Here is a 57,671-nt window from a genome sequence, read left to right as displayed (position 1 = left end):
ACGCAGCCAGAAATAACAGCATTTATTGTGCAACAAGAGTTAGATAGTAACCCAACTATTATACGTGATCTAGAAGATCCTGTAGAAATACAAAGCATCCAGGAACAAGTTGTATCCCCGAAGTTTGGTGGTATTTTAAAGGAGCAAGTAGCTGCGTTTGAAAAGCAGATTATTAAGGAAGCTCTATCTAAATATCCGAGTATCAGGCAAGCTGCTAAAACACTTGGCTGTGATCAGTCAACATTAGTACGTAAAATACAAAAATTCCAATTAACGAAACAAATTTCATATGAGGATTAGTGATGTATTTTTGCATCAAAATTTCATTTATGCACAATAAGCTGTAATATCGCAATATTCATTAATTAATACAAGGAAAATGATGAAATGCATCATTGATATGTTAATAGATTTTAGAAGGAAAGAGGCATTTTTAACAAAGAAAGAGTCTCTTTTTCATTTTGTAACAGTTTATGAAGCAATAAATGAAAAAAATATTGCTACATTTTCATGACGTGGGGTTGATTTCCGTTCCGGCTGGGCGCTTTCCTGGGGGCGTCCGATGAGCCGCTTCGCTGCGCTGCAGGGTCTCGGGCCAACACGAAGGCGTTATCACAGGACGTGATGCTTTTAGCCTTCGTTCCTCTAAATCGCTGATCCCCAAGGAGTCGCCCAACCTCCACTCCAATCAACTTATATTAATTGGCATTCATTTTAACAAAATCATTCCTTTCTTTTAGAAGTGAGTCAAAAAAATTACAATGCCTTAAAGAATTTTTTCATCAGTTGGCATGAGAATTGCTACTAAAAAAATGTATGAAATTTTAAACGAAAAGAGGTTGGCATTTATGACAATTCAACTAAAAGAAGAGCTAAAAACGTTAGATCAAAAACATTTTCTACACCCAACAACGTCGATTGAGCAACAACAAACACAAGGTCCTGCAGCCATTTTTACAGAGGGCAATGGCATTTATTTAAAAGATATAGAAGGAAATATCTACATTGATGGCATGTCTTCTTTATGGAATGTAAATATCGGACATGGCCGTAAAGAAATTGCCGAAGTGGCGAAGGAACAAATATCTACATTAGCATTTAGTTCCTGCTTCGCATCATTTAGCAATGAACCAGCAATTCGTTTAGCGACGAAAATCGCTTCTTTAACTCCGGGAGACTTAAATACTGTATTTTTCACTTCAGGCGGTTCAGAGTCGAACGATACAGCGATTAAATTAGCTCGTCATTACTGGTTACTAAAAGGGCAGCCAGAGCGTCAAAAAATTATCTCTCGTACACATTCATACCATGGTGTAGCTATGGGGGCTACAAGTGCGACAGGCTTACAAGCATTTCGTGACTTTACCAATTCACATGCCCCTGATTTCCACTATGTATACAGCGAATCCGTACGTAATTTACGTGAAACGATTGAAGTGTTAGGCCCAGAGACTGTAGCCGCATTTATTTCTGAGCCCGTACAAGGGGCAGGTGGAGTTAATATTCCACAAAAAGATTACTTTAAAGAAGTGCGAAATATTTGTGATGAGTACGGTATTTTATTCATAGCAGATGAAGTCATTACTGGGTTTGGTCGTACAGGTAAATTTTTCGGTATGGAGCATTACGGCGTAGTGCCAGATATGATGTCGTTCGCAAAAGGAGTTTCAAGTGGTTATGTTCAACTTGGTGGTGTGGCGATATCCGAAACAATTCATCAAGATTTATGTGAGCTTTCTAAAGGGACATTAATGCACGGATATACTTACAGCGGTCATGCACTTGCTTGCCAAGTTGGATTGAAAAACATAGAAATCCTTGAGCAAGAAAATCTCGTTGAAAATGCTGCAAACATGGGGGATGCCATGTTAGAAGGATTCCGAGCGCTGCAAGAAAAATATAGCTTTATCGGCCGTGTGCGTACGCTTGGATTACTTGGAGCCATTGAATTAGTGAAGAGCCGTGAGACGGGTGAATTGTTTGAGATGGCTCTTAGTCCGATTTTTGTTCAGGAAACGATGAAACGAGGATTGATTCTACGAACGGTTACGTATGATCAAGATACAGTTGTTTTTTCTCCACCTCTCATTTTATCAAAAGTAGAGCTAGATGAAATGTTACGTATTTTAGACGAGACATTTGAGCATATACGTAAAACAATTGTCGAAAAAAATTAATGTCAGTGGAAATGATGATTATTTGAAGGAGGAGTTTTATGACAACGATCGTTAGAGAAATACGAGAACAATTTAATCCAGCGAAACCATCTCAATGTATAGGCCAAGTTGAGCTTTTGACAATAGATGAAACGAAAGACGTTATCGTTGCAGCTCAGAAAGCATTTGAAGGTTGGAAAAATACGTCTTCTGTTACACGTGGAGAAATATTACGCGTGACAGCAGACTTGCTTGAGAAAAATATTGATAAAGTAGCTGAAATAGCTTCGAGTGAAATGGGTAAAACGAAAAATGAAATGCTTGGTGAGGTGAAACGTGGCGCTTCCATTTTACGTTATTTTGCACAAGAAGGGATGCGGGCAACAGGTGAGGTGTTACCGTCAGCCAATGAAGCGAAATTACTGTACACAATGCGGGTACCACTTGGTGTCGTTGCTACCATCACTCCTTGGAATTTTCCTGTCGCTATTCCTCTATGGAAAATTGCACCTGCATTAGTGTACGGCAATACGGTAGTTTGGAAGCCTTCTATTGAAAGCGCTTTAACAGGTAAATTAATAGGAGAATTATTTGAACAGGCAGGCTTACCCAAAAACGTGTTAAATGTTGTACAAGGCCATGGTTCAAAAGTGGGGCAGGTATTATTGGAGGCACCTGAAGTAAAGGCAATTACATTTACAGGTTCAAATAGTGTAGGGCAAAGTATTTTAGATACTGCTGGGTCAACTAATAAAAAAATTCAGCTCGAACTTGGAGGCAAAAATGCAGCGATCATTCTAGCTGACGCCAATATCAATCAAGCTGCAAAATTAACGATTGAAGGTGCGATGAAGCAAACGGGCCAGCGTTGTACAGCAACTAGTCGAGTTTACATCGAGGAAGCAGTTTATGAAAAGGTAGTAGAGCAGTTAATGGCAGAAGCTAAAAAAATTGAAGTTGGTGTCACGATGGGTCCGGTATCATCCAAAGGGCAATATGACTCTATCTTAAGCGCTATCGAAAAAGCAAAATTAGAGGGAGCGGAGCTTGTATTTGGTGGTGGTCCTACAAAAGGCATTTTAGAAGGATACTATATAGATCCAACAATCTTTACGAATGTAACACATGAGATGTCGATCGCCCATGAAGAGATTTTTGGACCAGTTTTAGCTGTCATCAAAGTAAAAGATTATGAAGAAGCGATTCGATTATCGAATGATTCGGATTTTGGATTGAGTGCTTCTATTTATACAAATAACATTCCAAAAGCATTTGATTTTATTAACCGGAGTGAAGTTGGACTTGTACAAGTTAACGATGAAACGGGTGGGGCAGAGCCTCAAGCACCGTTTGGAGGAATGAAAAACTCAAGTACCGGTGCCCGTGAGCAGGGGCAGGCAGCGAAAGAGTTCTTTACAACGTTTAAAACAATTACGATTGGCACGAAAAGTGAGTAAAAAGTTTAAGTTGAAAGAAATTTAGGATAGAAAATAAAAAAATATACGTCACATATGCCTCGGTGTAATGACCCAGATTTTTCTTAAATTGTACGCAATAACTTTAAAAAAATCTGGGGTATCTGCTCGAGGCATTTACTTTATACTCAAAAATGATTTGGGATTTAAAATTTATTACACGAAAGAAGGTAGAGCTACGGAACAAAGTCGTTTAGCAATTGATGTCAGTGGAACGTTTACGGATGTATTTGTTTTTAATGAAGAGACGGGAGAGCAATACCGAGAGGCGATGCACCACAGCTGCCACGGTGAGAAACGTTCTTTAACCTATTGGTGAACAAACATAACGTTCTAGTGCAATTTGATTAAGTGTCAATTAAAACTTTAATCATAAATAAGTGTATGCAAATTTTTTAATGTCGAGTAATGCATATACTATGAAAAACATTACTACATAACCTAAAAACTCTAAAGATAAAGAGTTGTTGTTTAATATTCCGATATTACTTAGAATTTTTTGAATTACCAATGTAAGTAACATAGCCAATCCAATCATTAAAAGCTTACGGAGCAATAGTATCACATACCATTCTAGTTACAGAATTTTTTTGTTTCTATATGCATGTCAAAATTTTTGTGTATACCAATCTAATTATTTATCAGCTGACTAAGTAATACCAGCGCCCAAAATAAAATGGTGGTATATATTCAATAGTCGAATATAAACCTAAATTTAAGCTATTTACCAATATCTTATGTTTTATTCTATCATGGTATTGTAACTTCATGACCACAAATAAACCACAATTTTCACAACAGCAGATTGTTTGCTTCTATAGCTGGTTGCAAGTAAAAAGGAATGTGTCTCCACTAACTTTTGAGACACAATCCTTTGATGGTTTTTTATTTCGTAAAACGACTTAGCTTAAAGAGAGAGAAGTCCTGTTTACTCTTTCCATGTAGAGTAAGATCAGCTAATACTTCACCAACTGCGCTACTAAATTTAAAACCATGCCCTGAGAAGCCCGCTGCAATGATAATATTTCGATGCTCAGGTAATCAATCAATAATGAAATCTTCATCTGGTGTCATCGAATATTTACATGTTTTTCCGAATTTCAATGCACCATGCTGAGGCATAAAATGATTGATAAAGTTTTGTAAATCTAGTGCATCCTGTTCGTCGAAGGGGCGTAGCGGATCGTTTGGATTGATAGCCTCACCGCCATCATGTCTGCCAAGCTTCAGGCCAGCTCCATCAATACTTGGAAAACCATAGTATGCGGAATCAGCAAATTCAAAACAATAGGCCGGGAAAACGTCTTCATGATACAGTTGCTCATCAGCTTCAAACCATGCAAAGGTTTTTCTCGTCGGTGTAACGGGAATGGTGATGTCCATTGTTTGAAGTAACTCAGTTGCCCAGGCACCCGCTGTTACGATTAAATGCTTTGCTTCGTAAATGCTATTTGCTGTTTGAACACGTATCATGTGTCCAGCTTCGATGTTCTGCACTTTTTCATTTGTATGTAAGGTTGCCCCAGCCTCAAGAGCTAATTTTTTATAAGCGCGAATGCAGGCTTCTACACGAAGGACACCAGCAGTAGGCTCAAAGCAAGCTACAAAGTTTTCGGGTAAAGATAATCCAGACCATTTTTCCATTGCGCCAGCCGCAGAATACTGTTCTAATGCTAAATCATAGAGCTTAGCACTAGTTTTTACATTTTGAATAAAAGAATGGGTCTCTTCACCGACATTTATTACACCTGTTTGTAAAAATAAGACTTCATCGGTTAACGTTTCAAGTTCTCTCCATAATTCGCCTGCTCTTTTGACAAAAGGTACATAGCTAGCTCCTTCACCATACGCAAAGCGAATAATTCTTGTTTCCCCATGATGGCTACCTTCTTCGTGAGGTGGATTAAAGGCATCAAGCATCAAGACATTTTTTCCTGCTTTCGCTAAATGATAGCCTGCTGCCATCCCCATCGATCCTGCACCAATTACAATCACGTCGTATATCATTTTAATCCCTACTTTTTTGCTCTAGTATAACAAAATAAAAGAAAATAGGACAGAAATTTCAGAAAAATATTTTGAATAAGAAAAATGCACAATCTCTTAGGAATAGGAGATTGCGCATGGACTTTAAAGGCTATTTAGTACTAGGTAATACTTTGTTTAACAATATGGCTACTATAGCTGCTGTTGCTATTGGAGAGCCGAATAAGTATTGAACTGTTGTTGGTAATGAGTATAAGAAATCTTTAGGAAGTAATGTTAGAGCTAATGTTAAAATCACCGGTACAGCGATTACATACATTTCCTTTTCACCGATGCTTTCATTTTTCATTACTTGTAAACCACTGATGGCAATAATGCCACAAACGATAACGAATACACCACCGATAACTGCTGAAGGAATAGCAGAAATAAGAGCAGCTAGTTTACCAGAGAAGCCGAATAAAATAAACCAAAAACCTGCAGCAATAAAAACACGTCGACTTGCAATACCTGTAATCGATATCACACCTGCATTTGTTGAATAGCCAGTGACAGGAGTTGAGCCTAGTAATGATGCAATAAAACAGCCAATTCCTTCGCCGATAACCCCACGATTAATTTGTTTATCAGTTAAGGGTTTATCGATGACGTTACTCACTGCAAACCATGTACCTGTTGTTTCTGCCATTAAGACGATATAAATAATCACCATTGTAATGATGGCAGAAAAATTAAACGTGAAGCTGAAATCTGCAAATGGAACTTGAGGCATACTAAACCATTTTGCTTGTGACACTGCTGATAAATCTAAAACACCCATAATATTTGCGGCAATACAGCCTGCAATTAAAGCGATGATTACTGAAGCGATACGAAATACGCGGCCTTTATTATTAAAGACAGAACCTAGCATAACGCAAAGGATTAGAACGATAGCTGAAGTTAAAGCTAAATAGATGTTTTGGTTAATAGATGCACCTGCCGCATCAAAAATGTTATTACTTAAACCTACAGGCATTAATGAAAGACCGACCACAAAGATAATTGTTCCTCCGACAATTGGCGGAATGAAAGTTTTCACGATTTTATTGAATATACCTGTAAAACCTAAAATAATAACTAAGATGGCGCCGACTAAGCTTGCTCCTAGCACAGTACTCCAACCAAGATCTCCACTACCACTCGCTGCATAAATACCTACAATGGCACCGATTGGAACATATGACGGACCTTGTGCTATCGGTAACTTCATGCAAAAGTGAGTTTGAATAATCGTTGCAACCCCTACCGCAATGAAAGTCGATTGAATCAATGCACTTGATTGACCTGATTGTAAACCGATTAACATGGCAATTAAGAAAGGTACTACGTAGACATCCATTGCCATGACGTGCTGTAAACCAAGTAGGGCGGATTGACCGAGTGATACCTTTTCATCTGGTAAAACTGTTAACTGCTGAGTTTTCATTTTATCGTTAGCTAATTTGTTATGTTGCGTTTCCACTAAGATGTACACCTCAAAGTTGTAAATTTTTTAATTTTTTATGCAAAAGGTTATTTACGCTCTAGCGTGAACTTTATTTCCTTGTACCCAAACTTCACGGATATTTTCAGGGCGCACGAGATACATAATTTTTTGGAAGATATCCTGTAAATCTTCCTTGTTATCAAAAATAGGAAGTTTTGCAGAAGGTATTTTAGTATCGATGATTTGTACATCCCATGTGTAGTTTTCTTGTAATCGACCAACGGGTAGGCTTAAGCTTTCTCCGCCGCCTGCTGTTGCTAAATAAAATGCTTCATTAATCGTAATACGTGAATTTGGGACACCTCTTTTTTCAGCAGGAAGAGATGTATCGACACCGTCTTCTAGCATTCTAGACGATATGACTGCTTGTCTAGCATTATCGAATAGACTAGGTGAAAAACCGCCAGAAATATCTGATCCTAATCCGATATCAACGCCTTTTTCATGGAAGCGGGCAATGGGAATGACGCTATTTGCAAAATAAGCGTTAGAAATTGGACAATGACCAATCGCTGTGCCTGTTTCAGCAAATAACTGTGCATCATCATCATTTAAGAAATTACAATGTGCCATCACAGATTTATCGCCTAATAGACCAAAGTCATGTAAGGCAAAGGCATCATTTTTCTTAAAACGTTCCTTTACGTAGCCATGCTCCCAATCGCTTTCACTACAATGTGACTGGATATGTGTATCATATTTTGCAGCTAATTCTCCTAAACCTTTTAAAGCATCGTCCGTACAGCTTGGAATAAAGCGTGGTGTTACAACTGGATAAACACCTTGTTTCGTTGATTTGGCTAATTCCTTCACAGCTAAAATAAATTCTTCTGTATCTTTTAGTGCACTTTGAGTATTTGCATCTCGATAATAGTTTGGATTTTGTTCAGAGTCATCCATCACAACTTTTCCAACTAGACCACGTTGACCTTTTTCAGCACAAATTTTCGCTAATAGCAGGCTTGCTTCTTTATGGACAGTTGCAAAATAGAGCGATGTAGTCGTTCCATTGGCAAGAAGAGTATTTACTAAATCTTCATAGACCTCTTGTGCAAACTCTAAATCGGAGAATTTGGATTCGATAGGGAAGGTGTATGTGTTTAGCCAGTCATAAAGTGGAATATCTAATGCAGTTCCAGCTTGTGCCCATTGCGGTGCATGAACATGCAAATCGACAAAGCCTGGGAAGAAATATTGTCCATCAGCTAATTGATGAAAATTTTCTTGATGCTGATATGTAGTTAGTAAATTTTGATAATCTGCATGATCAGGAGCTACTGTTTTCTCAATCATTCCTTCAGCATTAATGAAGAATAAATAATCCTTTAAAATTTGTACTTCAGTAGGAGACTTACTTGAAAAAGCTGTGCCTTTAAAAATTAACGTATATTCAGTCATAAAAACCACCTTAATGTTCGTGTATTGATGAATGTATGGATTATTATAGGTCATTTAAATTGATTCGTCTATAAAAAACGAATATTGATGAAGTTTTTACAGATTTTCTAGATGTGTTTCACTATTTTTTAACAGCTTTAACAAGCATTGAAATGGTTCATTGTCACAGCGTGTTGATTTCCGTTCCGACTGGGCGCTTTCCTGGGGGCGTCCAGTCTTCACTCCAATCAACTTATATACAAAGCATACGTTTTAACAAATGTAATCCAAAACTTTTGTTGATGAGATATTGAGATAAAGTTAATTACAATCTTTTAGGAATAAAAAAACTACACACCAATTCGTTGTTATACAAATTTTGTGTAGTTCAAACTTTTGAGAAGCGATTGTTATGAAATTGAGTCATTGATGATGTTAATAAAAGTATTAAAGGTCGAAGAGATATTTTGTTCATTTTTTCGTGTGCAAAGATAAATAGGGCGCTGAATATCGATGTCTTTTATAAAAACTCGCGCTATTTGCTGTCGTTGAATAAAGCTAGAAGCTGCTATGGATGGAGCTAGCATCGTACCATATCCAGCTGCAATGGCGTGAATGGATTCATTGATGCCATCTAGTTGTAGCCCTACTCTTGGTGGTGGGATTTTATGAACTTTACATAAAGCGTTTAAATATTCTTTCGTAGAGCTACCATCTTCCCGTGAAACAAATGGCTGCTGCATTAATTTCGCTAATGTCACTTTCTGTTCTGCCAGCGGATGACCATCTGGAACGATAAACCAATAATCGAGATTCATGAGAAATTGATAATTAATATCTGGATGATGACCATCCTCTTTTACGATAAAACCCATATCAGCCTTATAGTGAAGTAATTCTTCAATAACCTGTTGGGAGTTAGCCGTTTTTAGGTGGATATTAGTTGTCGGATAGGCTTGTTTATACTTTGCAAGCCATTTTGGTAATAAAAAATGGGATGGGACATGGGTAGAAGCAATTTGTAATTCCTCATTACCTGTGTTTTTTAATTGCTCTAGTTTGTTTTCAATATCCAATTCCAAATCAAATAATCGTTGGGCCTGTTTAAATAAAAATTCTCCGTTTTGTGTTAAGGTAATTCCTCTACCTTTTGATTCTAAAAGAGTTAAGCCTAGTTCTTTTTCTAAATTTCTCATTTGAATGGTAACGGCAGGTTGACTAATCATTAGAGCTTGCGCTGCCTTAGAAACACTATTGAGCTCAGCTACTTTTGTGAATAATCTAAGAGCATGTAAATTCATTATGTATCCCACCTCTTATAAGAATTTTTTATCCTTTTATATAAATTATATATTAGATTTATTAATTTTCACTCTGTATCCTTTTAATTACAAGAAGTTTTTGGGGGTGGGGGCAATTTGAATCGACAGCACATCGGAATTTTATTTGGTGGGGTGCTATTACTTGTAGTAGCTATGGGAATTAGCCGGTTTGCATTCACGCCAATATTGCCATTTATGCGTCATGATGTTGGGTTTTCGTTTGAAGTCGCAGGATTTTTGGCATCAAGTAATTATATTGGCTATTTCATTGGCGCTTTATGGGCAGGATTTATCAATCGCCAAAAAAAGAACTTTTTATTGATAAGTGTTGTTTTGAATGTCCTTTCTGTTGTTCTTATGGGAATCATTGGAATATATAGTGTTTGGCTTGTGCTTCGTCTAATTGCGGGCATTACAGGGGGACTTATTTTTGTATTAACATGTAGTATTATTATGGATTATTTAGCAAAGCATTCACTTACACGATGGTCAGGCTATTTATTTGGTGGTATCGGATTAGGAATTGCTATTTCAGGTTTATTAGTCCCTGCTATTGAAGCACGTTTTGCTTGGCAAGGTACATGGATAGGCTTAGGGATTTTATCTGCTATTTTTTTAGTGATGACATATATACTTTGGAGAGGTTTGCATGTACAGGATAGTGTGAAAACCGCAAAATCTTCTGATGCAAAAATGACAAAGGGCTTTATGCCATGGCTAATTGTCGCATATGGCTTTGAAGGGTTAGGCTATATTATTACAGGTACTTTTTTAGTGGATATCATTCATAATATTCCTTCACTACAAGCATACTCTTCGTATAGCTGGGTCGTTGTTGGGGTAGCGGCTATCCCGTCAGCACCTGTTTGGACTGTATTATTAGAAAAATTCTCTGCCATCAAAATTTTGTTTGTCGCGTATATATTACAAGTAATAGGCATCTTGTTACCAGTCTTTTCACAAACAGTTTGGAGCGTATTATTATCGTCATTTTTATTCGGCTTAACATTTGTAGGAATTGTAACGTTAACGACGTCTTATGCACGTCAGCTATTCCCAACACAAAGCGGTCCAGTAGTATCATTGTTAACAACATTTTATGCCTTTGGACAAATTATTGGGCCAATTATCGCGGGTCAGCTTGTGGCAGTTTATAGTAGCTATAAAGCAGCTCTTGTATTTGCAGGAATCATCGTATTTTTTGCATTGATTGTCATGGTATGTGGAAGATGGATCACTGTTAAACGACAGTCCACTTTAGACAATGCATTGCCTATCAAGACTCAATCCAGTTCTTAAATTAGAAAAAAGCCAGAAATCCGATTAGGGGTTTCTGGCTTGTGTTTTTACTTAAGGCTGTTTTCTCAAAGATTGTTGCTTCTGGTTTATCTATCTTATTCAACTAAAGCACCTGTTAGTTGAATAAGAAAAGCAAATCTAATAAAGAATAGTACATACTTATGATACGGTTCATTACGGTTCACCTTAATGTAGTTAGTTTCCATTTTCTATATATATCCTTACCAGCGATTCATAGCTATTTTCACCCAGACAACGTATAATAAGAGAAGCAGAAGAAGAAGAATTCATTTTTCCTCTAGTTAAAAAAAGAGGTGCAATTACTTGAAACAGTTTGAAACAGCATTACCTGAGCAGTATGAAACATTAAAAAAACAGGCCAATTATACGTCTAGCTGGCGAGAGCGTTTAGACGCAGTCGAAATGTTATCGGCTTATCAACATGACAAAATCATAGATTTATTAAAAAATCGTATGCAGCATGATACTGTCAACAAGGTGCAATTAGCAGCCTATGAAGCACTTGTGGCGCTTGGCGAGGACGTAGAGAAGCCATCACCTGCACGTTTTGATATTATCAAAGGAACAGACAAAATTTTCCTACGAGTTAAAAAGAGCTTGCCGAAGGATCATACAGTGGCAGACTTTGCGGATAAACTAAAACGTATGCGTTTAGATGTCTTTGATGCGTATGAAGGCGACAAAGGTGTACAATTTATGAACTGGTTAGAGGAACGTTGGGCAAAACTGTAATCAGTAGTTTTGCGATTTATGAAGGAAAGTCATTCTCTCCGCTTCTGGAGGGAATGGCTTTTTCTTACCTTACGCTGCGGTTCATCGAAACTAATATTAAATTGTATTACTTCTTTTCTTTGATCGTCTATCTTTATTGTTTAATGATAGAACAAACACCTTATTAAACTAAACTGCTCCGTTAGTTCAATAAAGAAAAAAAGAGCTGCATACGCAACTCAATGTTTTTCAAGTAAAGCCTCCGTTTGTTTAAGTGTATTCATTCACAAATAGTTATTTCAACCTATATCTCTTTCTAAAAGAGACTAAAAACTAAATTTTGTAGCTATTTATTATAAACCGCACTTACTTATGAAACGGTTCTCCGTGATGTATCTAAAAGAGTTTTTTTACCCTTATATCTGAAATAGCAGATTGTTCTACTGTTAGTTTAACCTCCACATTATCAAGCACTGGTTATGGACATCCTACAAAAAGGATTCCTGTTCAAATCACACCATATAAATTAATAGTTTGATGCTTAGTTTTTTTAAGTTTCTTGCACGAAATTCTTTATTTATTTCGTGCATTTGTTACATACAACCTTAATTATTTTAACACTTTTACTTATTATAAATAAGTGGAAATAGTGTTAACTTTTATCATATTTGAAGTACACTTCTGAAGAACGGAAGTATGTTGAGCCCCCTATTTTTGCTATAATCATAATGATTGAAAATTCGCTTATAAGTAGGTGGCTCTTTATGAATTTATTTTTGGATATGAAAACAATTATTCTATTGCTCGGTATAGGCTACTTATTTACTCTAATCCTTATTAGTGCTTATGGGCATAATCATTCAAAGGGTTTAGCAATCAGAACTTTTTTCTTAGCAAAATGCTCTCAGAACATAGCATGGTTTTGTATGATTTTTCGCGGAGAAATTCCTGACTTTCTATCCATCTCTTTTGCTAACTCGATACTATTTATTGGAACGTCTTTAGAAATTATTGCATTTTTGTATCTTCAAAATAATTTCCGTCTAAAGACCAAGATGGTGATGATATATTTTGTTTTGACTCTACTCAGCATTATCGGTTTCCAACTCATTGTTCTTTTTTATAACAAAGAAAACGTTCGAATTTCATATTACTCCTTTGTAATTGCGGTAATCTTAATCCCTGTTTATCGAATGGTTCTGGGGAAAGCTTCCACGTTTCTTATGAGAATCATTGGTAGTCTATATCTTCTTGTTATCGCAGCCTTTTTGGTCAGAGGGGTGACTGCTCTACTATCATCTACAGATTCGATAAGCCTCTATTCTCCTGGAGCTTATCAATTAATCTCCTTACTATCTATTTATCTTGTTACGAATTTAGGGAATTTAGGATTTGTCCTGTTAATGAAGGAAAAAGCAGACCACGAGTTAATCCGTTTAGCTAGTTATGATGATTTAACAGGCACATTGAATCGTAGAACCTTTACAGAAAAGGCGAAGAAGTATCTCACGGATTATTCTAAAAAAGGACTGCCTCTATCCTATCTGCTCTTTGATATAGACAACTTTAAAACAATTAATGACACTTATGGTCATCACGTTGGAGACCAAGTACTGCAAGACCTGACAACACGAATTAAGCTACATTTAGGCAAAGAAGATTTGTTTGTACGTTATGGAGGCGATGAATTTGGCATCCTGATCCCTGGAAAAGATGAAACCGACTCAAATGAGATTGCTGAGCAAATCATACAGACACTTAATGGGGCTATCAGCCGTAGTCTGCCGGTGTCATATACCATTAGTTTAGGTGTCCTCACCGTATTTCCAGATCAGCATATGCAATTGGAAACACTATACACTACTTGCGACAAGGCCCTTTACAGCGCTAAAAATAACGGGCGAAATGGTGTTTTTCGAGGCCAGATTGACGTACATAATGCCGTTTTATAATCGTAAATTTAAAATCAAAAAAACATCCTTTTTTTTTGGGGGGGTTTCCTAATCCTAAGCAAAAAGCTTCCTTTCATGTACACCATAATCTTAAAAATCATCTCACCCCTATGAAATATATAGAGGATACATGATTTTAATCGGACTTTTTCACAAATTATCAATCATTATTATAATTGAACAAACTTTATTATAAATAATTAATCTTTTTTGCAAATCTACAATTGGCGACGGTGTTGCTATTCCGAGTCGTTATGCAAAAGAAGATAATAATTGATTGAATCTATCGCGCTCCTCTAAAAAAGCGCAATGGCCGATGTATTGGAACGGAACTAGCTTCGAATTTTTGTATAATTACTTATCCTTGGCAGTTGAAAACAAGGAAATATTTAAATTGATTCATGAAGCAAAAGGTGTGTCCCCGTTAATTGAGGAGAAATGGGAATCAATCACGGATCAATTTATTAAAAGGGTATCTGCCAACATAGAAATTGTTCGAGAGCTGGGGCTGATTCGCAATGAAAATTATCATGCGGAGGTTATTGCGGGTTCATTGTATTACATTGAGGAGCGGTATTTATGGAAAATTATTTTGGACAAAACAGACATTCCAATTGAGGAAATTGCTCGTGATATGACAACAATGTATACATTTGGTTTGTTTAAATAATTCTCTTTAAAGTGAAAAAATGCTAAATAATAACAAAAATAGCTAATGACGCGGCGTCTATTTCTTATTTATAATTAAAATAACGTTATAGAGGGAGGAATTGAAATGTGGTTAAATCAGTCTTGTTTAGAGGGCGGAGTTGAAATGTGGTTAAATCAATCATGTTTAAAAATTGACACCGCGTCAGTTTTGAAGGAAGATTGTTCGTTTTCGGAAACTTTCTTTAAAAGAACTGCCACAGATGAGCAATGTATCGAAATGTATAAACATATGGTACAAGGAAGAATCTTTGATGGGATTGCATTGAAATTTCAACGCCAAGGTAAAATAAAAACATATCCGCCAATTAGAGGGCAAGAAGCGGCACAGGTTGGAAGCGCTTACGCATTGAATTCGAATGATTGGATTTATCCTAGTTACCGAGATATTGCGGCTTCATTTGTTCACGGGATGCCTATCGATAAGTTCTTTTGTTACACAATGGGTAAGATGGCTGGGCAGCATTTAACTGATTTATCTATTTTTCCTATTCAAATCGTTATTGGAGCGCAATTTTTACATGCGGTAGGTGGGGCATGGGCTAGTAAATATAAAGGGGAAGATAGTGTTTCGGTTGCTTATATGGGTGATGGAGGTACCTCTGAGGGCGATTTTCATGAAGCATTAAATTTTGCGGGTGTCTATAAATTACCAGTGGTTTTCTTTATTCAAAACAATCAATGGGCAATTAGTAATCCAATTCATAAACAAACCGCTAGCCAATCAATCGCACAAAAGGCGTTGGCTTATGGGATTACAGGAATTAGAGTAGACGGCAATGACGTATTAGCAGTTTATGAGGCAACGAAGCTTGCTATAGAAAAAGCTAAAAATGGAGAGCCTGTGCTGATTGAAGCTGTTACATTCCGCCAAGGACCGCATACAACTGCAGACGATCCGACGAAATATAGAGACCAAGCTGAAGTTGAGCAATGGCTGACAAATGATCCTATAGAAAGAATGAAAAAATTTATTATTACTACTGGGCTATGGGACGAGGGGCAAGAGGAGGAGCTGTTAAATGACTGCGAAGAAATCGTTTTAAAAGCTTATGAAAAGGCACTTACAATCGAAAAGACAACGATTCCAAAAGTACTAAAAGCAACGTATGAAACAATGCCTCAAAACTTAGTAAGACAATTGCAACAAAGAGGAGAGGTGTAATGATGGAGATGACAATAGTACAGGCAATCAATACATGCCTGATCCAAGAAATGGAAAATGATGAAACAATCCTCTGTCTCGGTGAGGATATCGGAAAAAATGGTGGAGTTTTCCGTGTGACGGATGGGCTCATTGAACGTTTTGGAGAAAGGCGTGTAGTTGATACACCGATTGCTGAATCTGCAATTATCGGAGCTGCAGTAGGTTTAGCCACTAGAGGACTTAAACCAATAGCAGAGATACAGTTTTTAGGGTTTATTTATGAGGCGATGGATCAAATGGTAGGGCAGGCTGCACGCCTTCGTTCTCGAACGGAAGGTACAGTTACCGTGCCGCTAGTTGTTAGAGCACCGTACGGAGGAGGGATCCATGCACCTGAATTACATTCAGATAATTTAGAAGCATTGTTTTTACACTCACCAGGTTTAAAGGTAGTCATGCCAAGTACGCCTTCTGATGCTAAAGGGTTACTTGCAGCGGCGATTAAAGATCCAGACCCAGTATTATTCTTAGAGCCGTTGAAGCTATACCGAACGATAAAAGAGGAAGTACAAGAAGAATATTATGAAGTGCCTATTGGTAAGGCGGCAACTGTTCAAGAAGGGGAGCATGTGACCATCGTTACATATGGTCCATGTGTCGTAACGGTTAAACAGGCAGTAGCGCAATTACAAGAGCAGGGTGTGTCTGTGGAAATCATCGATTTACGAACAATCGCACCTATTGACTATGAAACCATCATTCAGTCGGTAGATAAAACTGGCAGACTAGTCGTTGTTCATGAAGCGGCAAAAACAGGCGGTGTAGGGGCGGAAATCGCAGCAGTTATTGCCGAAAACTGTATGTATGCTATGCACGCACCGATTTTACGTGTCACAGGTTATGATACACCTTTCCCAGTATCGAGCATTGAGGCAGAATGGATGCCAACCGTAGCGCGCATTGTAAGTGCAGTACAAAATGTCATGAAAGAATAGGGAGGGATCGTAATGTATGATTTTTTACTCCCTGACGTAGGGGAAGGTTTACATGAAGCAGAAATTGTTGGCTGGTTTGTAAAGCAAGGGCAAAAAGTAGCGATTAATGAGCCTTTAGTAGAGGTTCAAACTGATAAAGCCGTTGTAGAAATTACAGCTCCAATTACAGGGGTGATTGAGAAGCTTGGAGGCGAGGAGGGAAATACCATTACGGTAGGTAGTCTGCTTTGTCAATTTAGTAAAACCTCAGATTCATCACCACCCCAGCAAACACAGACACTTGGAGAGAAAAAAGAGGAGAGTATCCCGAAAGAGAAGATTGAATTTTCAGTATTAGGAAGGGTGAAGGCAGCCCCTTCAGTTAGAAAAGCAGCGCGCACTATGGGCATTAATATTGAAGAAGTACAGGGCAGTGGACCAAACGGACGGGTGTTGCGATGTGATTTAGATGAACATGCTAAACAATCATCGTCTGCGATAGCGCTAGTGCAAAACAAGTCAAAACGAAGTGAAGATGAAGCTAATGAAAATAAAATCATCCCCATTCGTGGCTTGCGCAAAGCAATCTTTGAAAATATGCAAAAAGCCGTTTCTAAAGCAGTATTATGCACCGGAATGGAAAAAATAAATGTGACGAATTTAGTGGCTTTTAGGAAAAGTGTTCAACAGCTGCCGGAAATGAAGGACAAAAAACTAACTTACTTACCTTTTTTAATCAAGGCAGTTGCAACAGCTTTACAGGAACATGAGCAGTTTAATGCCAAGGTAGATGAAGACCAAAAAGCACTTGTGATTTTACCTTATATTCATATTGGTGTTGCAGTTGCTACTCCAGACGGTTTACTTGTGCCAGTGATAAAGCATGCAAATAAAAAAAGTATTTTTGAAATTACAGAAGAGCTAGAAAGCTTATTGGCAAGGGTTCTTTCTAAAAAAGCAACGGTTGAAGATTTAACAGGTAGTACTTTTACAATTTCTAGTACAGGAAAGGACGGGGCGATATTTGCGACGCCGATTACTAACTATCCTGAAGTAGCAATCTTGGGCTTTCATAAAATTGTGAAAGAGCCAATCGTAGTAGAAGATACGATACAAATTGGCCATTCAATGACACTGTCTTGCACATTTGATCATCGTGTTATTGATGGCGAGCCAGTAGGTGCATTTATGCGTAGTGTGGCAGGCTATTTAGAGGAACCTGTACGTTTTTTACTATAGTTCTAAATGATAGATGTAGCCAAAGCGATTTCTGTTGTTCTGTAGGTGTAATATGCAAGCTACTAAGACACATAAGGAATGCTAATTTAAGTTGTTTTTCAGCGGGTGTCCAAATACCTGTACCTGTTGCTACGTTTTCGGCACAAAAGATATCTGCTGGAATAAAGGAACTCAGGCTAAGAACTTCACATCTTGTGAAAACGCCTGAGTGACCAACATTGTGCTGTTGCCACTGCCGCTTCGCTTTCGCGCAAAAAACATTTGTTGGTCTAATACCTCCGGACACAATTATATCGAGGCATAATAGATAGGTGGGAGATGGATCACTGTTAAACGACAGACCACATTAGACAATGCCTTGCCTATCAAAACTCAATCCAGTTCTTAAATTAGAGAAGCCAGATATCCGGTTAGGGATTTCTGGCTTTATTTCTTTTTTCGTAAATGAAAAAATATGAATGTGCACAAGAAAGGTAACGTTACAATGCTATACTGAAATGAGTGAATAGTATGGCAAGAACAGTAACAACAAACGCTGGAATCAATATACAGAATTTCATAGTCTTCAAATTAAGAAAATAGGGAGGGGAAACATGTGCGCATATATCATGTCAGTGAAGAAAGTGATATAACAGTATTTCACCCACGATTACCTGATCGACTAGATTTAGATCCAGAAAAAGGCCTAGTATGGGCAATCAACGATACAAACTTGCCTATTTTTTTAACACCTAGAAATTGTCCGCGAGTTTGCTACCATATTGGTGCCGATACAACCGAACAGGATAAACGGGCCCATATAGAATCAGCATCATGTGGACATGTTGTCGTAATTGAAAGCAAGTGGTTTGAGACGATGAAAAATACGAAACTCTACTTATATGAGTTTGACATCCACGAGTTTACACTACAGGATCAAAATGCTGGTTATTATACAAGTGAAACAACACAATACCCTATTGCTAAAGTTGAAGTAGAAAATTTAGTTGAGGAAATGTTTAAACGTAATGTTGAATTACGGGTAGTTGATAGTCTGTGGATCATTTATGATGAAATTCAAAAAACAACATTGAATTGGTCGATGTGCAGAATGCGATTTGCACAACCAAGAAAATAATTAGTAAAGCCTCGTAAACGATACTATTGCGTTTACGAGGCTTATTATATTTAGACAGTAAGCACAAATGGGATACTCGTAATATCAATCAATTCACTATCTTTATATGTAAATATGTATTCATAGTTAGCTGTTTCTTCTAGCATTTGCGGTAAGTAATATTTTAAATCTGCTATTCCTACATTTTTAGGATGGAAAATCCATGATAGATCTTTCCAATCTAAAATGCCTTCTGCAACTTTAATCGGTGTCACATAATGATAGGATTCCGATAATTCAGCAATAAAAGCGTACATACAGCCAAAGTCGGTCATTCCATCAGTCCATGTTATTTTTCCTTTGAATGTAATATCCGGCAGTACAATGCCCGTTTCTTCCTTAATTTCTCGTAATGCACCAGCCAGTGGAGTTTCATCTTTCTCAATCTTTCCACCTACACCATTCCAAGCCCCCATCCATTCAGGAAAATCCCTATTTAACAATAATATTTGGTCACCCTTCTTAAGAAAACAAATTGTGAATTCAACCAAGTCTTTTTCCTCCTTTTTAAAAGATAGAATGAGTTCATTATAGATAATTAAAATAGTAGCACAAACCAAGGAAATGGTTGACCTCTTAATAATAAAAAACTGTTTTAAAATATCAATAATACGAAAAGAGAAAAGGGTTGGCCAAGGAAGTAGCTTATGTCATCGTAAAAGCGGTTGACAGACTCTTTTAATAAGCTAAAGTTTTACTTATACGATATTGATAAAAAACGAGGTGCACATATGATTTTGATAAGTTCTTGCTTAGCAGGATTAAAGGTACGTTATAACGGAACAGATAGTTTAGATGAAAAAATACAAAAACTTGTGTTAGAAAATAAGGCCATAACTGTATGCCCTGAACTTATGGGAGGTTTTTCGACGCCTCGTGAGCCTGCTGAAATTGTTGGAGGAGATGGTGAAGACGTACTTGCTGGAAAAGCGAGAGTAGTTGAAAAATCTGGCCGGGATGTCACGGAGCTTTATGTAAAGGGCGCATATGTAACTTTACAGAAAGCACTAGAACTAGGTGCGACTAAAGTTATTTTAAAAGAGTATAGTCCATCCTGTGGCAGTGCAATGATTTACAACGGGGATTTCAATGGTACAAAATTAGTTGGCGTTGGCGTAACAACTGCATTACTAAGAAGAAATAATATTGCGGTCTTTTCTGAAGAAGATTTTTTCTCAGAAGTTAATCAATACACTTGATGATATAGATCGAGAAATATTTATAATGAAGTTTGTCATTGGAGTGAACTCAAAGGATATTGCAGCTCAGGTTGGTTTATTCGCCTCATCAAATCATCAGAAGATATTGGTGAACAAACCGAAGAAAAGAATGCATTCGGGGAATCAGTTACTAGAAACGGACCAATGGAAGTAGCCGATTATAAGGAATCAACCCTTGCACCGATTGTAATAAATCTGCAAAAATATTGGGTAACGAACAAATATCTTCTTTAACTCCAAAATGTTAATAAAAAAGTTGCTCTTTTTTATTGAGCAACTTTTTTTAAAGTTAACTTATTGAAACTCTAGAAAGTTTGGTTCCTCAGGATAGTATAGATCCTTGCGTAAGCAGACATCCCGATGTGTGAGGATTTCGCCTTTAAATCGAATCCAAATTTCATCATCTGCCATTACACCATGTGTTTTACGCACGATGCCCCAACGATTATAGGCTTGCATATCCAGTGAAGCCAGTAATTCTTTTGCGTTGACCCGAGTAGGGGGGAAGGTTCGCCATTTTAGCCAACGTTCCAGTTCTTCTAAGGTTATATGCCCCTCCATCGTTGGTGAAAATTGCTTGTTAAAATCTTCAATATAGTTAATAACATATGGTGTGCCACCATCAGACGGTTTTAACTCAACATTTGCAATAATGTCATCCATCCACATCACGTCAAAAGTCATGTAATCAATCAATAGCTTCACTTCCTTCTATGAATAAATGTTTCAAAGCTGGATTACGCAACTGTGAAAGTAATACGTCCTTAGCACGTCCAAAATCGTACGGTGATTGTTCGATTGTCGCTATTAATTTCTCCTTATCAATAAAGGGTGGTCCTTCATAAAGAGCAAGTTGTTTTGTGAAAGATGAATTCAGTGGTTTTGCCTTTACTTTTCGCTTTAAAATCGTTAAAGGTTTGCCAGGTGGATAGTCTTTTTCATCAGATAATAGGCTAAGCCCGTTATCGAAAATAGGTGCCAACTCCCATGTTTTTCCTTTTGGATCGTATAAAAATAAAATGTTATTTGTATGCCGATCTTCATTTAGAATAAGGGCATCAAAAGCGAATAGCTGTGCAATCTGATGATGTACAACGAGTCCTGTATACTGCTCAACCTGCGCCATTAATTGCTCGAATTTTTCTTTAGTAGAAAGTGTTTTGTTATTTGTAATAGGGTCAGTAGAGCTGAAATTTGCTTCAAACAAGCGCTCAAGTGTCACTTCCTGTTTTGTACCACGAAAGTCGAGTGAATAGCAGCCTTCAAATTGTTCACCGTCAGCCAACTGAATGATACATGGCTGATAGACGACATATTTAGAGCAATCAAGAGTTGAGCATTCAAGCATGAGGGAAGCTAATACTTCTGCTTGTCCCTCATAACCTCGTGCATTTTGTTTGACCCACATGTTGCCAATACGCCATTTCGATTGATCCCCTTTACTAGAGGTACTAATAATATGTTCAGCATCGATAGGAATATGAATTGCTTCCATGTCATCACATCCAATCTAATCTAGTTTGAATTTCTTCTATTATATAATGTTATCATCATTTAACGCACGGAAAATTGCCCAACCAGTATTGTTTGTCGCTTCTTTATACTTTGGCTTTTCTTGAGATGATCTATAAGAAAAGGTTGGAGGTTGGATTGAATAAATTAAAAATGACAATCCTTATACGAAAATAATCGCCCCCACTACCTAAGTAGATCGGGGGCATTTTTTAGTCAACGAGCAAAATTCGAGGTGAGGTTTTGGCGATTATTTTCGTTGATAACCAACAACCAAAACAAGCGGCCAAAATACTTAAAAGAGATAATCCAATACTAACTGGCCAGTTTATCGCAAGGGGGAGTTCAAGTAAGCCGTATTCTAAAAGAATGCTTTGTAAAGCTACGGGTATTACTTTAATACCGATAAAAATCCCAAATATAGTCCCTAGTGATGAAAGAAACAGAATTCCTGATGTAATCGACCATCTAATAGTATTTGAGGTCATACCAATAGATTTAAAAATTCCGTAAGTTCCGCTTTCTTTTCTTACATTTATTCTAGAAACACTATAAATAATGATGAATGTTACAGTGATAAATAAAATTCCGATAACAGATAATGGGATTATTAAAACAGCGACCACTACTTTAAAGACATTATCTAATGATGTTTGTTGTGTTTCAGCTGAGACAGAGCTTTTAAAATTATTGTTTAAATCATCAGCGATTTGATCTGATAATGTCTCATCTACCAAATTGATCATACTTTGTTTTGAAGCAGAATAGGTAGCATTATAAACTTTGATAACATCAGCGGTAATTCTCGCTGAATTAGACATATTTGCTATCGATTGATAGATACCAGTAACAATCAAATGATGCTGCTTGCCTTCGATATAGACTTCCACAATGTCCCCTAGATTTTTGTGTAAAGCCTTCGCGACATTAAGGCCAATGGCTATTTCATTTTTATTTACAGGATTACGGCCAGAAATTGTCTCGTATCCAGCAGCATCAAAACTACCTTCAAGAGTATCGACTTTAATATTTAACGGTTGATTTGGTTCATTAGGGAGAACCCCTGTAAATTGATCTAGCCAAGCGTGATTTTTAATGCGTTCATCTGAGCGTAAAAATTGTTCAAACTGTTGTTTTGAAAATGTTGCTTCATTAGAAACCGTTACTACAACATGTGATGAATCGTAGCCAAATGCTGGTGTGTTTTGCTTGATGGAAATAAAGCTATTAAGCATGACTGCACTAAACACTAAAATAGCAGAAGTAATGGCTGTAAGAACAATAATAAGAATGGAACTTTTCATATTTTTGGTGATGGTTTTAATGCCAATTTGCAAATTAACAAAATTAGAAAGGCGATTAGAGTTATTTAAACGACGATTCAATTTACTGTTTGCAAGTTCTGACATGCCGTATTTAATTGCCTGTACTGGTTCAACGTGGCGTGTTTTGTTTGAGTAAATGAACGCAGTAAGGATAACAATGACAAGGATTATGACAGCAAGTAGCATGGTGATTCTAAAATCTTGAATAATCGTTAAATGTTTTCCGGACTTTAAATAAGATAAAGAGCTTTCTATGATCACTCTGGAAAGGATTGTACTGGCAATAAGGCCAGGAATAATCGAGACTACGGATAATAAAGCAAATTGTAAAACATAGGTCGCGCTAATTTTTAGAGAAGTAAGTCCGAGAGATTTAATGACACCAATCGTTTTATAGTTAGTTAAAATGGCATCTGAAATACTAAAACCAATAATAAACAATGAAATGAATAACATTGCTACACCAAAAGCAATCATGATAAAGCCGATAATTTTATTAATAATTAAATTAAACGAATAGAGATCCACGTATTCCATTTTTGATTCAAGGTAGGGGCCGTTTAAAAATTTTTCGAATTCTATCCAATAGTTTGCACTTTGCTGATAATCATCAAAGCGAAGAGCCATCATATATTGTTCAGACCCTATCATCGTATCAAATTGTTTATGATAGTCAGAGTCGTTCATCCAAATACGAGCATTATTTGAAAAGGGTCCACCATATGGCAAATCTACAACTATACCAGAAACACTTAATGAAAAAGCTTTTTCGCCGGTGTTAAATTCAATAGCATCTCCAAGTGAAATATTCGAAGTAGAAGCCATCGATGTGGGAATCCAAATCGTTCCCTCAGTAGGATAGTCCTGATTTTCACCCTCTGAAAATAGTAATCGATCAATAGCAAAGGGCGTTTTTGGTGTATTCATCATGAATAAGAGATTTTGCGTTTCTACACCATTCGCTGTGAAGCCAGATAAATTTCTATAAGGAATGAGATTCGAGGCAGTAACTCCTTGTTGCTCTTGCCACCAATTGTTGACAGTGATTGGATTATGAATATCCTTACCCATCGTTAAAATTTGATGAGCCCCATTTGAATCATGATGTATTTTTTCAAAAATATTGTTTGTATTCATAATAATTGTTACAGAGGTAGCTAATAAAAGGGTGGATAGCATAATTAGGATTGCTAATAGTACATTTTGGATTTTTCTTTTCTTGATATGTGCAAAACAAAGAGTAATAACTGCGTGCATTTTTTACTCCTTTCCCGCGACATAAGAAAAGATAATATGTTCACGCTCTTGTATGCTAGCATCATCGTATTGTTCGAAGTTTAAAATGCCTCCAATTTTTCCATCCTGAATGAAAATAAGCCGATTAGCACGACAGGCAGCTTTTATATCATGTGTAATCATTACTACAGACTGACCCTTTTTGTTTAAATTCGTTAAAATATCTAAGACAGCTACACCTTGATCGTAATTTAAACTACCCGTTGGTTCATCTGCAAACAGAATCTCTGGGTCATTAACTAATGCTCTAGCAATAGCAGCTCTTTGTTGCTGTCCACCAGAGGTTTGCGAAGGTAAACGATTTCGTTGTTCTTCAAGTCCCATTTTATTTAATAGCATCTCCGCTTTTTTGATCACATCTTTTTTAGGATATTTTGCAATATATCCTGGGAGGGTGATGTTTTCTAGCAATGTCATATCCGGGACGAGATTACTACTTTGATAGACATATCCAATTTTTTTAGAGCGAAATGTTGCTAACTGCTGTTCGGTAAATGTATCTAGCCTTTCTCCATGAAAATAAACTTCACCAGTCGTAATGGAATCAAGACCACTTAAAAGATAAAGCAGTGTCGATTTACCCGAACCGGAGTTTCCCATAATGACTGTAAAATCTCCTTTATATATTTCAATATTAATATTTTTTATTGCATGAAATTGCTCACTCCCTGTGGAATATGTCTTACATAGATTTTGAGCTCGAATAAGTACCTCTTTATCCACGAGAATACCTCCTTCAAATGTATTACTTTTAGTGTAAGGGTGAATTATTATAAGGTCCTTATTAAATTATTAATAAATTCTTACAACATATATGTAGATTTGAAAATCGTATTTTATCCTGAATTAACAGCCCGTAAAAGCAGATTGGTGGAGATCTTATAAACAGTGGGTATAACATAGCGAAATTTTATATAAAGACAAAAATAAGCTTTGGATATAAGATGATGTCCAAAGCTCTTTTATAAATTATTTTGTTTTTACCTGCTCAATTTTTAATCCGAAAATTTGAGGCGGTTCAATCTTGTTCAATTGTAAATATGTAGAGATTTGTCCGCGATGATGTATTTCATGCTCGGGAATCGACATAAGTATTCTCCAAGCACTTACTTCATGACCATGAAGGGTTAAAACCTTTTTTGACACCAAACCGTTACCAATTTTCAATAGCCCCTCTGTTAATTTAGTTTGACATGATTCTAAATAATTTGAAATATCCTCAAGAGTAGCCCCCTTACTAGTATCATGTCCTGCGTACGTCCACGAGCCGTGTTCAAATATTCCGAGGAACATCAAACGAGATGATGCAATATGTCGCAATAAATCACCTATAGAAAATTTATCTTCTGAGGGCTTCCAATCTAAAAGTTCGTCAGGTATTGCCTTCATATATTGCATCGTTCGTTTATGAACACCATCTAAATATTTTACATATCCCCCTATGTCTTGAATCATGTCTGAACTCTCCAATCTTTTCGGACTTTCATTACTTATATTCTTAATTTTTCGGAATTATCCTCTTGAGAAATTTAAATAATAGGAAGAGTTAATGTAAATGTTGTTCCTTCATTTTGCTTACTTTTAAATGAAATGGAACCATTGTGAGCTTCCATAATATGCTTGCATATAGATAATCCGAGTCCGGCTCCTTCATTTTTCACAGCAGTCTCACCTGTAGCTTGAGTACCTCTGAAATAGCGTTCAAAAATAAAAGGCATATCTTGAGGCAATATCCCATTACCATTATCTATTACATTAATGTATAGTAATTGATTTTCAATATTGATAGAAACGGTTATGGAATCGCCTTTAGTAGTATGCTTTAGTGCATTCGTAATAAGGTTTGAAAGTACTTGCTCTAGTCGATGCTTATCTACTTGAATAAGTACATTAGGGATAGACTCTGGCTCGATAAAATGAATGCCGGTCGTTTGGACGTAATGACGAATTGGATGCAAAATATTCGTAAAGATATCTTTGCTGTATTGCTCTGTTAAGTTAACCGGGATATGCCCAAGTTCTTTCAAAGTGTGAATAAATAAATCATCAATTAACCTGGACATTTTTTCAGTATTTGTCTGCATAGTTTGAATATACGACATAAGCGAATCCATATCAGGACAAATTCCTTCAGAAATAGCGTCTAAATAAGCTTTTATTGTTGTTAGAGGTGTTCTTACTTCATGAGAAATACTAGATATAAGCTTTTTTTGGTTTTGTTCTTGTTCATCTCGTTGAATAGTAAGGTTTTTTATTTCCAGGCGCATTTGATCAAACACTGCATACAATTCACCGATTTCATCTGCCCGCGAATATACTGTTTTTTGTTCATAATTACCTTTAATAATTTCCTTAGTATTGTTTTTCAAATGATTTAAAGGAAGCAAGATTTCCTTGTTAGACTTCCGTACAAAGTACAAGGTCAGTCCTATAATGCAAAAACATAATAAACCACATATGAATAAAAGTATAAAATTGCTAGGAACAGGCTGTTCTATGGGGAAGAGTATATCTCTATCAATAGTAAAAATAGCGTTCCCTAGTTGTTCATGCGTCTCACTAATTATAGGGAAGGCAATTTTTATGATCCCAGGTTGTTGTTGAGACGTAAATAAATCATAATGTAAATCTTCTTCTAAGTTAATAAACTGTGAAATATCGCCTTCGATTGAATTAAATAAAATTTTTCCATCTAATTGAACAACTGTAATATCTATTCCTTCGCTATTGCTCATTTCTTGGAGGGAATTGCGTAAATTTAAATTCTGTTCGAGACTTGTAAAATGATCTTCTATGTACAATAATTGTTCATTTACTTTTAAACGAATTTGATTGATCACAAATTCATTTTGTGGTTCGTCACTGCGATTAAAATTTGTGAAAAATAATGTGAAGATACAAATAAACAACAGTAAAACACAGATTAGTGTCGACCATAACCATTTCTTCATCCAATTTTTTATGTACATCATGCTCTCCTACAAATAGTTTTGAGTACTAAATTTATAGCCAACGCCCCAAACGGTTTGAATATAAACAGGACAAGATGGATCGATTTCAACTTTTTCGCGTAGACGTCTGATGTAAACGGTTATCGTATTTTCATCGCCATATGTCTCATAGCCCCAAATAGCATCGAGTAACTGATTTTTAGAGAAAACCTGATTACGATTTTTCATTAGAAAAAATAGTAAATCAAATTCTTTAGCTGATAGGGGAACGTGCTTTTTATGACGTAAAAAAGTATATTCATTTTTATTGATTTCCATATGATCGATTTGAATCATATCTACCTGGCTTGCATTGTCCTGCAGCCATCTATCCTGTTTTCGTAAATGGGCATTTATTCTTGCCACAAGCTCACTTAAAGAAAATGGCTTTGTCATATAATCATCTGCACCGAATCCCAAGCCAAGAACTTTATCGGTGTCACTGTTACGAGCACTTAAAATTAGTATAGCAACATTACTATTTTCACGAATTTGACGACATAATTCGATACCATCGCAATCCGGGAGAGAAAGGTCAAGAATAATGAAGTCAGGATAGGTTACCTTCATATATTGGATTGCCTCATGACCAGTATTAACGATATGAGGATCGAAATGGTTGACGCTTAAGTAGTCCTTCATGATAGTTGCAATAGCACTTTCATCTTCTATAATTAGCACCTTGGCTTTCTTTACCATAATAATTCTCCTTCGTTAGAAATTTACTTCCTTTTTCGATTTGATAGGAGGAAGAACAACAAGATGACGAAGCTTGCATAGATGAATATCCAGGCAAATTGCCAATAAAAACTGTTCGGTATTGACTTTATAGAATCTTCTGAACTCATTATTTCCAGTGAAAAACGGACAGGTGGAAGCAGCCAAATTAGTCCCTTGATCTGCAAAATTGTCTCTTTTAAAGTAGCGATCACGACAGATACAATTAAAATGGCAAGTACACCCCACCAAGTATTTTGCTTGTTTTTAACGAGTTCTCTCGTAAAAATAGCTGAAAGTGCGATAGCTAGTACAGCTAAACTAAAATGAGAGAGAAATCCTAGTAATTGATGAATAAATCTTGGTTTTTCTCCAAAGGCGCCAATTAGAGTAGGGTAGATCACGGATATACAGCTTAAGAATAAACCAATCAGTACACAAATTATAAAAATTCCTAAATTATATTGTGTGCGACTTTTAGCATGAAGTGTTGTTATTACTTTTTGTCCTTCGTCTTCTGCGTGAAATAGTGTCACTGTAAACCATCCCATTAGAAAAAAGAGAATAATAGCTGTAAACGAATAGCTATTTAATATAGGATTTGGGGTAAAGGTATAGTTGACAACAAGACATAAAATGAAAATTGAAAAGGGTGGGACATATTTATAGGTCCTTAAATAATTAATGAAATGATAGCGCAATAAACTAGTCATGTTAGCATCTTTTCCTCCTTAAAAATGGGTATAAAATTGTTCCTCCTTTTGATTAATTGGGATTAATTGTTTAATAGAGGCTTTTTTCTGTAGGAGATCCAATAATACTTGATCTGTATCTTCTGTCTTAATAACGGTAATGACCTCATGACAACCATTATTTAAAAGACTTCGATGTTGAATTTCAAGAAAAGGAAATAGGTTGTCCAATAATTTATCACTTGATATTTCAAAAGTTAATTTGTTTTTCTTTATATTATTTTTATTGAATGAATCAACTTGAATGACCTTATTATTTTGAATAACAAGAACTGTATCAACAAGATGTTGCAGTAATTTTGTTTCGTGACATGTTAAAACGATACTTAACCCTTTGTCCTTTAAAATAGAGAGAGTTTCTTCTAAGTCACTTTGGGCCTTAGGATCGAGTCCTGATAACGGTTCATCTAAGATAAGTAGATCTGTGTCTTCAAGCATTGCCTGCATAATCATAACCTTTTGCTTCATACCCTTAGAAAAATTAACAATCCGAATGTTCCGAGCTTCCTGTAAATGAAATAATTCAAGTAACTCATTTATTTTTTGCTGTAGTTGCTTTTTGGCCATGCCTTGAATACTGCCCATATGATATAGATATTCTTCAGGCGTAAACAAAATATGTGAAGGGGTCACTTCTGGCACATAGCCAATTTTTAAAGATTGTCGATGTTTCACGATAGAACCGCTGTCAGCATCGACTAATTCCGCAATAATTTTTAGAAGGGTACTCTTACCAGACCCATTCTTTCCTACTAGGGCTATAATTTGATTGGCACAAATAGAAAATGTAGCATTCTCTATAATTTTCTTACCTCTATACTGTTTAGAAATGTTCTGTATTTCCATAATCGTATCCATCTTTACACACCTTTATTTTTAGGCTTTATAACCATCAACTGTAAATTTAGTATAGATGAATATTAGTTCCTTTGCTAATAGAAAGTTGGTGTAATTTTCTATTTTTGAATATTTATGTTGTGTCTTCATAACGTGGGTTGATTTCTGTTCCAGGCTACTCGCTTTGTTGCTGACGCTTCGCTTTCGCACAGAGCAAAGCTTCCTGTGGGCGAGCGCCGAGCCGCTTCCTACGCTTCGCTCCATGCAGGGTCTCGCCTGTCTCGCATTCCCACGGGAGTCGAGTAGCCTTCCACTCCAATCAGCAATAGTGTAGAACTTTTATAAAACTTATGTATTTCAAAAGTGAACGCTATGTTCCTTAGAATAGAGTAATTAACAGTTACGGCAATTGTAAATCTGTTGTTACTATCGCATTGCTTTTGCACAAAAACACATCTTGTTGAAATTTCGTTATTTAGAATGAAATGTCCGAAAATCATGCTAAGTGAAGTGGTTGATTGGAGTGAGGCTGGGTGACTCCTCAGGGATTAGCGACAAAGCGCCCAGCCGGAACGGAAATCAACCCCACAATATGATGATAGCCCTAGATTGAATTGAAAAGGTTCTGCCCAATTTGATTGAGCAGAATCCTTTGATTATAATGATCGATATTTTTTTAGACTGACAATATTTAATGTAATAAATACAAGAGCGAAGCATGCAAGAATCGCTAAGTCGGAAAGAATTTCACTAAAGGAATATCCCTTATACATAACCCCATTCAACGCGTCAGCGGCATAGTATAGTGGCATAATACGACCAATATTTTGCAGCCACTCCACCATATTATCAAGTGGGAAAATACCTGAAAAGAAAATTTGCGGTATAATGACTAGCGGGATAAATTGCATCATTTGAAACTCTGAAGCAGCAAAACTTGATAACAGAGCTCCTAATGATAATGAAACAAGTGCAACGACAATATTGATAAGCAGCACAAGCCAGATGGAGCCAACGTGTACGATATCAAGGACATAAACCCCGAAAAGAACAATAATAGTCGTTTGAATCAAAGCAAACAATCCATAACCAATCATATAACCAGCAACAATTTCAGAACGTTTAATCGGTGTTGCTAGCAAGCGTTCTAATGTCCCTGAAGTTCGTTCTTTTAACAACGCTATACCTGTTATTAAAAAGACGAAAAAGAATACAAAGAAGCCTGTCAGCATAGGGCTAAAAATATCAAAAACAGCGGTATTTTCATCGCCATATACATATTCAGTCGTCAACTTCATCATTGCAGATTGCTCTGGCTGTAAAACCTGCGAAAGCTTCATCTTTAAAGCCTTGGCTGTAGACGGATCATCATTTAATAATGTGAGCTTTAAATGAGTTTGATGAATAGCTAGCCAGCCATCATATTTTTCATCTTTTAAACTGGCAATCGTTAAATCATTTTTTTCGATAACATGAAAATCTGCCTCTTCAAGCTTTTCAATTATTGATGCAGGACCATTTGATACGACTAGTGTCATTTCAGGTTCGTTACTATTAAAAACAAAATACATTAACGAAAGCACAAGAAGAGGTGCAAAAAATAATAAGCCAAGTGTACGTTTATCGCGGATCATTTGCTGTATAATTCTTGTAACAATTGCGCCGATTCTCATAGTGCTTCACCTCCAGCCTTTAAAAACACTTCATCAAAATCCTTTGCCTGATAATGAGCTTTCAAATCATGTGGTGTTCCATGCGCAATAATATGACCATTGCGTAGCATTGCCAACTGGTCACAGCGCTCTGCTTCATCCATTGCATGTGTTGTTACTAAAATTGTTTTATGCTCATCGTTTTTTAAACGAATTAACTCCTGCCAAATTTCTTTTTTCAACACGGGATCAATACCAACAGTTGGCTCATCTAAAATCAACAACTTTGGATTTTGGATAAGGGCAATTGCAAGGGATAATCTCCGTTTCATTCCGCCAGAATAATTCAACACCTTACTATTTAAATCATCCGTTAAATGAACGAGACTTGCAGCATAATTGACACGCTCCACACGTTCTTTTTTTGATAATCGATAAAGCTTAGCAAAAAAATGAAGGTTCTCTTCACCGGTTAAATCTAAATACAGTGCATCAGATTGTGCCATATAGCCGATATCCGTCAGCAATTGCTTATGAGGGACTGTATAATTTAACACTTGAATACTACCGTTATCAGGTTTGATCATTCCCATAATCATTTTAATTAACGTAGTTTTCCCACAACCTGAAGGACCAAGTAAGCCAATAAGCTGTCCCTTTGGAACTTCTAAGGAAAGCGGGGCAATTACTTGTTTTTGGTGAAACTTTTTTTCAATGGAGTTTAGTGAAATTGCATTGTTTCCCATATAGCCATCTCTCCTTTACTAAACACAGTGTTGATACCTGAAATTTTAAGGCAGTGTTTTGGGAATTACAATAAACAGATAACTAAAAAGTGTTCAGTGATTTTGGATTTCAATATTTTCGAGGCAGATGAAATCAGACTTCCTAAGCAAAAAAACAACTTATTTCTCCAGAATACGTTGGAAATAACTAACTATGACCGTCCGATTAATTATTGATGGATTTTTGTAGGTCTGTGAAGTTACTACCTCAGGTGCCGTTTACAAAATAAGATTGAAGGAAATAAATAAAGAAGAGAACCGATAAATAAGGTAATGCCTGTAATTTACTAACACTATTTGACCTTGTTGTGATCATTGAGGTAACTATATAACAACATTGCTAAAGACTAGAATAAAGTGATAAACAATGGAGGTTCTATATGTCTATTCATAAAATGATGAATTTTGAAACAAAACAATGTATAAAAAAATGCATTAATTAAGCAAATAGAGGAAGTAGGTTTTGAACGTGTAACAGTAAAAAATCTAGCTTCTACAGCAAACATTAATCGAGGAACTTTCTATTTACATTATAAGGATAAATATGAAGTAATGGAGGATTTACAGCGGGAGTTATTAAATGAACTAGAAAGCTGTGTGAAAAATGTTCAACCGCTAGATGCCTTTCATACGATAAAAACAGTTCAACTGTATCAGCCATTTATCGAAGTGTTTAAATGTATTGAAGAGCATGCAACGGCATTTCGAGTAATTTTAGGGGAGCAGGGGAGCCCCGCCTTTAGCAAGAGGATGAAGAAAGTTTTTAGTAATCATATTTTAGACAGACTCTCTGTTATTCGAGAAGAAGGACTTGATCCAGAATTCCAACGATATTTTGAAGCTTTTTTAACTTCCGCGATTTTAGGTGTTATTCAAGAGTGGCTAGACAGTGAAGATGAGAGTTTAAACATAGAGGAGTTAGCAATGATTCATTATCGTTTATTACGGTTCCTTGGTAATTTGGCATCTTTGCAGCAATAAATTTTAACAAAGATTGAATCTGCTTGCTCCATGCTAGGAAGCAGATTTTTACGTTTAACATTTATAAATACAAATCACGTTTAACAAAAACACGAATAGCCAGCATATAGCATAGCATCCCAATTAAAAATAATGCCCCTAGCATCCAAATAGACGAGCTATTTTGAGTCATTAATTTTTCAGGTGAAAACAATGAGTAGATGGTGAAGTACTGTAGCTTTCCTAAAGCACCACCCATATTACTAAGCGCCTGAATTAAATAAAATAGAATAGGAATTCCTGTACTATACGCATAAGAGGTTCTTACATCCTTGCTACTGCAGGATACAAAAAAGCAATAGCCACTAATGGCAAAGTGTAAGAAAAAAAGACCGATATTTAAAGTCAAAAAAGCACTTATATCCAATTCATTTGGAAATAGAATCCCTGAAAATATGATGGCTATCAAAGTTGTTACCGTGAGCAGAATAAAGGTACTAGTAACTAAAAAAATACTTGTGTGAAGACAATTTTAAAACGTGTATTCGGTGTCGCAATTAGGTATGCCATGGAACCATTATCGATATAGCTCATCATTAGTTTATTTGCCGACATAATGATGAAAACTAACGGTAGAATAAGCAATAAAAATCCATACAAATAGGTTGATAGAAATTCAATTAACGTATTACCTATGTTACTCATACCAAATGCTGACATCAATTCAGGCATTGTTTCGGTAAGCTTATTAAGAGTATTGCTCATCTCAGGGTTATACATATAGACAATACTAATGATATAGAGCATTAATACAGCAAGTATGATACAAAAAAGTTTAACTGTAGCTAGCACCTCATGTTTTAGCAAAGTTAAGTTCATGATTCTGTACCTCCTCTTTCGTAGTAATGCATGAATATATCTTCAAGTGATTGAGAAATGATATCGAGGTCATTAATTTTATAGTCTGCTAATGTATGAAGTAATGTTTGGACATTACCCCGAACTTTTACAATTGCTTGTGTTGGCCCAGTCTGTTCAATTTTAAGTGGTTCTCCTAAGAAACGAGAGAGCTCTTGTTCGCTTTGAAATTCAATTAAAAACTTTTTAGATTTTCGCTTTTTTAAGTCAGCAATTGTTTCCGTTGCAACAATTTTACCAGCATTTAGTATCGCTACACGGTCACAAGTTTTTTCAATTTCTTCAATCATATGAGAGGACATGAATATGGTCGTTCCTTTTTCTTTTTCAGCTAAAATAAAATCGATAAACTTTGTTTGGATAAGAGGATCTAATCCACTTGTCGGTTCATCTAGAATGACTATCTCAGGGTTATGCATAAATGCGCAAATTAGCCCAGTTTTTTGCTTCATACCCTTTGACATTTTCTTAATAAGACCAGTGGCATTTAATTCGAAGTATTCCATAAGTTCATATGCTCTTGTTAAATCATGTAACCCTCTCATTTGGGCAATAAATTTGATAAATTGTTGTCCAGTCATTTTATCGATAAACGCAATTTCACCAGGTAAATAGCCTACGAATTGTTGAATTTCAGCCGTAGAGTAGCGACAATCCAATCCTTTTATGAAACACTGTCCTTCTGTGGGCTGTAGGAAGCCCATTAAATGCCGTATTGTTGTAGATTTCCCAGCACCATTTGGACCTAAAAGTCCGAACACTTCACCTTTTTCAATTTGTAAGTTCACATTCTGTACACTATAAAAATCCCCAAACTTTTTAGTTAAATTATTGACCTCGATCATTGTCATACAATTCACCCCTTGGACTGCTCTTTATAATGATTATAAGACTAATTTTTAAAAAATAAATGACTATAAAGTGAAACTCTAATCAGAGGGGGTTGCATCCCCATTGATTATTAGATTTCACCAATGGGCTTTTACGGGCAGTAAATGCGGTATAAAAAAAGAACATGAACGGCTTCTTTAAAAAAGACTCCTTCATGTTCTCCGCCTAGTGATTACAATTAAACATGTAGTATCAGCTTGAAGATAGTTATTCTCCATAATAATTATTCAGTGCTACTTCTAAACGCTCTTCTAGGTGCTTCGAAATATAGCTCAACACAAATTGCTCCTTTTCCATCTCAATTTGAGAGGAACGAAAAGTTTTTCTGAAAAAGCCTGCCTTATTTTCCGTTGCAAATTGCTGTAATGCTTCTGTTCGTAATGTCGACACTATTTCATTTTCAATATGACGCTCACGAATTTTTTGAACAATATCCTTTACGCTACGCTCTTGCAGTTCTGAAATTTGTTTTTGTAGATTTTCATTTTCTAGTTTAAGTTCAGCTGTTTCTTTTTGAATTTCTTCTACTTGAAGATTCGATTCTGAGGATACTAATTGAATGTTTTGTGCAAGAAAATCTTGATTGATTGTTACTTGTAAGGCTCCATGTTCTTCGTTTGGAAGAATATTAAAAAGTCCTGTCTGAATCATTTGCTGAAGAACATTTCCAAGAACATCAACTTTATTCGCTAAATCATCAGTGCCCATAGTTGTTGCAGTTATTTGGTGTTTGATAAGTTGACCGTTGTCATCAATTCCTAGTAAAAGTTTTAAGCCTTTGACGCGGTGTACATCTTTTAGTAGTAAAATCATGCGAAGTCTTAAGATGGCAGGAAGGTTCAAACGAATATTGGTGTTTGGGCTATTCGAAGCATTATCAAAAATATATTGTTCGAATGGTTTAATGTAATAACGAAGCATCGCATCCGTTATGTCAAACCAACCTGCGACTTCTGAAATAGAATAATGATCTGATTCTTCAATTATTGCTAAATATCCGTCATTATAAAGTATTTCTTCTAAAGGCGTATTTTGTATTATGACAAACAATGGGTCATGTTGTACAACTCCGAGTACCATTTCTTTTGCATCATTTAGTTTAAGCATCCTTTTACACCCCACTTTATTTTTCCGTATAACTCTATATAGGTTTCTATTCTACTGGAAGCAATTGTATGACTATTTTGTATAGGAAATAATTATTAGAACCAAGGACCTGAAAACCTTTTCTGACTCTTAAGAAAAATTTAAGAAATCTCCTCGCAATTCTTTAAGAAATGCCTTTTATAGTAAAAGTATCTAGTAATTACTCATGATCGGGGAGAAAATTTATGCAATTAATAACGTTCCTTACTGAATTTATAAAACATCCAAAAACTATAGGTGCGATTTCACCTAGTTCAAAAAAATTAGCCAAAAAAATGGTCGAAACTATATGTTTTGAAAATACCCAATGTATTGTTGAACTAGGTCCAGGTACAGGTTCATTTACGAAAGAATTAATGAAAAGAAAAGAGCAGTCAACAAAGTTAATTCTTATTGAAAATAATGAGATTTTTTGTGAAAAGCTACGTGAACAATTTGAGCATGAGCCGAGTGTAATCGTTATACATGGATCAGCTGAGAATTTATGCATGTATATGTCAGCATTAAATATCGAAAAAATTGACTATGTCGTTTCGGGGTTACCTTTCACATCTTTGGATCCTGCCGTTTCCTCACGTATTTTACGGAATGTAAAAGAATGTTTAAAGGACGGAAAATTTATTACATTCCAATATTCACTTGTGAGGAAATCCTTTATCCAAAAATATTTTGAGGATATTTCACATGAAAAAGTATGGATTAATTTGCCGCCTGCCTATGTGCTTAGCTGCAAACTTGGAAATGTGAGGGCTAGTTAATGGGGCTACAGGATCTTTTATCATATATCGAACAATATGGTTATTTTGCTTTATTTTTCAGTTTATGGTTAGGAATTGTGGGTATGCCACTCCCTGATGAGATGATCGTTATGAGCGGTGGGTTTCTATCTTCATTAGAAAAAATGAGTGTGCTGAAAGCTTTTTTAATAACTTATCTTGGTGCAGTTTCAGGACTTTCCTTAGGATTTATCCTTGGTAAAGTGTTTGGCCATAAAATACTTGATAAATTGGTGAAAAAGAAAAAGGCTAAGTATTTATTAAAGTCAAAAGAACTAATAGATAGGTATGGTCATTTTGCTTTAGTTATAAGTTATTTCATACCAATCGTGAGACATATACTTCCATACTTAGTAGGTATGAATAACATGTCATTTAAAAAATACGCTTTGTATTACTACTCAGCAGGTTTTGTTTGGACATTGATTTACTTTACACTTGGTTTGTTCTTTGGGAAACATATCGAAAATATTTCCATGCTAGCAACAAAATACGGTATATATTTTGGCGCTTTCGTCGGAATTGTAGGATGTTTTTATTATTTTTATACACGAAGATTAAAGTCGGTTGCGTAGAATGTTTTATTATTTTTATATACGAAAAATAAAAAAATAGTTAAAATTAGGAACTATAAATATTGATAGGAAATATATTGAATAAATAGGTAGATTACCGTTCCGACTGACGCCCCCTGGAAAGCGCTCAGTCGGAACGGTAATCTACCCCACGTTATAGTTCTGATTAATATACCTGATAGTTTAATATACTTTGAAATTGGTGGGATTACATGACTAAAGAAACAATACTTATAGTTGATGATGAAAAAGAGATTAGAAATCTTATTGCTATTTATTTGAAAAATGAAGGTTACGATATTCTAGAAGCAAGTGATGGAGAGGAGGGCTTAAGTCTTTTAAAGAAACATAAAGTACATTTAATTGTCCTAGATATTATGATGCCGAATGTGGATGGCATTGAAATGTGTATGAAGGTAAGGGAAATAGCCGAGATGCCAATTATTATGCTGTCAGCAAAGTCTCAGGATATGGATAAAATCGTTGGATTATCATTAGGGGCAGATGATTATGTCACAAAGCCCTTTAACCCTTTAGAGCTAATAGCGCGCATAAAATCTCAGCTTCGTAGATATCTCAAAATGAATCGATTAGATAGGATGAACGAAAATGAGATAGAAATTGGTGATATGCGAATCAGTACCGACACACATGAAGTAATCGTCAACAATGAAAAGGTAAAGCTTACGCCAAGGGAGTTTTCAATTCTTGAGTTACTTGCAAGAAATCAAGGCATAGTGATGAGCGCTGAGCAGATTTATGAAAAGGTTTGGAAGGAAGAGGCTATACAGTCTGAAAACACGGTAATGGTACATATACGTAAAATTCGAGAAAGAATTGAGACAAATCCAAGAAATCCTCAATATATTAAAACCGTATGGGGAGTAGGTTATAAAATTGAGAAAGATCATTAAGCCAATCAAATACTTACTAAGCAAACTTAAAATACTTAGAGTGAATTCCATAACAAAAATTCGGGAAAGTATCAGAATTCAACTTTTAACAACGTTTATTCTTTGTGCATTTCTCGGTTTACTTGTTGCACGAGCTACTCTGCCGTTTTTTGGGAATATCAATGAAACAATTTCTATTGACTATAGTGCAGGTATGCAACAAATAAATTTTCAAGCGCAGCATGCGGCAGATTTGGCTGTCAGTGAAAATAGTGCCGAAGCTTTACAGCAAATGATTGAAAATGAAAATGTAAAGATGGAAATGAAACAGAGTGCTTTGAAAGTGTTAGTTACCGATGAGCGCGGGAAGGTTTTGTATAAATCAAAGCAAGCGGAAGAGGAACAAATTGATTTGCATAATAAGATTCGTCATGTAATGGATTTTGCAATCAACCATCCACTTTATAATTATGATATACCGCCAGTCGAGGTATCGCGGCAAGAATTTATAGCCTTTTATCCACTAACGATAGAAGATAAAGATTTTTATTTATTTGTCAGTGGTATTCCAGAAGGTGTAGTGATTACAAAAACATCAGAGGGTCCTATGCCTGCATTAATTGGAATTGCTTTTTTTACCTTTTCATTCTTCTACATAACAAAACGAAAAATGCAACAAATAGAGGCGTTGGCAAAGGGGGTTAAGGAAATCGCAAAAGGAGATTTAACTTATCGAATTGAGAAAAAGGGAATAGATGAAATAGCTTTATTAACAGAGAACGTCAATCATATGGCTGAAGCAATTATGACAAATATAGAAATGGAACGAAGGATTGAAAAACAAAAAAATGAATTGATTACTAATGTATCACACGACCTTAGGACACCTCTTACCTCAATTATGGGCTATTTACGATTGTTAAGAGATGAAAGATACGACACGAAGGAGCAATATGATGAGTATTTAAAGATTGCTTTCTCAAAATCCGAACAGTTAAAAAACCTAATTGAGGATTTGTTTGAATATACGAAGCTAACGAATGATAGCATTGTCCTTGGGAAGCAGGAGGTATGTATGAATGAACTTCTCGATCAGTTAATTGAGGAGTTGATTCCGCAAGCGGAGGAAAACCATCGTACATTTATTAAAAATTTCTCAGAGGAGCGGATCTTTGCTACAGTAGATTCTGAAAAAATTGTCAGGGTTTTTGATAATTTATTAATAAATGCCATTAAATATAGTACAGGTGACGGCGAGATTTTTGTTTCTCTTGAAAGAAAAGAAAGTAATGTTCAAATCTGTGTCGCGAATGAAAGTGATGAATTTACATCCGAAGAGCTAATGAGCTTATTTGAACGATTTTATAAAAAAGATCAATCCAGAACAAGTGTAGCGGAAGGTTCAGGACTTGGACTGGCTATAGCGAAGAACATTGTAGAACTACATGGTGGCAAAATTGACGCGAAGTATAAGGATGGTATGTTGCAGTTTATCATCGAACTTCCTGTTACAGCTTTATAAAAAATAGAAAGGTAGCGTTAGAGCAATGCTACCTTTTTTTATGGGCGAATTAGTTGTTCAATAGTGAGAATATGATTGGCATTAGAGTGGGGGAGGCTCTTTTGTAAGTGCATAAAATTACTTTTGTCCTTAATAATAATTTGAATTTCTGTATAGCTATATTGTTTTTGAACTTCTTGAACATATTCTGTAATTTTCAATAAATGACGTGGGTCTTTTATTTCTACTTCTACAAAAAAGGGCAGCGTTAATTGATGTAAACTTAAGCAACCGCGACGAATCCAAATCGCTTCATTGTCGTAATATCGGATAGGTAATTGTCGATTACTTGCGATAAATAAGTCCATTTATTTCTCCTTTTTTATATCTTTATGTTAAAAGTGGAAAAGATGGATAGCCCACCTCAAAGCGTGGATAGCACCGTCAAAAAGATAGATAACCTTCTTCAAACCGAAGAATATTCGTATGCATCAATCGTCTCTAGAAAATATTTTAGTGCAGGTGATTGTACTTCGTCATTGCGATAAATAAACCAAGTCGGGATTTGAGCCTGCTTTTTTGCTAGTATGTGCATCGACAGTGACTGAATATCCATATATTTTTGAGCGATTGCACGTGGCAGTAATGTTACACCTAGCCCAGCAGCAACGCAGCCAATAATTCCGTCGAGGGTGCCAAATTCCATACGCTTTTGTGGTTGCACACCGCCTTCACGCAACCAATGCTCCCAAATCGCTCTATATGAGCAGCCATGAGGAAAAGTAATAAATGTGCTGTTCTCTAAATCCCGTTGGCTATCAATTCGTTTATGTTTGCTAGATGTGATGACAACAAGCTCCTCACAAACAAATTCCTTCGCAAGGATATTTTCTTTATAAACGGGTCCATTTACAAACGCACCATCTAATTCATAGTTTTCTAGCCGTTCGATATTTTGTTGAGATGGACTTGTCAATATAGTGATATCCACCTGATCATAGGCTTTGTGGAAAGTAGTTAACAAGGCAGGTAAGTGCAATGCCGCAGTCGTTTCCATTGAACCAATTCGTAAAAGTCCTCTATTTTCCTCTGTATCCTGAAGTATTTCAAAGGATTTTTCATAGAGATGTAGCATTTTTAATACCATTTCATAAAACTGTTCTCCCTTTGGTGTCAATCGGATACCTCGATGCCCTCGATAAAAAAAGGTTGTTTGATACATGGCCTCAAGATTTTGTATTTTCATAGAGATGTTGGATTGGGTGTAATTAAGCTCTGAAGCAGCCTTGGAGAAGCTACCTGTTTGCACGACTGTTCGAAAAATTAAGAGATCATTAATAGTCATATGTTCCCTCCAGCCATCAATTTATTTGATATCTATTATAACGAATTTGGGCTATTTGTGATATCTGAATTTTCGTTATAGTGAGAGGGAGGGGAGGGAAAATATGCACAAGCAGACAGTTCAATATTTAGTAGGAGGTATTTTTTCACTAGTTATTGCTATGAGTATTGGTCGTTTTTCCTATACGGTGATCTTGCCGTATATGCAAGATACTTTTGCCTTTAGTCGTGCCACAGCAGGTTTTCTAGCAACGAGTAATTATTTAGGATACTTAGTAGGGGCATTGGTGGCTGGTCGTTTACAAATAGGAGATAAACGTATTCCTTTTTTACAAATAGCACTCGTTATGAGTATTTTGACAACGGCTATGATGGGCTTTACAGATGCTATTATCGCATGGTATGTACTTCGTTTTATTTCGGGTGTAATGAGTGCGTCGATCTTTGTAGTTGCTGCTAGCCTTGTACTCGATCAGTTAGCAGGGAATGGTAAAGCGCATTTATCAGGGCTTTTTTATAGCGGGGTAGGTACAGGAATTGCCTTAAGTGCGGTTATTGTGTCACCTATACATGCAATGTTTGATTGGGATGGAACATGGATTGCTTTGGCGTTATTTAGTGTCATATTGCTTGTATTCATCGTATTGTTCATAAAGCCAATTACTCAACAATATACACAACAGAAGCCAAGTCAAACAGTAGCGTCACAAAAAGTTCCACCTACGACATGGATGAAGTGGCTCATTTTAGCTTATAGGTTCGAGGGCCTTGGCTATATTGTCACAGGAACATTTATCGTGTCAATCGCAGAAGAATCAACAAACTTTCATGGTGATGCTAGCTTTGTATGGTTTGTTGTCGGGATTGCAGCGATTCCATCCTGCATTGTTTGGTCTAAGCTGGCACAGCGATACGGTTACGTGAGAACATTATTGATTTCCATGCTAATTCAAGGTTTAGGAATTGTTTTACCAGCGTTTGCGACTAATACAATGACACTTTATACAAGTGCCTTCATTTTTGGAGCAACTTTTATGGGAATTACTACAGTAGCTACAACGTTAGCAAGACAAATAGTGCCTGTGAACAGTCACAAAATATTAGGTTACCTAACTGCTGGTTATGCTTTGGGACAAATGTTAGGTCCTTCACTTGCAGGAGCATTAGCCAATTATACGAATAGCTATCAGTATGCCTTATTTGGAGCAACAGCCGTTGTAGTAGTAGGAGCGTTATGTCTTATTAATGGATTAAAATATGAAAAAGTGAAAGTCGGAGAGCTAGCGACGTAAATAAATAGACAAAAAAAGTAAGTAAGTCTACGAGCGACTTACTTACTTTTGTTTTAGTGAATATCACGCTTTTTGAAGTTCCCACCACGTACCTCTGAAACATCAGAAATAACTATGAAGGCACTTTCATCAATATCTTTAATAATCGATACAAGTTTATTTTCTTCCATACGGTTAATAACACAGTTTAATATATCAGTTGGTTCATTGGAAAAACCGCCACGCCCTTTTGTATATGTAACACCACGTCCTAAACGAGCTTGGATCGCATCACCAATATCCTCTGATTTTGCACTGACAACACGAACATCTTTTGATTTTTCTAAACCATCTTGGATAATATCGATTACGTTTTTTGCAATAAAGTATGTTAAAGCTGAGTATAGTGCGCTCTCTAAGCCAAAAATAAAACTTGCCCCTAAGAAAATAAAGGCATTAATAAATAATATAATATCCCCGACTGAAAACGGAACCTTACGTGAAAGTAACACGGCTAAAATTTCAGAGCCATCCAAAGCGCCACCGTTACGTAAGACAATCCCAATCCCAACACCTAGTAGCATACCACCAGATAAAACAATTAATAGTGGATCATTTGGACCTAAAATTGTTTTAACATCATGCATAAGCACTGTGGAAATAGATAGAGCTGCAATCCCAGCAGTACTCATCAATGCAAAAGTTTTACCTACTTGCTTGTAGCCAATCCAAATAAAAGGAATGTTTAATACAAAGAGCAGTACGCCTAATGGAATACCAAAAAGGTGTGCGCCCATAATACTAAGCCCCGTCACGCCACCATCAATGACATCGTTCGGAATTAATACCGCTTCTAGTCCATATGCTGCGATGATGGCACCAATTATAATCATGATAAATTTTCGTGTGTTTTCAACTGACTTTCTTTTTTTCATAAATCTTCTCCATTTCTTTACGTAAAAATCATACTTAAGGTTTTGGAATAATATTTATAGCTATTGTTTTTGTTTCAGTATCTGTCTCTTTTTTAGAGTCGGCCATATTATAGTATTTATTGATTAAATCGTTTAATTCATTTTCAAAGTTCTTGAATTGATCCTTCGTTAACTTAAAATCAATAAGCGAAAAAGTTGCTAAATCTGCAAGTCTTTCTTCTTCATCAAGTGAATCTAAATAATTTTGATATTGAGATAGCAAAGCTAATTGATAGTAGGAAACGTAATTTAATTTTTGTTTGATTGTTAGTTGTGTCCAATCCTCCTTACTAAGTTTTGCTGCTCCTTCATTTACTGCATAAAATTTTTCTGTAACAGAACGTACTTTTCGCTCTTTCACAATTTTAATGATGTTTTCATCCACTAAAATTTGGATGTGACGATACAAAGTAGCTTGAGGTACATCCTTAATAACAGAAATCATCTCCAAAGTGCTTAAGCCTTCTTCTTTATCGTGCATGAGAGCTTGTAAAATTTTCATTCTCACAGGGTGCATTAAAACTTCTGCTTTATTCCGCATAAAACGATCCTCCTATCTGATGGAATCAAGGGAAGCAATCAAATGTTATCAATATGAGAACATTATCAATAAATATACTATATATTTTTTTTACAGATGTACAGTAGAAAGGTAATGAAATTTTTTACATCTTCTGTTATCATTATCAATAATGATAATGAATAGGAGGTTTTAGGAATGAAATTACACTATGGTTTTGATGAGTTAAGCCAACTGGATTGGGCAAGCATACTTCCAATCATTTTGCCATTTATATTCGTAGGATTTGTTCTAATCATTGTTGCTTTATTCGATCTATATCGGCACCGAGATACGAGAGAAAACATACTGATGTGGACAATTATTATTTTGTTCTTTAACTCAATTGGTTCTGTTCTATACTTCATTATTGGTAGGAAGGAGGGAAATAAACGTGCGCTTAGAGATTAAAAATATTACGAAAAAGTTTAAACAAAAAACAGCCGTGAATGATTTTTCAATGGTCATTGATGCGAATGAGTGTGTCGGGTTAATTGGACCAAATGGAGCAGGGAAATCAACATTAATTCAAATCATTGCCGACATTCTGATTGCAGACAAAGGTGAAGTTCTTCTTGATGGTCAAAAGATTTCAACGATGAAAAATCACATTGGTTATTTACCTCAGTATCCTAATTTTTTCTCATGGATGACAGCATTTGAAACATTGTCCTTTATGGGAACACTTTCAGGCATATCAAAAAATGAATTGCAGAAAGAAATTCCATTACTTTTAGAAAAGGTGGGCTTAGGGAAAGAAGCACATATTCATGTCGGGACATTTTCAGGTGGTATGAAGCAACGCCTTGGCATTGCACAAGCATTGTTGCATAAGCCAGCTTTAATGATTATGGATGAACCGGTATCAGCGCTAGATCCAATAGGGAGAAGAGAAGTGTTAAATCTATTAAAAGAGATAAAAAAAGAAACGACCATTTTATTATCAACGCACATATTGAGCGATGCGGAGGAAATTTGTGAGCGTTTTGTGATGATTAAAAATGGTCACAAAATAGAGGATGCTACAAAATCAGAGTTGCTTAAGCGCCATCAAGAATCAGCTATCTTTTTAATGATTCGAAAGGCAGATTTTCAATGGTTAACAAAGGTTGAACAATTACCATATGTGAAGAAAATCGAAAGCTGTGGAGATGGCTTCAAAATACACGTTAAAAATTTGGAAACAGATGCTAATCGACTAATACAGCATGGATTAGATTCAAAAGTGATATTTACTAAATTTGAAGTGGGTATTCAAGACAATCTAGAAGAAATATTTTTAGAATTGGTGGTGTAAGAGAATGAGTGCTTTTATTGCATTAAGCAAAAAAGAAGTACAGCAAATGGCAAGGGAGTTTAAAATATTTTGGCTCCCAATCGTATTTATTTTACTAGGGCTAACTCAACCGATTATGATGTATTATTTACCTGTTATTTTACAATCAGCCGGTGGTGTTCAAGGTATAATAATTGATCCTACGATGGCAAAGCCTGTGGGACAGGAGGTACTTGCCTCAACATTAAATTCACAGTTTGATCAGCTCGGCATTATTATTCTGGTCGTTGCCACTATGGGTATTATTCAAGGGGAAAAAGCAAATGGCATGATGGCATTTATTCTAACAAGGCCAGTTTCGATAGCATCTTATTTGAATAGTAAAATCATCATTCATTATATATTGGCTGTTATATGTATAGCTCTTGGCTATGGGGTATCTTACGGCTATTCAGCGTATTTATTTACAACTGTTCCTGTGGCACAAGCTATGTGGGCTTTAGCGTTCTATTGTGTTTGGCTGTTATTCATCATAACGTTTGTTGCGATGATGAGTACATTTTTTAACAGTGCTGCATTTATTGCATTAATAAGTATCGTTGTCCTATTAATCTGTCGTTTTATCGCGGGATTACATCCATTAATAGACATTGTTAATCCTGCTAGTAATAGTATGTATGCAACAAATATTCTAATGTCGGGTGATGTGGGATCTTGGTATGGCATCAATATTGTAGTAACGCTGCTGTTAGTTTTATTGATGCTCATTACTATGCAAAGTTTCATTGTGAAAAAGAAATTTTAAATGAAATAAGGTGATGGAATTGTTATCGATACAAAATTTACAGAAATCGTATGGGGAGCATGAGGTTTTAAAAGGTGTAGAGTTAACAATAGAAAAGGGAGAAATACTGGCGTTTGTTGGTGGGAATGGTGCAGGTAAAACAACGACATTAAATTGTATTGCTGGATTAGTAGAACAGGATTGCGGAAAAATAATGATTAATAATATTGTGAAATCACAGTCATTCGAATATAAAAAGCAATTTTATTTTATACCGGATACGATTCATGTATTTCCAAATATAGCTGCATATGATTGGATACATTTTGTTTTGAAACTGTATGAAAAAACTGATGATGAAAAGCTACAAAACTTCATTAACATCTTTGGCATGGAAAAAAGTATTTATAAACCGATGGGAACGTATTCTTATGGAATGCTTCATAAGATTGCGTTGATTACTGCTTTTACAATTAGTCCGCCTATCCTAATTATGGATGAGCCGATAAATGGCCTAGATCCACTAGCTGTCGTTGCTTTTAAAAATTGTATGAAAGAATACGTTGAGAAGGGTGGAACCGTTCTCTTTTCCACTCATCTGTTAGATGTTGCAGAGAAGATTTGTCAATTAATTTCGTTTTTAAAAGATGGAAAGATTGTCTTACATGATTGTGTTGAGAATTTGCTAGTCGATGGGAGTTTAGAGACTATTTTTATGGAGAAACAAACAAATGAAGGATAATATCCAATTAATCAAATTTTTTTTAACATCTTTTTATGTAAAGCCAAAGCAGCCAGTAATTCAAGTACTCCTATTGATTGCATTCATTTATGTAGCCACTCAGTATTTTGTGCTTACTCTCATTATCTACTTTATAGTGACCCCAGAGGAGTATTTATTTTATAATATTCTTCTTTCAAATGGTGTGACATATATATTGATTTCATATTTTGCCATTTCGGTAGTGTTTAGTCAAAGTGATTTTGCTATATTTGCTCATTTACCCATTTCTGCGAAGCGGGTTGTTATGTCGAAAATTATAAGTGGGGTAGCTTTACCGATAATGGCAGTAAGTATTCTATCAATACCTACATTTTTCATATTACTGATAGAGTTTAAGCTAGGTGTTGCTGTAGAATCCATTGCATTTTTACTTGTCATGAACGTTTTAATTGTATTGTTCCTGCTATTTATTTTGTCCCTTTTGAATCATTTTCGCAGTAATACATCCGTGTATTTGCTTGTTAGGATGACGCTTATAGTAGGTATTGGAATAAGTCCAATACTGTACTTTTTATTTAAAAATTATCATGCAATCAGCACTGCTTTATCAAAATTAGATGTTTCAACAATATCATCCTTAAGTGCTTCAATTTCAGATTTTCTCGGTACAGGTTATCGATTTGCAATGCAACAGTCAGTGGTGAAGACGCTTTTGCCATTGACTATTACAAAAAGTTTCATCTATTTCATCCTATTATTCTCACTATGTTATTTATTGTTTAAAGCAACTATAAAAATGATTGCTTCTAAGTATTATGAACATGGCTTGCTTGTAAGTAGAATAGAAAAAACGACCAAAGTTTGGGGGAGAAATATTCAAAGTAGTTTGTTCATTTATTTGCAACGGGAATATTGGATTATTCAGTCTGAACCATACTTTAAAATGCAAGCTATTTTAGGGATGATTTTAACGCCAATTTGTTCAATCATTTTTTTAATTCTAGTACAGACGAATATTATAAATTCTGAATGGATTGTTAACAATGAATCTTTTCTTTTTGTCTATATGGTTTTGTTCATGAGTTGTATGAACAATATTAGTGGAACTCCCTATTCAAGAGAGGGTAAATACTATGCATCTAGCATGACGTTGCCATTTGATCCACAAAAAATTTACATGGCAAAAGTTATGACTTCATCATGCATCGGCACAATATCGGTTGTAATAAGCTATAGTATTTATATGCTATTTGGTAGAGGAGATATTATCACGGGACTACATTTATTGATTACATTACTATTAGTCATTACGTATAATTTATTGTCTCCGCTTTATGATAGAAGGCATCCATTACTTGAATGGTCTAATCCATCTGAAGCAATAAAATCAAATCCTACAGTATTAATAAGCTTGCTATATGGATTACCATTATTGATTATTGTTGGGCTCCTCCATTTTAGCTTGCTTACTATTAAAATTTCTCCAGCGATGACAGCCATAATTATTTTAGTAATTGTCACTCTATGTACAGTTTCAGTAATCTATAAAAATTTCTTTGAAGGAAAGAATTTGAAGGGATACGTGAACAATTGAATGTGAAAATAGATCCAAAGAGTAATATTCCTTTTTATCAGCAGTTAACTCAGCAACTACTTATTGAAATAGCGACAGGAAATTTGAAAAATGGTGACTCATTGCCCTCCATTCGAGATTTAGCGGCTCAAACAAACCTCAATCTTCATACTGTTCATAAAAGCTATAAGGAGCTTCAAAAGAAGGGAATACTCTCTATAAAACCTAACTCAAAAGCAATTGTTAAGAAATCTGCTGAAGCAAAGGGGATTGACCTTCAACAAATTTCTACAAAGGTCGAACAAATAATGTGTGAAGCTTATGTTTTAGGTATTAGCGAACATCAACTACAGCAGATGTTTCATGAAAATTTGCTTAAATATTATAGTAAGCGTTAAGAAAGAAAGAGATGGCTTCAGCAATTTACAGAAGCCCTCTCTTTCTAATTAAGGCGAGAAATCACTAAAAGAGTTCCCTGCTTTTACAATATTATATTAAAAACACCGCCACGATGGTTGTAACCACAAGACCAATCGCCACGGGCAATAAATTACGCCTTGCAAGCTCGAAGGGGCTAACATTACAAATGGCAGCAGCCGGGATTAATGCCCAGGGAATGATTGTTCCTCCGCCAACAAAGATTGCTGTTATTTGTCCTAAAGCTGTTAAAGTTGCAGTACTGCCACCAATAGCATTACCGAACAAACTACCGACGGAACCTGCTAAGGAAATACCTGAGAAACCAGAGCCTATAAAAAATTATATAAGTCTATGTATGACTTTAGGTCAAAATATATTCATGGTGATTTAGATTTTGCTAGTAGTACTTACGTTGATACTTCAAGCCACCCAGAAAGATATTACGAGGAATTAGCTATCTCTACTGATTTTGCACTTCTTATACTTTATGCTTCCATTCAAGAATTAATAATTCAAGATTGGAAGGGTTTTTTGATTTTAATTGACAATGATAATCATTATCGGTATTGTGAAAGTATACTAGAATCCACATGTACACCTATTCGCATTCCAGCGGTTATTTGATTAATTTATACCAGCATGAAGATGCCTAATACACAAATGAGTGTGGTGTCGCGACGTTTAACCATATCCAATGCATTTTATACATATTTATTGTAAATTATCCCGAATTTATCCCGATAAGTTGTTATCTAGTTTTTTAGAAATTTAAGATTTATAAATCAGATATTCTTTTTTGTGATAAATTATTTTATGTAATGAAGTAGAGGTGAACCATAGGTGAAGCAGGTGTTGGTAATTAAGAATGAACGGTCATTAGCAAAGAAAATCGGAAGCGGTTTAAAGCAAGAAGGCTATTTCATTTTAACACTTCACAATGAAAACAAAGGTTTAAATATAGTATATGAGCAAGATTGGGATCTTATCATATTGGATTGGGATTCGTTAAGTATGTCTGGACCGGAAATTTGCAGACAAATAAGGGCCGTTAAAACGACCCCAATAATCATTGTGACCGACAATGTGTCCAGCAAGGATTGCATAGCAGGATTACAAGCAGGAGCAGATGATTATATAAGAAAACCATTTGTGAAAGAAGAATTAGTAGCAAGGATAAAAGTTATTTTAAGAAGAGGGGACGGTATCCAGCCAATCGAGACTGATTACTTTCGGTTTAAAGATCTCTTCGTTGATGCATCCCTCAATATTATGACAAAAGGTGGCGAAAATCTCCCGCTTACTAAGCGCGAATATGACCTACTTGTATTTTTAATCAAGAATAAAAATACAATATTGAGCCGTGAAATGCTTTTGAACCAGGTTTGGGGTTATGACGTAGCAGTAAATCCAAATGTAGTGGATTTATATATTGGGTATCTAAGAAAAAAGCTAAAGTGCGCGAAGAAAGACAGATATATTCAAACAATCCATGGCAGGGGCTATTCAATGATTGAATAGTAATAATAAGAATAGGTAAAGTACAGTTTGTCACAGTAATCAATATTAAACATAATCGAAAAATCACGAGTAAAAACAGTTTCAACCTGTTTTGCTCGTTTTTTTTATTCTATTAAATCTGATAACCAAACAGTCTATGGTAGATATTGAAGAGAGAGACGGAAACTATAAAAGTATTTTGTATCCAATCTATGCTTGAAAGCAACTTTCTTTATAAACTTATATCTTTCACAAGATTTTCACATAATTAAAGACTATACTATTTCACAGAACGACTAAATGAAAATGATTATCAATAGCGATTAGGATGGATAGTGAATACTATCCAATTCAATCTATAGACTTCATCATTTTCAAAATAAATTACATAAGGAGTATATGTATGAAGAAATCTATGTTTTTAAAATTAGTTGGAATTTTGGCAGTTTTGACTTTGATGTTAGCAGCTTGCTCAAGTAATAAAACTAATCAAGAGTCAAAGTCTAATGAAGATAATGGAAGCGAAGAGGTTGCTAAGCCTAAGACAGTTGAGATCACTGATGCCCATGGAACTGTTACTGTTCCTGTAAACCCAAAGAATGTAGTTGCTTTGGATAATAGAACTTTTGAAACTCTAGCAGATTGGAAAATTGAATTAGTGGCTGTTCCAAAGGATGTAATGCCTGCGGATTCACCATATGTAAAGGACGATTCAGTTAAAAATATTGGAAATCACCGCGAACCAAATCTTGAAATTATTGCAGCTGCAAACCCTGAACTTGTAATCGTCGGTCAAAGATTTGCTGGCTATTACGAAGAAATTAAAAAATTAGTGCCAAATGCAGTTGTTATTGACCTTAATGTAGATGTTTCTGAGGAAGCTGCTACGCCTGGGGAAAACTTAGTAAATGGACTTAAAAATGCTACAATTAATTTAGGGAAAATTTTCGATAAAAATGAAGAAGCTAAACAAGTGGTAGCTGATTTTGATAAAGTTATCGAAGATGCTAAATCTGCTTATAATGGAAAAGATAAAGTGATGAGTGTTATCGTTGGTGGTGGGGATATTGGTTTCTCAGCTCCTCATTCTGGACGTGTTTGGGGACCTATGTATGAAATTTTCGGTTGGGCTCCAGCATTAGAAGTTGCTGATTCTACATCAGATCATAAAGGTGATGAAGTTTCTGTTGAAGCTATTGCACAAAGTAATCCTGATTGGCTTTTCGTATTAGATCGTGATGCTGCAATATCTGGTGAAAAAGATGCAGTTCCTGCTCAAGATGTTATTGCTAACGCTCCTGCTCTTCAAAAAACAACTGCTGTTTCTAAAAAACATATTGTTTATGCGCCAGCAGATACTTACACAAATGAATCAATTCAGACTTATATAGAGTTGTTTGAAAACCTTGCAAATACTTTAGCTAAAGCTAAGTAATGTAAAGGAGTATAAAAAGTGCTGAAAAATGTAACTTCTAGGGTTGAGATAAATTCTCAACCCCAGTTTTATAACTACAATAAGATTTGGACAAAACCTTTTATATTAGCGATGATAGTTGTTATTATTTTAGGCATTATATCACTGTTTACTGGAGTTTATGATATACGTGGACAAGAGGATGGAATGGAGATGTTTTTCATCACTCGCGTTCCTAGAACAGTTGCATTAATGCTTACTGGAGCTGCAATGTCAATGGCAGGTCTCGTAATGCAACTGATTACACAAAATCGTTTTGTTGAACCTACTACAACAGGGACTATTGAGTGGTCAGGTTTAGGACTTCTTTTTGTTTATTTATTATTTCCTGCCCCGACTTTAGTTCTAAGAATGACTGGTGCAATCATTTTTTCTTTTATAGGAACTATGATTTTCTTTTTATTTTTAAGAAGAGTTAAACTTCGTTCGTCTTTAATTGTCCCGATTATAGGATTGATGCTTGGAGCAGTCATTTCTGCAGTATCTACCTTTTTTGGACTCTTTTTTCAAATGTCGCAAAGTATTGAAACTTGGTTTGTAGGTTCTTTTGCGGCTGTTCAGGTGGGAAGATATGAATATTTATGGCTAATTGTTATCGTTACTTTGTTTATTTTTATTTATGCTAATAGATTGACTTTAGCTGGACTAGGAGAAGATGTCGCAACAAGCCTTGGCGTTAATTACAACAGGATTGTTCTTTTTGGCACTGTTCTCATTTCTTTTGCAGTTGGAATTGTTGCAGCTGTTATTGGAAACTTACCTTTCTTGGGTTTAATAGTCCCAAACATTGTTTCAATGTTTAGAGGCGATGATCTTAGGAGTAATTTACCTTGGGTATGTTTGATAGGAATGGGGACTATAACTGCCTGTGACATAATTTCTCGAACAATTATAATGCCTTTTGAAGTACCTGTTTCTTTAATACTTGGAACAGTGGGTTCAGTCGTGTTTATTACCATTTTATTGAGACAAAGAAAACCAAGGAGGCGCCGATGAACACATTGGAAGATAGAAATAAAGAAAATGTCGAAATCGATTCTAGCCTTCATAATAAAAATAGATCAGCTAGGGCTTTTCGTTCTAAGAAGGAAGAAAGACGTTATTGGATTTTGTTAATAACATTGATTGCTTTGGGCATCCTTTCTTCATATGGACTTTTAGTTTATAACAATCCAGTTCCAGTAGATTCACCTTCTTTTATCCCAGTTGTTATGAGAAGGATCGTAGCTCTTGTTGCAATGATTATTGCTGCGGTTTGTCAGAGCTTGTCGACGGTTGCTTTCCAAACGATTACGAATAATAGGATTATCACTCCTTCGCTTTTAGGTTTCGAAGCACTTTACTCAACAATTCATACTAGTACAATATTTTTCTTTGGTGCTAGTGCATTGATAAATTTTACTGGGATTGGATCATTTTTATTTCAAGTTGTTGTTATGGTCATGATGAGTTTGATCCTTTATGGATGGCTACTTTCTGGTAAATACGGGAATTTACAACTTATGCTTTTAGTTGGAATTATTATGGGCACTGGGCTAAATTCTGTGTCAACTTTCATGAGAAGACTACTTGCGCCTTCTGAATTTGATATTTTACAGGCAAGATTGTTTGGTTCTGTGAACAATGCAGATTCTGCATATTTTCCTATTGTAATTCCTATGGTAATAATTGTAGCAATATTACTTCTTGCTCATTCTAAGAATCTAAATATATTGTCACTAGGAAAGGATGTTGCTACTTCTTTTGGAGTGAAATATCAATCTAGTGTAATTTATACGCTTGTCTTAGTTGCTATTTTGATGTCAATTTCAACAGCTTTAATTGGACCACTTACTTTCTATGGCTTTTTAGTAGCGACTTTGAGCTATCAGGCTGCGTCAACGTATGATCATAGATATATTTTCCCAATGGCTCTTGCTATAGGATTTTTGATATTAACGAGTGCATACTTTTTGATGTATCATGTATTCCATGCTCAAGGTGTAGTTTCGGTTATTATTGAATTATTTGGCGGAATAATATTTTTAACAGTAGTTTTAAGGAAGAGGGCTTTATGATAAAAATTGATAATGTTAAAAAGTTCTATACTGATGATGTGAAAATAGGACCTTTGAATATTGAAATACCAAAAGCGGGTTTTACTTCTTTAATTGGACCAAATGGCGCTGGAAAGTCTACGACACTTTTGATGATTGGAAGACTCTTGGATATGGAAGAAGGTCAAATTCAGGTGGCCAATATGGATGTTTCTGAAGCTAAATCAAAAGACTTAGCAAAAATTTTGACTATATTGCGACAAGAAAATCATTTTGTAACGAGGCTTACGATTAGACAACTAGTAGGGTTTGGACGATTTCCTTATTCAAAGGGGAGATTAACAAAAGAAGATGAGGCTATTATTTCTAAATATATCGATTTTTTAGACTTGACTGATTTAGAAGATCGATATTTAGATGAGCTTTCAGGTGGTCAAAGACAAAGGGCATATGTAGCAATGGTTTTATGCCAAGAGACTAAATATGTACTTTTGGACGAGCCTCTGAACAATCTTGATGTTGCTCGTTCTGTTCAAATGATGGAGCATTTGAGACGGGCAGCTAATGAATTTGGAAGAACAATTCTGACGGTTATGCATGATATAAATTTTGCAGCCAAATATTCTGATAGAATTTGTGCTATGAAAGATGGACAAATTGCAGCTTATGGAACAGTAGAAGAGGTTATGGACTCAAAAATTTTGACAGATATTTTTGAAACAAAAATAGAAATTATCGAAGGTCCTTATGGGCCAATAGCTGTTTATTAGTTACAAAGTTTTAAAAAAGAAGCATCTTAAAAAATGAGTATGCAAAAAAATTAAAAGAAAAAAGTTATTTACTGTAGCTTGCATAGATCATAACAGCTACTCTAGTTGAAGTTGCTGTCTGTATTCTACAGGCGGCAGCTTTTTCATATGTCATACAAGAAATTTAGTGATCTTAATGACCGTGGTCAAGAAATACTCAAACTATTTGATACAATTGAATCTAAACTAAATGAAGTTCTTGAGTTAGTTTAAGAAATAAAATTTGAAATGCTAAAGAGAACTATCCTTGAAAATGAAGATAAACTAAAATCTAATTAGAATTAAATCAGCCACATTAAATAAGAGTATGTTTTGAACAATCTTTTTCAAAACATGCTCTTTAGTTTTTTCAAATATCTAGGTTGATATCGTTAAATCCATTTCCTTATATTAAAAATTGGAATGAAGCTATACTTCAGAATAATTTATTTGAAAAATGGAAATGATTATGTGTAAATGGAGGGGGAATTAGTTATGGAATTTTATAAAGAAAAAGAAATCTACTGCTACAGTTGTCGTAAAAAGACCTTGTTTACATATAAAGATTTGCATAAAAAAAATGGAGTAGACAGTCACTGTAGTGAATGCTATGGAATTTGGTTTGAATGGCAAAATCGAGCAGTGGAGAGAGAAATGGAGAAATGGATTGAGTATAATAAAGGGCTCATTAATTAATTTAACTTCTTCAGCAAGTATTTTATGTAACGTAAGTGAAACGGCAGTTACAAATGTCTTTTGTAGCGAAAGCAAAGCGTCAGCTACAGAAGTCTCCCACCTCTAAGGGTGGAGAGATGAATGCGGTTTTATGTCACTTTTCAGCGAGTGTCCAAACATCCGCTGAAATAGAGGAATTCAGTCTAAGAACGCCACGTCCTGTGGCATTACCGAAATGACCGACCTCATGTGGGACCTCATGTTGTTGCCGCTGCCGCTTCGCTTTCGCGCAGATAAAACCCTTTTGCTGTCGCTTCGCTTTCGCACAGACACTGCGCTTTCGCACAAAAAACATCTGCAGGCCTAAGCACAAAGCTGTTTCCGGAAACAATTATGCCGAGGCATAATTGATTTGTTACGAATATAGGTGGGAATAAATTTTTATTTATGTTCATTTACTAAACGTATTACAACTATAAGAAAAATACATATAAAAAATGTCACAAAAAATAATAATAATCAGTACATTTAAAAGATAATATTCCGATATTTAATAAGTCTAATGTCTAACGTCTATATTTACGATACATTCACTTTATGAAATAAATAAGTGATTTCAAAGTCCGTATTAACTTTATACAATAATTTGAATAATAATTTAATCCTCTTTCTTTAGAAAGTAAAAGCTCTATTTAAACCGGATGTTATTTGAATAGTAATACTCGAATAACATTAGGAAATCCTAAAAAAAAATAAAAAATTATTATTGTAATAGAGCATTAAGAGATAGTAACAGGAGGAACAAAATGAGAAATTTTTTCGAAGATCCGTACATAAATATTGAGCAACAACAAATAAACTTAGTCAGTGAAATTAGTGAGTATAAAGGAATGTTGACCGCTTATAAAGAGCAAAGACCTGATATATTCACTAGCCTTGAAAAAGCTATACCCCTACAATACATAAAAAACTATATTTCAGTTTATGAGGATATAAAAGTTTCAAATAAGAGATTAAAAGAACTTATTTTAGATGATATGATACCCCAATCCATTTCGGAAGATGCAATATTTTGTTTTTATGAAACTTTGACTCTTGTACATAAAAAGTCTTGTACTTTTTCTATCAGTCCAGATACTATACAAGAATTGCATTTTCAATTAATTCATTATAATACCTCTGACGGTGCAAAATGGCGCCAAAAGCCATTCTCTATCCCTGGACTTCCTGAAAAAGGGATGCATACGATTTGTTATCGTCCTTTTCCACCTGAAAATATTCCACGAGCTGTTGAACAATTATGCAACCAGTACAATTTATTAAACCGTAAAAAAGAGGTACCTACACTTATATTGATAGCTCGTTTTATATTGAACCTTTATTGCATAATTCCTTTTAGTCAAGGCAATGGTAGATTAACACTTATGTTCATGCAATTACTATTAGTAAAAAGCGGACATACATTTGTAAAATATGTTTGTTTAGATGAATATATAAAGAAAAGAGAATCAGAATACTATGAAGCCATATTTAAATCATCGGTTAATTGGTATTGTAATGGGCATAATATAAGCTTCTGGTTAAAAGAGTTCTTAATTATTATTTTAGAGGCTTATAAAGATCTACATAGTAGAGTACAGGATTCTATATGTAAACATACTAAGGTAGAGCGAATTCAGAATTTTATTCATAATCAAAAACAACCTTTTACAAAAGAATGCATTCGAAGCATTTATCCAGATATAGCTGAAAGTACTATTAGTAAAGCTTTAACTGATTTGCAAATATTAGGTGAAATAAAACTTATTTCAAAAGGGAGAAATGCTCACTGGATGAAAGTCCAATCTTAATCTACACTTTTTCAGGTCGAGGCTAATCAGCTTCTACTAAACAAATCAATAATCTACTCTAAGAACCAATTGCCAATCTTTAATCGGCAATTGGTTCTTTAGTTTTCTATCTAAATAGGGAATGGAAAGTTTTCCGTCAATAAAATAGACCAACGAAAGTATTCATTTCGCCTTTCTATCACAATAAAACACAAATGACCAATATGTATAAATTTTGAAGATTAATTTTTTATTCCATTGGCAAAAATATGTCAATATTGCGACCCCAACTTGCTGATTTCCACCATATAATGACACTTTCATTTTAATTTTGCTCATATTAATCTATTTTAAAATCAAAAATACAGTGAAAATAAATCATTTTGCACATAAAATAGATTAATTTCACTGCAATTTGCTAAAAAATGTGACTATACCTAAAATTTACATTATAGGAAAGTGTAAATTATTCTAGCAAGAATCTTTCCTAAAACTAGAAGTATATTGGGGGTCTTAAAAAGTAATTGCATAAATTATTTTAAAAAATATCATCTAAGGGGGTAAACAAAATGAAAAAGAAAATAATTACAGGATTAATGTTGACGTCCATTGTTACTACAGGGGCTATTCCTATACATACTTTTAAAACG

At 35.4% G+C, this 57,671-nt stretch carries 57 protein-coding genes and 3 pseudogenes (2 of these 60 running past the window's edge); 34 read left to right on the top strand and 26 right to left on the bottom strand.

Annotation, left to right across the window (positions count from 1 at the left end; all coding sequences use genetic code 11):
* From ACIQLB_RS02400 to ACIQLB_RS02385, 4 genes are all read left to right on the top strand, one after another.
* Nucleotides 1–300, top strand: the 3' portion of a protein-coding gene (locus tag ACIQLB_RS02400) for a sigma-54 interaction domain-containing protein (RefSeq protein WP_400720385.1). It extends 1,347 nt beyond the left edge of the window; 300 of the gene's 1,647 nt are visible here — the last part of the coding sequence; the start codon falls outside the window, past its left edge; the stop codon is at nucleotides 298–300.
* Between the two features lie 548 nt (nucleotides 301–848).
* Complete coding sequence (locus tag ACIQLB_RS02395; protein WP_400720382.1) at nucleotides 849–2,177, top strand: aminotransferase family protein; 1,329 nt, start codon at nucleotides 849–851, stop codon at nucleotides 2,175–2,177.
* Between the two features lie 38 nt (nucleotides 2,178–2,215).
* Nucleotides 2,216–3,613, top strand: coding sequence for an aldehyde dehydrogenase family protein (locus ACIQLB_RS02390; protein WP_400720379.1), 1,398 nt, complete (start codon nucleotides 2,216–2,218; stop codon nucleotides 3,611–3,613).
* Nucleotides 3,614–3,680: 67 nt separating this feature from the next.
* Nucleotides 3,681–3,950 (top strand): hypothetical protein, encoded by a 270-nt coding sequence (locus tag ACIQLB_RS02385; protein WP_400720376.1) that lies wholly within the window; start codon nucleotides 3,681–3,683, stop codon nucleotides 3,948–3,950.
* Between the two features lie 566 nt (nucleotides 3,951–4,516).
* Here ACIQLB_RS02385 and solA read toward each other — a convergent pair.
* From solA to ACIQLB_RS02365, 4 genes and pseudogenes are all read right to left on the bottom strand, one after another.
* A pseudogene (gene solA, locus ACIQLB_RS02380) lies at nucleotides 4,517–5,638 on the bottom strand (N-methyl-L-tryptophan oxidase).
* A gap of 130 nt (nucleotides 5,639–5,768) precedes the next feature.
* Nucleotides 5,769–7,121 carry a uracil-xanthine permease family protein gene (locus ACIQLB_RS02375; protein ID WP_400720373.1) on the bottom strand — a complete coding sequence of 451 codons (1,353 nt, stop codon included), beginning with the start codon at nucleotides 7,119–7,121 and terminating at the stop codon, nucleotides 5,769–5,771.
* 54 nt (nucleotides 7,122–7,175) lie between these two features.
* Complete coding sequence (guaD, locus tag ACIQLB_RS02370; RefSeq protein WP_400720371.1) at nucleotides 7,176–8,543, bottom strand: guanine deaminase; 1,368 nt, start codon at nucleotides 8,541–8,543, stop codon at nucleotides 7,176–7,178.
* Nucleotides 8,544–8,932: 389 nt separating this feature from the next.
* On the bottom strand, nucleotides 8,933–9,823 hold the full coding sequence (locus ACIQLB_RS02365) for a LysR family transcriptional regulator (protein ID WP_400720370.1): 891 nt from the start codon (nucleotides 9,821–9,823) through the stop codon (nucleotides 8,933–8,935).
* Between the two features lie 117 nt (nucleotides 9,824–9,940).
* Between ACIQLB_RS02365 and ACIQLB_RS02360 the strand changes: the two genes are divergently transcribed.
* The 8 genes from ACIQLB_RS02360 to ACIQLB_RS02325 all read left to right on the top strand — a co-directional run bounded on the left by ACIQLB_RS02360 (nucleotide 9,941) and on the right by ACIQLB_RS02325 (nucleotide 19,012).
* Nucleotides 9,941–11,143, top strand: coding sequence for a YbfB/YjiJ family MFS transporter (locus tag ACIQLB_RS02360; RefSeq protein ID WP_400720368.1), 1,203 nt, complete (start codon nucleotides 9,941–9,943; stop codon nucleotides 11,141–11,143).
* Between the two features lie 324 nt (nucleotides 11,144–11,467).
* Nucleotides 11,468–11,896, top strand: a complete 429-nt coding sequence (locus ACIQLB_RS02355; RefSeq protein WP_400720366.1) for a HEAT repeat domain-containing protein — start codon at nucleotides 11,468–11,470, stop codon at nucleotides 11,894–11,896.
* 743 nt (nucleotides 11,897–12,639) lie between these two features.
* Nucleotides 12,640–13,827, top strand: a complete 1,188-nt coding sequence (locus tag ACIQLB_RS02350) for a GGDEF domain-containing protein (protein ID WP_400720364.1) — start codon at nucleotides 12,640–12,642, stop codon at nucleotides 13,825–13,827.
* A 316-nt stretch (nucleotides 13,828–14,143) separates the two neighbouring features.
* Nucleotides 14,144–14,497 carry a hypothetical protein gene (locus tag ACIQLB_RS02345; protein WP_483869702.1) on the top strand — a complete coding sequence of 118 codons (354 nt, stop codon included), beginning with the start codon at nucleotides 14,144–14,146 and terminating at the stop codon, nucleotides 14,495–14,497.
* 105 nt (nucleotides 14,498–14,602) lie between these two features.
* Nucleotides 14,603–15,700 (top strand): pyruvate dehydrogenase (acetyl-transferring) E1 component subunit alpha, encoded by a 1,098-nt coding sequence (gene pdhA, locus ACIQLB_RS02340; protein WP_400720360.1) that lies wholly within the window; start codon nucleotides 14,603–14,605, stop codon nucleotides 15,698–15,700.
* Nucleotides 15,700–16,677 carry an alpha-ketoacid dehydrogenase subunit beta gene (locus ACIQLB_RS02335; RefSeq protein WP_400720358.1) on the top strand — a complete coding sequence of 326 codons (978 nt, stop codon included), beginning with the start codon at nucleotides 15,700–15,702 and terminating at the stop codon, nucleotides 16,675–16,677. The genes pdhA and ACIQLB_RS02335 overlap by 1 nt, the downstream gene beginning before the upstream one ends.
* 12 nt (nucleotides 16,678–16,689) lie before the next feature.
* Nucleotides 16,690–17,895: a dihydrolipoamide acetyltransferase family protein gene (locus ACIQLB_RS02330; protein WP_400720356.1), complete on the top strand. Its 1,206-nt coding sequence runs from the start codon at nucleotides 16,690–16,692 to the stop codon at nucleotides 17,893–17,895.
* Between the two features lie 595 nt (nucleotides 17,896–18,490).
* Nucleotides 18,491–19,012 carry a DUF6886 family protein gene (locus tag ACIQLB_RS02325; protein WP_400720354.1) on the top strand — a complete coding sequence of 174 codons (522 nt, stop codon included), beginning with the start codon at nucleotides 18,491–18,493 and terminating at the stop codon, nucleotides 19,010–19,012.
* Between the two features lie 50 nt (nucleotides 19,013–19,062).
* Here the strand turns inward: ACIQLB_RS02325 and ACIQLB_RS02320 are convergent, their stop codons facing one another.
* The gene (locus ACIQLB_RS02320) at nucleotides 19,063–19,542 is read right to left on the bottom strand and encodes an NUDIX hydrolase (RefSeq protein ID WP_400720352.1); all 480 of its coding nucleotides are present in this window, start codon (nucleotides 19,540–19,542) and stop codon (nucleotides 19,063–19,065) included.
* 240 nt (nucleotides 19,543–19,782) lie between these two features.
* Here ACIQLB_RS02320 and ACIQLB_RS02315 point away from each other — a divergent pair, with 240 nt between their 5' ends.
* Nucleotides 19,783–20,250, top strand: a complete 468-nt coding sequence (locus tag ACIQLB_RS02315) for a 2-thiouracil desulfurase family protein (RefSeq protein WP_400720350.1) — start codon at nucleotides 19,783–19,785, stop codon at nucleotides 20,248–20,250.
* Between the two features lie 315 nt (nucleotides 20,251–20,565).
* Here ACIQLB_RS02315 and ACIQLB_RS02310 read toward each other — a convergent pair whose 3' ends face one another.
* The 11 genes from ACIQLB_RS02310 to ACIQLB_RS02260 all read right to left on the bottom strand — a co-directional run bounded on the left by ACIQLB_RS02310 (nucleotide 20,566) and on the right by ACIQLB_RS02260 (nucleotide 32,098).
* On the bottom strand, nucleotides 20,566–20,967 hold the full coding sequence (locus ACIQLB_RS02310) for a hypothetical protein (RefSeq protein WP_400720348.1): 402 nt from the start codon (nucleotides 20,965–20,967) through the stop codon (nucleotides 20,566–20,568).
* Complete coding sequence (locus tag ACIQLB_RS02305) at nucleotides 20,960–21,766, bottom strand: hypothetical protein (RefSeq protein WP_400720346.1); 807 nt, start codon at nucleotides 21,764–21,766, stop codon at nucleotides 20,960–20,962. Before ACIQLB_RS02305 ends, ACIQLB_RS02310 begins: the two co-directional genes overlap by 8 nt.
* 229 nt (nucleotides 21,767–21,995) lie before the next feature.
* A complete protein-coding gene (locus ACIQLB_RS02300) occupies nucleotides 21,996–24,365 on the bottom strand; it encodes an ABC transporter permease (protein ID WP_400720344.1) in 2,370 nt (789 codons plus the stop codon).
* 3 nt (nucleotides 24,366–24,368) lie between these two features.
* A complete protein-coding gene (locus ACIQLB_RS02295; RefSeq protein WP_400720342.1) occupies nucleotides 24,369–25,127 on the bottom strand; it encodes an ABC transporter ATP-binding protein in 759 nt (252 codons plus the stop codon).
* A gap of 246 nt (nucleotides 25,128–25,373) precedes the next feature.
* Nucleotides 25,374–25,859 carry a DinB family protein gene (locus tag ACIQLB_RS02290; protein WP_400720340.1) on the bottom strand — a complete coding sequence of 162 codons (486 nt, stop codon included), beginning with the start codon at nucleotides 25,857–25,859 and terminating at the stop codon, nucleotides 25,374–25,376.
* 74 nt (nucleotides 25,860–25,933) lie between these two features.
* A complete protein-coding gene (locus ACIQLB_RS02285) occupies nucleotides 25,934–27,376 on the bottom strand; it encodes a sensor histidine kinase (protein WP_400720338.1) in 1,443 nt (480 codons plus the stop codon).
* Between the two features lie 6 nt (nucleotides 27,377–27,382).
* Nucleotides 27,383–28,093 carry a response regulator transcription factor gene (locus tag ACIQLB_RS02280; RefSeq protein ID WP_400720336.1) on the bottom strand — a complete coding sequence of 237 codons (711 nt, stop codon included), beginning with the start codon at nucleotides 28,091–28,093 and terminating at the stop codon, nucleotides 27,383–27,385.
* Between the two features lie 23 nt (nucleotides 28,094–28,116).
* Nucleotides 28,117–28,647 carry an ABC transporter permease gene (locus tag ACIQLB_RS02275; protein ID WP_400720334.1) on the bottom strand — a complete coding sequence of 177 codons (531 nt, stop codon included), beginning with the start codon at nucleotides 28,645–28,647 and terminating at the stop codon, nucleotides 28,117–28,119.
* Nucleotides 28,648–28,842: 195 nt separating this feature from the next.
* Nucleotides 28,843–29,709, bottom strand: a complete 867-nt coding sequence (locus tag ACIQLB_RS02270) for an ABC transporter ATP-binding protein (RefSeq protein ID WP_483869701.1) — start codon at nucleotides 29,707–29,709, stop codon at nucleotides 28,843–28,845.
* Between the two features lie 647 nt (nucleotides 29,710–30,356).
* Entirely contained in the window at nucleotides 30,357–31,373 is a 1,017-nt protein-coding gene (locus ACIQLB_RS02265; RefSeq protein WP_400720330.1) for an ABC transporter permease, read from the bottom strand.
* Nucleotides 31,370–32,098: an ABC transporter ATP-binding protein gene (locus ACIQLB_RS02260; protein WP_400720328.1), complete on the bottom strand. Its 729-nt coding sequence runs from the start codon at nucleotides 32,096–32,098 to the stop codon at nucleotides 31,370–31,372. The genes ACIQLB_RS02265 and ACIQLB_RS02260 overlap by 4 nt, the downstream gene beginning before the upstream one ends.
* A gap of 477 nt (nucleotides 32,099–32,575) precedes the next feature.
* On the opposite strand from ACIQLB_RS02260, the pseudogene ACIQLB_RS02255 reads away from it, so the two are divergent.
* Together ACIQLB_RS02255 and ACIQLB_RS02250 are read left to right on the top strand one after the other, a co-directional pair.
* A pseudogene (locus tag ACIQLB_RS02255) lies at nucleotides 32,576–32,641 on the top strand (TetR/AcrR family transcriptional regulator); the annotation flags it as partial.
* Nucleotides 32,642–32,689: 48 nt separating this feature from the next.
* Nucleotides 32,690–33,118, top strand: a complete 429-nt coding sequence (locus ACIQLB_RS02250) for a TetR-like C-terminal domain-containing protein (RefSeq protein ID WP_400720326.1) — start codon at nucleotides 32,690–32,692, stop codon at nucleotides 33,116–33,118.
* A gap of 61 nt (nucleotides 33,119–33,179) precedes the next feature.
* Here the strand turns inward: ACIQLB_RS02250 and ACIQLB_RS02245 are convergent, their stop codons facing one another.
* From ACIQLB_RS02245 to ACIQLB_RS02230, 4 genes are all read right to left on the bottom strand, one after another.
* On the bottom strand, nucleotides 33,180–33,356 hold the full coding sequence (locus ACIQLB_RS02245) for a hypothetical protein (RefSeq protein ID WP_400720324.1): 177 nt from the start codon (nucleotides 33,354–33,356) through the stop codon (nucleotides 33,180–33,182).
* A gap of 245 nt (nucleotides 33,357–33,601) precedes the next feature.
* Nucleotides 33,602–33,976, bottom strand: a complete 375-nt coding sequence (locus ACIQLB_RS02240; protein ID WP_400720322.1) for a hypothetical protein — start codon at nucleotides 33,974–33,976, stop codon at nucleotides 33,602–33,604.
* Entirely contained in the window at nucleotides 33,973–34,860 is an 888-nt protein-coding gene (locus ACIQLB_RS02235) for an ABC transporter ATP-binding protein (protein WP_400721660.1), read from the bottom strand. Before ACIQLB_RS02235 ends, ACIQLB_RS02240 begins: the two co-directional genes overlap by 4 nt.
* A gap of 253 nt (nucleotides 34,861–35,113) precedes the next feature.
* Nucleotides 35,114–36,013: a hypothetical protein gene (locus tag ACIQLB_RS02230; protein ID WP_400720320.1), complete on the bottom strand. Its 900-nt coding sequence runs from the start codon at nucleotides 36,011–36,013 to the stop codon at nucleotides 35,114–35,116.
* 224 nt (nucleotides 36,014–36,237) lie between these two features.
* Here ACIQLB_RS02230 and ACIQLB_RS02225 point away from each other — a divergent pair, with 224 nt between their 5' ends.
* The 4 genes from ACIQLB_RS02225 (at nucleotide 36,238) to ACIQLB_RS02210 (ending at nucleotide 39,818) form a co-directional block, all read left to right on the top strand.
* Nucleotides 36,238–36,810: a class I SAM-dependent methyltransferase gene (locus ACIQLB_RS02225; protein ID WP_400720318.1), complete on the top strand. Its 573-nt coding sequence runs from the start codon at nucleotides 36,238–36,240 to the stop codon at nucleotides 36,808–36,810.
* The gene (locus ACIQLB_RS02220; protein ID WP_400720316.1) at nucleotides 36,810–37,403 is read left to right on the top strand and encodes a DedA family protein; all 594 of its coding nucleotides are present in this window, start codon (nucleotides 36,810–36,812) and stop codon (nucleotides 37,401–37,403) included. Before ACIQLB_RS02225 ends, ACIQLB_RS02220 begins: the two co-directional genes overlap by 1 nt.
* A 212-nt stretch (nucleotides 37,404–37,615) precedes the next feature.
* Nucleotides 37,616–38,317, top strand: a complete 702-nt coding sequence (locus ACIQLB_RS02215; protein ID WP_400720314.1) for a response regulator transcription factor — start codon at nucleotides 37,616–37,618, stop codon at nucleotides 38,315–38,317.
* Nucleotides 38,301–39,818: a sensor histidine kinase gene (locus tag ACIQLB_RS02210; RefSeq protein ID WP_400720312.1), complete on the top strand. Its 1,518-nt coding sequence runs from the start codon at nucleotides 38,301–38,303 to the stop codon at nucleotides 39,816–39,818. The genes ACIQLB_RS02215 and ACIQLB_RS02210 overlap by 17 nt, the downstream gene beginning before the upstream one ends.
* 38 nt (nucleotides 39,819–39,856) lie before the next feature.
* On the opposite strand, the gene ACIQLB_RS02205 is transcribed toward ACIQLB_RS02210, so the two are convergent.
* Both ACIQLB_RS02205 and ACIQLB_RS02200 read right to left on the bottom strand, forming a co-directional pair.
* The gene (locus ACIQLB_RS02205) at nucleotides 39,857–40,165 is read right to left on the bottom strand and encodes a hypothetical protein (protein ID WP_400720310.1); all 309 of its coding nucleotides are present in this window, start codon (nucleotides 40,163–40,165) and stop codon (nucleotides 39,857–39,859) included.
* Nucleotides 40,166–40,263: 98 nt separating this feature from the next.
* On the bottom strand, nucleotides 40,264–41,142 hold the full coding sequence (locus tag ACIQLB_RS02200; protein ID WP_400720308.1) for a LysR family transcriptional regulator: 879 nt from the start codon (nucleotides 41,140–41,142) through the stop codon (nucleotides 40,264–40,266).
* A gap of 103 nt (nucleotides 41,143–41,245) precedes the next feature.
* Between ACIQLB_RS02200 and ACIQLB_RS02195 the strand changes: the two genes are divergently transcribed.
* Complete coding sequence (locus tag ACIQLB_RS02195; RefSeq protein ID WP_400720306.1) at nucleotides 41,246–42,433, top strand: YbfB/YjiJ family MFS transporter; 1,188 nt, start codon at nucleotides 41,246–41,248, stop codon at nucleotides 42,431–42,433.
* Between the two features lie 53 nt (nucleotides 42,434–42,486).
* On the opposite strand, the gene ACIQLB_RS02190 is transcribed toward ACIQLB_RS02195, so the two are convergent.
* The gene (locus tag ACIQLB_RS02190; RefSeq protein ID WP_400720304.1) at nucleotides 42,487–43,347 is read right to left on the bottom strand and encodes a YitT family protein; all 861 of its coding nucleotides are present in this window, start codon (nucleotides 43,345–43,347) and stop codon (nucleotides 42,487–42,489) included.
* A 34-nt stretch (nucleotides 43,348–43,381) separates the two neighbouring features.
* Nucleotides 43,382–43,927, bottom strand: coding sequence for a helix-turn-helix domain-containing protein (locus ACIQLB_RS02185; RefSeq protein WP_400720302.1), 546 nt, complete (start codon nucleotides 43,925–43,927; stop codon nucleotides 43,382–43,384).
* A 177-nt stretch (nucleotides 43,928–44,104) separates the two neighbouring features.
* Between ACIQLB_RS02185 and ACIQLB_RS02180 the strand changes: the two genes are divergently transcribed.
* From ACIQLB_RS02180 to ACIQLB_RS02155, 6 genes are read left to right on the top strand one after another with little or no spacing between them, the layout of a single operon-like run.
* Nucleotides 44,105–44,356 carry a PLD nuclease N-terminal domain-containing protein gene (locus ACIQLB_RS02180; RefSeq protein WP_400720300.1) on the top strand — a complete coding sequence of 84 codons (252 nt, stop codon included), beginning with the start codon at nucleotides 44,105–44,107 and terminating at the stop codon, nucleotides 44,354–44,356.
* Complete coding sequence (locus ACIQLB_RS02175; RefSeq protein WP_400720298.1) at nucleotides 44,340–45,242, top strand: ABC transporter ATP-binding protein; 903 nt, start codon at nucleotides 44,340–44,342, stop codon at nucleotides 45,240–45,242. The genes ACIQLB_RS02180 and ACIQLB_RS02175 overlap by 17 nt, the downstream gene beginning before the upstream one ends.
* Nucleotides 45,243–45,246: 4 nt before the next feature.
* On the top strand, nucleotides 45,247–46,026 hold the full coding sequence (locus ACIQLB_RS02170) for an ABC transporter permease (RefSeq protein WP_400720296.1): 780 nt from the start codon (nucleotides 45,247–45,249) through the stop codon (nucleotides 46,024–46,026).
* Nucleotides 46,027–46,045: 19 nt separating this feature from the next.
* The gene (locus ACIQLB_RS02165) at nucleotides 46,046–46,747 is read left to right on the top strand and encodes an ABC transporter ATP-binding protein (protein WP_400720294.1); all 702 of its coding nucleotides are present in this window, start codon (nucleotides 46,046–46,048) and stop codon (nucleotides 46,745–46,747) included.
* Complete coding sequence (locus ACIQLB_RS02160; protein ID WP_400720292.1) at nucleotides 46,737–48,323, top strand: hypothetical protein; 1,587 nt, start codon at nucleotides 46,737–46,739, stop codon at nucleotides 48,321–48,323. The genes ACIQLB_RS02165 and ACIQLB_RS02160 overlap by 11 nt, the downstream gene beginning before the upstream one ends.
* A gap of 2 nt (nucleotides 48,324–48,325) precedes the next feature.
* Nucleotides 48,326–48,700, top strand: a complete 375-nt coding sequence (locus ACIQLB_RS02155) for a GntR family transcriptional regulator (RefSeq protein ID WP_400721657.1) — start codon at nucleotides 48,326–48,328, stop codon at nucleotides 48,698–48,700.
* A gap of 91 nt (nucleotides 48,701–48,791) precedes the next feature.
* Here ACIQLB_RS02155 and ACIQLB_RS02150 read toward each other — a convergent pair.
* Nucleotides 48,792–49,052 (bottom strand): annotated as a pseudogene (locus ACIQLB_RS02150) (hypothetical protein); the annotation flags it as partial.
* A 510-nt stretch (nucleotides 49,053–49,562) separates the two neighbouring features.
* Here ACIQLB_RS02150 and ACIQLB_RS02145 point away from each other — a divergent pair.
* The 6 genes from ACIQLB_RS02145 (at nucleotide 49,563) to ACIQLB_RS02120 (ending at nucleotide 55,213) form a co-directional block, all read left to right on the top strand.
* A complete protein-coding gene (locus tag ACIQLB_RS02145; RefSeq protein WP_400720290.1) occupies nucleotides 49,563–50,240 on the top strand; it encodes a response regulator transcription factor in 678 nt (225 codons plus the stop codon).
* A gap of 382 nt (nucleotides 50,241–50,622) precedes the next feature.
* Entirely contained in the window at nucleotides 50,623–51,654 is a 1,032-nt protein-coding gene (locus ACIQLB_RS02140; protein ID WP_400720288.1) for a siderophore ABC transporter substrate-binding protein, read from the top strand.
* An 18-nt stretch (nucleotides 51,655–51,672) separates the two neighbouring features.
* The gene (locus ACIQLB_RS02135) at nucleotides 51,673–52,689 is read left to right on the top strand and encodes an ABC transporter permease (protein ID WP_400720287.1); all 1,017 of its coding nucleotides are present in this window, start codon (nucleotides 51,673–51,675) and stop codon (nucleotides 52,687–52,689) included.
* Nucleotides 52,686–53,750, top strand: a complete 1,065-nt coding sequence (locus ACIQLB_RS02130; RefSeq protein WP_400720285.1) for an iron chelate uptake ABC transporter family permease subunit — start codon at nucleotides 52,686–52,688, stop codon at nucleotides 53,748–53,750. The genes ACIQLB_RS02135 and ACIQLB_RS02130 overlap by 4 nt, the downstream gene beginning before the upstream one ends.
* A complete protein-coding gene (locus tag ACIQLB_RS02125; RefSeq protein ID WP_400720283.1) occupies nucleotides 53,747–54,499 on the top strand; it encodes an iron ABC transporter ATP-binding protein in 753 nt (250 codons plus the stop codon). Before ACIQLB_RS02130 ends, ACIQLB_RS02125 begins: the two co-directional genes overlap by 4 nt.
* Nucleotides 54,500–55,012: 513 nt before the next feature.
* On the top strand, nucleotides 55,013–55,213 hold the full coding sequence (locus ACIQLB_RS02120; protein ID WP_400720281.1) for a hypothetical protein: 201 nt from the start codon (nucleotides 55,013–55,015) through the stop codon (nucleotides 55,211–55,213).
* Between the two features lie 133 nt (nucleotides 55,214–55,346).
* On the opposite strand, the gene ACIQLB_RS02115 is transcribed toward ACIQLB_RS02120, so the two are convergent.
* Nucleotides 55,347–55,538 (bottom strand): hypothetical protein, encoded by a 192-nt coding sequence (locus tag ACIQLB_RS02115; RefSeq protein ID WP_400720279.1) that lies wholly within the window; start codon nucleotides 55,536–55,538, stop codon nucleotides 55,347–55,349.
* A gap of 460 nt (nucleotides 55,539–55,998) precedes the next feature.
* On the opposite strand from ACIQLB_RS02115, the gene ACIQLB_RS02110 reads away from it, so the two are divergent.
* Entirely contained in the window at nucleotides 55,999–57,042 is a 1,044-nt protein-coding gene (locus ACIQLB_RS02110; RefSeq protein ID WP_400720277.1) for a Fic family protein, read from the top strand.
* A 548-nt stretch (nucleotides 57,043–57,590) separates the two neighbouring features.
* Nucleotides 57,591–57,671: the 5' end (the start) of a hemolysin BL lytic component L2 gene (gene hblC / locus ACIQLB_RS02105; protein WP_400720275.1), read on the top strand. The gene runs 1,233 nt beyond the window's last position; 81 of the gene's 1,314 nt are visible here — the first part of the coding sequence; the start codon lies at nucleotides 57,591–57,593; its stop codon lies off the right edge, out of view.

Source organism: Lysinibacillus sp. NPDC092081, assembly GCF_044755845.1.
In the GTDB taxonomy this organism is placed as follows: domain Bacteria; phylum Bacillota; class Bacilli; order Bacillales_A; family Planococcaceae; genus Lysinibacillus.
This window is presented reverse-complemented; position numbering and strand designations above follow the sequence as displayed.

Bases quoted from the DNA above. Each gene is read 5' to 3' on its own strand.
- ACIQLB_RS02395 (WP_400720382.1), top strand. From the start codon at position 849: ATGACAATTCAACTAAAAGAAGAGCTAAAAACGTTAGATCAAAAACAT.
- ACIQLB_RS02390 (WP_400720379.1), top strand. From the start codon at position 2,216: ATGACAACGATCGTTAGAGAAATACGAGAACAATTTAATCCAGCGAAA.
- ACIQLB_RS02385 (WP_400720376.1), top strand. From the start codon at position 3,681: ATGACCCAGATTTTTCTTAAATTGTACGCAATAACTTTAAAAAAATCT.
- guaD (WP_400720371.1), bottom strand. From the start codon at position 8,543: ATGACTGAATATACGTTAATTTTTAAAGGCACAGCTTTTTCAAGTAAG.
- ACIQLB_RS02365 (WP_400720370.1), bottom strand. From the start codon at position 9,823: ATGAATTTACATGCTCTTAGATTATTCACAAAAGTAGCTGAGCTCAAT.
- ACIQLB_RS02350 (WP_400720364.1), top strand. From the start codon at position 12,640: ATGAATTTATTTTTGGATATGAAAACAATTATTCTATTGCTCGGTATA.
- ACIQLB_RS02345 (WP_483869702.1), top strand. From the start codon at position 14,144: ATGTATTGGAACGGAACTAGCTTCGAATTTTTGTATAATTACTTATCC.
- pdhA (WP_400720360.1), top strand. From the start codon at position 14,603: ATGTGGTTAAATCAGTCTTGTTTAGAGGGCGGAGTTGAAATGTGGTTA.
- ACIQLB_RS02335 (WP_400720358.1), top strand. From the start codon at position 15,700: ATGATGGAGATGACAATAGTACAGGCAATCAATACATGCCTGATCCAA.
- ACIQLB_RS02330 (WP_400720356.1), top strand. From the start codon at position 16,690: ATGTATGATTTTTTACTCCCTGACGTAGGGGAAGGTTTACATGAAGCA.
- ACIQLB_RS02315 (WP_400720350.1), top strand. From the start codon at position 19,783: ATGATTTTGATAAGTTCTTGCTTAGCAGGATTAAAGGTACGTTATAAC.
- ACIQLB_RS02305 (WP_400720346.1), bottom strand. From the start codon at position 21,766: ATGGAAGCAATTCATATTCCTATCGATGCTGAACATATTATTAGTACC.
- ACIQLB_RS02300 (WP_400720344.1), bottom strand. From the start codon at position 24,365: ATGCACGCAGTTATTACTCTTTGTTTTGCACATATCAAGAAAAGAAAA.
- ACIQLB_RS02290 (WP_400720340.1), bottom strand. From the start codon at position 25,859: ATGATTCAAGACATAGGGGGATATGTAAAATATTTAGATGGTGTTCAT.
- ACIQLB_RS02285 (WP_400720338.1), bottom strand. From the start codon at position 27,376: ATGATGTACATAAAAAATTGGATGAAGAAATGGTTATGGTCGACACTA.
- ACIQLB_RS02280 (WP_400720336.1), bottom strand. From the start codon at position 28,093: ATGGTAAAGAAAGCCAAGGTGCTAATTATAGAAGATGAAAGTGCTATT.
- ACIQLB_RS02270 (WP_483869701.1), bottom strand. From the start codon at position 29,709: ATGGAAATACAGAACATTTCTAAACAGTATAGAGGTAAGAAAATTATA.
- ACIQLB_RS02265 (WP_400720330.1), bottom strand. From the start codon at position 31,373: ATGAGAATCGGCGCAATTGTTACAAGAATTATACAGCAAATGATCCGC.
- ACIQLB_RS02260 (WP_400720328.1), bottom strand. From the start codon at position 32,098: ATGGGAAACAATGCAATTTCACTAAACTCCATTGAAAAAAAGTTTCAC.
- ACIQLB_RS02250 (WP_400720326.1), top strand. From the start codon at position 32,690: ATGGAGGATTTACAGCGGGAGTTATTAAATGAACTAGAAAGCTGTGTG.
- ACIQLB_RS02245 (WP_400720324.1), bottom strand. From the start codon at position 33,356: ATGGGTGGTGCTTTAGGAAAGCTACAGTACTTCACCATCTACTCATTG.
- ACIQLB_RS02240 (WP_400720322.1), bottom strand. From the start codon at position 33,976: ATGAACTTAACTTTGCTAAAACATGAGGTGCTAGCTACAGTTAAACTT.
- ACIQLB_RS02235 (WP_400721660.1), bottom strand. From the start codon at position 34,860: ATGATCGAGGTCAATAATTTAACTAAAAAGTTTGGGGATTTTTATAGT.
- ACIQLB_RS02230 (WP_400720320.1), bottom strand. From the start codon at position 36,013: ATGCTTAAACTAAATGATGCAAAAGAAATGGTACTCGGAGTTGTACAA.
- ACIQLB_RS02225 (WP_400720318.1), top strand. From the start codon at position 36,238: ATGCAATTAATAACGTTCCTTACTGAATTTATAAAACATCCAAAAACT.
- ACIQLB_RS02220 (WP_400720316.1), top strand. From the start codon at position 36,810: ATGGGGCTACAGGATCTTTTATCATATATCGAACAATATGGTTATTTT.
- ACIQLB_RS02215 (WP_400720314.1), top strand. From the start codon at position 37,616: ATGACTAAAGAAACAATACTTATAGTTGATGATGAAAAAGAGATTAGA.
- ACIQLB_RS02205 (WP_400720310.1), bottom strand. From the start codon at position 40,165: ATGGACTTATTTATCGCAAGTAATCGACAATTACCTATCCGATATTAC.
- ACIQLB_RS02200 (WP_400720308.1), bottom strand. From the start codon at position 41,142: ATGACTATTAATGATCTCTTAATTTTTCGAACAGTCGTGCAAACAGGT.
- ACIQLB_RS02195 (WP_400720306.1), top strand. From the start codon at position 41,246: ATGCACAAGCAGACAGTTCAATATTTAGTAGGAGGTATTTTTTCACTA.
- ACIQLB_RS02190 (WP_400720304.1), bottom strand. From the start codon at position 43,347: ATGAAAAAAAGAAAGTCAGTTGAAAACACACGAAAATTTATCATGATT.
- ACIQLB_RS02185 (WP_400720302.1), bottom strand. From the start codon at position 43,927: ATGCGGAATAAAGCAGAAGTTTTAATGCACCCTGTGAGAATGAAAATT.
- ACIQLB_RS02180 (WP_400720300.1), top strand. From the start codon at position 44,105: ATGAAATTACACTATGGTTTTGATGAGTTAAGCCAACTGGATTGGGCA.
- ACIQLB_RS02170 (WP_400720296.1), top strand. From the start codon at position 45,247: ATGAGTGCTTTTATTGCATTAAGCAAAAAAGAAGTACAGCAAATGGCA.
- ACIQLB_RS02160 (WP_400720292.1), top strand. From the start codon at position 46,737: ATGAAGGATAATATCCAATTAATCAAATTTTTTTTAACATCTTTTTAT.
- ACIQLB_RS02140 (WP_400720288.1), top strand. From the start codon at position 50,623: ATGAAGAAATCTATGTTTTTAAAATTAGTTGGAATTTTGGCAGTTTTG.
- ACIQLB_RS02130 (WP_400720285.1), top strand. From the start codon at position 52,686: ATGAACACATTGGAAGATAGAAATAAAGAAAATGTCGAAATCGATTCT.
- ACIQLB_RS02125 (WP_400720283.1), top strand. From the start codon at position 53,747: ATGATAAAAATTGATAATGTTAAAAAGTTCTATACTGATGATGTGAAA.
- ACIQLB_RS02120 (WP_400720281.1), top strand. From the start codon at position 55,013: ATGGAATTTTATAAAGAAAAAGAAATCTACTGCTACAGTTGTCGTAAA.
- ACIQLB_RS02110 (WP_400720277.1), top strand. From the start codon at position 55,999: ATGAGAAATTTTTTCGAAGATCCGTACATAAATATTGAGCAACAACAA.